Raw genomic sequence first — 45,093 nt, 5'->3', positions numbered from 1 at the left:
TCAACTACGAGATCAGGGAATCCAACATCACGCCGGAAGCGGCATAAGGAACCCTCCACGATCTCGGGGGAACCACAGAAGTAGACCTGCATGTCGGTGGCTGTGGTGAATCCCTTGTGTCCGGCCATCTCGGCGCCTTGGTCCCAGGTCAGCGATCCCCGCAGATGCTCGGGCAGGGTCATCATGGTGGCGATCAGCCCGTCGCGAACCGTTTCAGCGTCATGGCTGCCGGGCAGGTGCACCAGCATCGTGTAGCGGGTGGTGCGTTCGACCAGGGTGCCGATCGCGGTCTTGTTGAGTTCACCCATGATCAGGTCGCCCTCCCAGTGCCCGGGTACCGCCCGATCCTCGATGTCGGGCCGGTCGGCGATCATGAGCATCGGGTCGACGAACCGCTGGTAGCGTTCGCCGGGTTTGCGTTGCGGTTTGCGTGTGGTGCGGCCGGACCGAAGTGCTTGAGCCACTTCCTTTTTCAGCCCACCACGGGCCTGAAAATACAGGGCTTGATAGATCGTTTCGTGGCTCACCCGCATGCTCTCGTCGTCTGGAAAGTCCTTGACCAGGCGATGCGAAATCTCTTCCGGGGACCACCGCTGATCCAGCCCCTGTTCGACCTGTTCCCGCAGCCTCTGGTTGGTGACCAGTTTGGACTCTTTCGGCCGTGACCGGGCCACTGCGGCCGCCGCATCGGCCTGATACGGCAGATACAGGCCCTCGATACTGCGCTCGGTGATTTCGCGGGACACCGTGGACTTATGCCGGCCGATCATGTCGGCGATCGCGGTGCGGGCCAGCCCGGCGGCCAGTCCATCAGCGATCGCCAGCCGATCAGCAAGCTGCAAATACCTGCTAGCCGACTCGTCATCAGATGTGGTTTCAATATGGGCTGCACGGGTTTTCACCGGTCGTGTGTACCGCCTGCCGGTGGCGGCATCGCTGACCGTGCCATCGGGATGCACCCGCGTGTTGCCGACTCGCCGGTCCCCGTACCGCCAACGCTGGCCTGTCTTGACATGGACCTCAACCTCACGGGCCGCCCGCGTGACAGACCAACCTTCATTGAGCAGTGCAAAGAACCGAGCCCGCGCAGCGGACTTACCCCGCCGCTGCCGCTCGGGCTCGATCAAGCCCTGATCAACGAGCACCTTCCGAACTGTGGAATGCGCCCGACCGACCGCCTTGGCGGCCGCGTTCACCGAGCCGGTCTTGATGAACACATCGGCCACCTGAACCGGATCAACGCCACACATGCCCGGTCTCAGTGGACCCAGCGGCTGCCCCATCGCCCGCAAGATCGCATACACCCGTGGCTCCGACAACCTCAATGCCTGCGCCGCTTCCCGCACCGACACGCCCTCGTCGATCAGCTTTGCTAGCTGATCATCACGCCGAGAACGTTCCCCCGAAAACGACACGATCGCCGCAACCCCTCACATTCATGAGTGTTGCGACGACCGTGTGAACCCGCCCACCCACCCGTGCCTCAAGATCGTGATCGTCGACGACGACATCGCCGTTGCAGCGGCCGGCGACAACCCGGCGACCGCGATCCGGTACGTGACCGGACTCCGGGGCAGACCCTTGACCGAGATCGTGGAGGAACTCCGCAAGTACAGCGCCGAACACGACGCGATGAAGGTCTCCAAGTCGTTCCTGATCGCCAAGCGCGCACTCGACCCGCAGCTGTGGCGGATCACCGGAGGTGAAGTCGAGGACAGCTCGAACCTGAGTCGGCTCTGGATCGGTGACGCCGACGCATTCCGGGCGTTCCAGCACCAGTACGCGGCGCTGCCCGGCTTTCCACCGGAGCAGCGGCTGGTCTCCACGATGATGACGATCGTGCTGTTCGATGACATCCCAAGCGTCGGCGGGTACACGACCCGCGCGAGCGGCGATGCGACCCAACCATTCCGGTTTCACAGCGATCCGGCGGGGTCAGGGCCGTGGTACACGGAAGGCGAGTTCACCACCGGACCGAACGGCGAGCAGGGGCTGGTGTTTCAGGTCCCACCCGGCGGAGACCCATCCCAGAGCACGAGGATCGGCGTCCCCGGCCGCGACGACACCTTCGGTGCCATGGCGTACTTCATCCCGGAAACCGGCATGGCTGTGCTGTGGAAGCACGCGGAGCCGTGGCGGCCGGCGATCCTGCTTACCGGGGTCGGGTCGATGGATGAGCTGGTGCAGATAGCAGAGCAGAAATACGGCCAGCTGCTCCTCCCAGCCGAGCTGTCCAGTCTGTAACGTCTTCACGCTTCCACCTTGGCGGCGTTCCACTCACGGGCCACAGCCCGAAGCTCAGCTCGCACCGCCGCTCGGCGCACCTCCGGACGCGAGTGCCAGTGGCACATCCAGCACGAGCAGACGTTGGTGCCGGTGTAGACGAAATCGTGGTAGCAGCGGCCGATACGCCCGATCGACCAGTCGGGATCGAGGGCGGGCAAGTCGCACACACCGCCCACGCAGCGGTGGACGGCGCGCACCGCGATCTCGCGGCGGGCTACGCGGACACGGTAGGGCGTGTGGGCATCGGTACGGCACACGGCGGTCCTCCTCAGACGGGCAGCCCCACCGAGTCCGCAGATCGCCGCGGGGCGGGGCTACGGCATGAGCGGTAGGCCGCCGGCCGAGAACAGCGCGTGCATGGGTAGAAATCGTACGAGGCTGGGGTGACACCACCGAGGTGAACGGTTCAGCGCGACCAACCGCGAACGACACGGTTGCCGATCTGGAACGTCACCATGACGCCGTACGCGGACCACAGCCACCATGGAGCGCCGAGCGTCACGAAGGTGGCCCCGGTACCGACGGTGGCGACCAGGTCGTAGTTGCGCCGCAGAAGATCCATCGTGGTGACCATCCCTTTCACGTCGGTGATGCGGTGGGAGACTGGACAACTCGCCGGCTCGGCCGGCAGAGCACATGGTCGGGAGCCGCCCCCGACCCGCCCTTGGCCGTCGGGTGAGTGGTATCCACGGAATCCGTGAAGCATGGGTTCCAGTCGCCCCACTCGAGCTGGAAGTCGGCTCCGATGAACATCACCGCCCGCATGGTGCGTCGGCGAGCCGAATCGATGGCCACCGCGAACACCTCACGTACCAACGTGATACCCCACTGCGCCTCAACCCCGACCACCACGCGGTCGGCTTGCGGACGCGCTTGGCCGACCCTGATCAGCAGCTGCCGCGGATCCAGACCCGTGTAGGTCTTGAACTCGGTCAGCAGCCCGCTCACGGCGGCGTCGGGGGAGCGCAGGCCGGCGAGCGGACGCGACGGCAGGGCGATGACGTTATGTCCTTGGCGCGCAAGGCAACGCGCGATCCAGTGCTCCTGGTGGTCGAACGTCGCCATGGACTCGTCGACGTAACCGGTGCACCCTCCTGTCCACGAGGCCGTCTCGTGCGCGGCCAACGCGTCGGTGAACGCGGTCTGATCCCCGCCTGCAACCCACAGCGCGACGTGTTGCGCGTACGGGCTGTCGGCGATCGGGAACACGAGCAGATACTGACAGCGGGGTACGACAACCAGCTCACCTCAAGGCGGCGGGCCACCATGTGCGCCTACGGAATTGGCTTACCGCCGGCCCCGCTGGTACTGCCAGATCGCGTGATCCAGCGCGAACGCCGTCATGCCCAGCTCCCCGGCCGCGGCCATCACGATGCCGTAGGCGAACTCGGTGTCGACGCTGCGGCGCCGCTGCCCCGGGTCTAGCGACTGCGTGACGAACCGACAGATCATCCGGTCCGGTTTCACCCCGTCCACCCCGGCCAGCATCCCGGCGTACCTCCACGTGATCCCGGACCTCTGACCGACCACCCGACACCAGGCCCTGCGCACCTCGGCGAAGTAAGCCTCGTCGTCGGCGCGGTCGCGCAGATCCTGAGTCGTGTAGATGCCGAACCCGTCGAGCGCCTGGGCCACCTGCTGGATCGCAACAGACTTGAGTGGTGCCCCTGCGCGGGTGCTGGTGCGGTGCCCGTTGCCGATCTTCTCGGCCCAGCCGGCCGGGCCGTCGCAGTCGTCGAACGTCTGGAGGAGCTCCGGGATGCCGTCGGTGCTCGGGTCGCCGTTCCGATCGCGGCGGTACGCCTTGTAGCGCGCGACCACCTGCTTGACGCTCGGGTATCGCACGCCCGTCGACTGCACGCTGTCGACGATGCAGAGGGCCAAGCTGTTCGGGTAGCCTTCCGGGGCCTCCTCGCCACGGAACTGCTCGCAGCGGGCGGTAAGGGCCTGCAACTGCGCGGCGGTGTGCGTCATGCGCGAAAGCGTCGCACGGGTCACCGACGCGCTGGGGTGAATCTGGCGTAAGCGCGTCAGATAGCCGGTGTCCGCCGATCGGACGATGGTGTGAAGGGCCACCGGCCACATACGGTTCGGCGGAGTGTCCGCGTCCGCGGGCTGTGAAGCAACCCGGGGAGCCGAGATGAAGCCGTCAGTGATCGCCGCTGTACTCGCCGCGTCGGGGGTGCTGGCGGCGGGCTGTGGTGACACGTCGTCAACCTCGTCGTCGCCTACCGCGGCGGCGCAGCAGATGTTCCAGCTGAACGATGGATCACTCGGGCTCGTCATTCCAACTGGCTGGGCGGCGCGCGGCTACCAGACGAAGTACACGATCCGCGAGGTGCTCATGGAACCTGAGGGTGACTCGCATCTGGAATCTGACGCACAGGCACTCGCAGCGGGGGGATCGGCCACCGGGGCGCACATAATCATCTTCGGCGGCGTGAGCTGTACCGGGGGAGCGTGGGAGCTGGGTCCGATCGAGACCGGGACGGAGGGCGGAGTGTCGTTCACCGGTCGGAAGGCGAAGTTGCTGTCTCAGGACAAACAGTGCGCATACGCGAAGTCCGGAGATCGGGAGGCGAGTGCCAACCTGAGCGCGGTGAAAGTGTTGGAGCAGATGACGGCGAACGGCGCGATCACGGTGACTGCGGGTGGGGCCGCGCCGTCTGGCAGTTGAGCCTCAACGGGAGGTAACCCTACTTGCCCGCCGCGGCTGATCGCACGTGCCCCAAAGGCGGGAACAACCACTGCACCTGTGATTCGGCTGTGGGTTGTCGGCAGCCAATGAGACGATCCCGCGATGGCACGCGATAACCGACGACAACAGCTGAACCTCATCGCCGCCCGCATCAGCGAGTGCCGCAAGTGTCCGGGGATGAACGAGCCGAAGGTGACCGCTTCAGCTCCTGGGTACGGAGCGGCGGATGCCCCGGTGGCGATCGTCGGTCAGAGCCTGTGCCGCAAGTGCATGGAGTCAGGCATCCCGTTCACCGGGGGCAGCGGTGGCTACATCGACGATGCGTTGGAGCGCGCGGACCGTAAGAAGAGCGAGCTGTTCATCACGAACGTGGTGCACTGTCACCCCGTCAACGATCGGAAATCGCATTCGTACGAGATCGACAACTGCCGACACTTCCTCCACGAGGAGTTGGACGTCGTCGGGCCGCGGCTCATCATCGGACTCGGCGCCGACGCGGAGAAGGTGCTCACGGCGCGGTATCTCGACGCGCGCCGCCTTGCGTGGCCGTTCGTGAAGCCGCGGACCGTCAAGCCGGACACTACGTACCTGCTGTTCCCGGAACACCCCGGCTCGTTGAGGTTCAAGGAGACGGCCGACCGCGCGTACTACTCGCCGAGTCTCGCCCGTGCGATCAAGTGGGGGTTTGAGGTTGGGTGAGCCGCGCGGACTCAGACGAGTACTACGTTCTCGACCTGTGCGACGCAGTTATCGGCGCGCCCGGCGTCCGGCAGGCGAGGTTCGATTGGCTGCGGGGAGACCCGTCCGCCAAGCGACCCCGCGGGTCGACACTCCCCGTCGACGGGTACTGGCCCGATCTGGGTCTCGTTGTGGAGTTCCAGGAGGAGCAGCACTCGGAAGCGGTGGAGTTGTTCGACCGGCGCCAGACCGTCTCCGGGGTCGACCGCGGCCAGCAGCGCCGCATCTACGACGCACGCAAGCGCGCCCTGATCCTCGAGCGCGGGCTGCGTCTCGTCGTGATCGAGAAGGCTGCCTTCACCGTGAGATCGCGGCGGATCGTGCGTGACCGAACGCGGGACATCGCGGTCGTTCGCGAGCACCTCGGACTGGGTTGAACATCAGGCGATCGAGTCCGCCGCCATCGCCTGGACCCTCAGCAGTAAGCAGCCCCGTCACGCGGGGAATGAGATCAGGCAGCAGCCTGCGTCGCCAGCTGGTCGATCTCGACCCAGTTCTCGCGCACCCACCCGCGCACGCCGCGGAGCTCGTCGTCGGACAGCTGTCGCAACGCAGCGGTGGCCACCGCGTCGCGCGCGATGAGCGCGTGGAGGTCGGGATCGCATTCGGTGTAGAGGCGCACGAACTCGAAGACCGCCTCTGTGCCGCCCCAGCTCACCGCCGCGCAGCAGTGGCCGGCAGCGAGCACCAGCTCCTCGGCCGCGCGGCGGTACGCCTCGGCGCCGGCCGGGATCACGGGGAAGGCATCCTCGAGTTCGTCCAGCTGGTCCAGCACGTCCGCGGCGTTCGTGATTCACTCCGCGTTCCGGAGGAGCCACTCGGCCATGTAGGCCACCGTGTCGGTCGGCACCTCTGCGATCCCGGCTTGCAGCACGGCGTCCTCGGGAAGATGGTCGAGGTCCGCATCACCGCCAAGCAAGTGCGACATCGTCCGTACCAACCCGCCGTACACCGCGACCGTCGCGGCGGTGTGCCCGTCGGCCAGCGCCTGGTCCTGCACCGCCCGCACCATCGCGGCGGTGCTCATCGCCGGCCCACTTTCCGCATCAGCCACCAATCACGCAGGCGCGCGAAGAGCCCGCGGTGCGGGTGCTGCGCCGGCCCCGTGTACTCGCCGTTGTCGGTCATCGTGCCTTCTCTCAACTACACGTTGTGTAGCAAAGTTAATAGCCCATCTAGAGTAATGTCATTCGTACCTCACGTTCGCACGGTGCGCAAGGTGCACCCTCGGATTCACCGGAGGCGACTCGGCACCATTCTCTGAAACAGAGAATGCTGCTGTGACATGCATCGACGTCAGCATGCTGTCTCTACTCTCTGTTTCAGAGAATGAGTCGCGGGACACGCTGAAGCAACCTTCAGCGCGCTCCTTGCGCAACGTGCAAACGTGCTGTACAGCTGGAGGCATGAGCACTACAGCAAACATTCTTCGGCTCGCTGCCGTCGCTACTTTCGCGGCGGTGGTGTGTGGCACCGCGGGGCCAGCCGCCGCTGATCCGTGCGTCGCCGATCCCGCCACCCTCGCGGTGACGTGCCCACCCGAGCCGCCGAAAACCGGCGTGGCGGGATTCGCGGAGAAGCTGCCCGACCTGTCGTTGTGGCACTTCCTAGGCGTGGGTCTCATCGCGATGGGAGTGATCGCCGTAATGGCGAACCGCGACAAGAGCGACCGCAGCCAAACGCTGCAGCCGGGCACCGCCCGGGCCGGGGCGTACCGCGCAGACAAGCGCAGCGAGCGCAGCATCGGCTGGTTCGGCATCGGCCTGGGCACCATCGCCCTGGGCTACGCCTTCGGTGGCGTGGCCGGGCTGGTGGTCGGTGGCGTCATCGGCGGCCTGATCGTCCTGCCCGCGTTGAAGACAGGCGCCGCCGCCGACGAAGCCAAGACCGGGTACGCGCAGGCGGACGAGGCGTGGCGGCACGACGTGGAGATGGCGAAGCTCAACGCACAACTGCATCAGCCCGACCCCGCGACTACGACCCGCTGGGCCTCGGGATCGCACCGCCTCCTGCGCCGCCGGTGCAGCTCCCGCCCGAGCCTGTAATGGATGACGCAGACGCGCTGCGTTACGCGCGGATGGGTGGGCACGTGCAGCTGATCCCCGGTTCGGCTGCCGCTGCACTCGTCGCCCGCGACGGCTCGTGGCACGCGGCCGAGACCGCGTGGATCGCCGCCGCCAAGCAGGCGAACGTCGGCGCAGTCGAGCTGCGCAGCTCTCGCGTCCCCGGGGTGAACGGCACCAGCGAGGGGCTGTCCTTCGATGATGCTGAAGACATCCATCAGCGCATCGCTGGCCTGTTCGACGACGAATCGACCAGATTCGAGCGCCTCAAACATCTCGTCGGAGATGCAGGGGACCCTGATACCCGATCATTGACCTACCGCAGTGTGTTGTGGCCCGACTTCGTCTTCACTGCTACCTCCGACGACGACGGTGGACTCGAGTCGGCGGAGTATCGCCGAGCCAGAGGGAAGGCGCAGAAGGCTGCGTCTCCGCGGGGAACAGCAGCCGTGGAGTATGGACTTATCAGAATTCGCTGAAGCTTTTGGTCCAGCAAGCAGCACTGATAGGAGGCCTTTTTTCGACAAGATCCTCCCCGCGCACGAAGGCCGCGAATTCGAATGGGAAGGGCGCGATTACGGTGCGGCGTTTAGCTGGGGACTGTTCTTGCATGCGTCGGTGTTGTGGGACTAAATCACGAGAAATCAGACTGGCGCAGATGACCAACGTTCTTGACGCGGTTGAACCCGCGCACCGCGTCGTGATTGAAGAAGAGCTTGGACGCCGAGCGCCGGCACTTCTTGAGGCCCTGCGCAGCGCCAACAATCCCACGATCGAGCAGAGTGATGCTCGGATGGACGTCATCATCAATGCGGTAAGCGAGCATTGCGGCCCTGGTCATATCCCCGATGAACGCGGCGTAGCTATTGACAATGCGATCGGCGGCTACTGCGCCGAACTCGGGAAAGCCTTGCCCACCATTACCTCACTACCGGCGATACCAGCGTGGCCCAGATCGCACTGCTGGTCGGCTACAAGGACACCAGTTCCTTCTACCGCGCCTACCGCGGGTGGACCGGCACAACACCGGACGCCACGCGCCTGGGCGCGACGACAGGTGCTGCCCTCAGGTAGTCATCCGATGGTCAGCTGCGTGTGCACCGGGGTCGCGGCGGTCGTCAGATCCAGCACCGGGCAGTGCGCATCCACCGCGTCCTGCAGTTCGCGGTACCGCTCGGCGGTCTCCGGGCCCGAGACGTTGACGGTCACCCGGATCTGCTGAAAGCCGGGTCGGACGTTGTCGTCCAGCCCGAAGAAGCCGCGCACATCGAGGTCGCCTTCGGCGCTGGCGCTGAGGGAGTCGACCTGGATGCCGAGCCGCTCGGCCCAGAACCGGTAGGTCACCACCTGGCACGACAGCAGCGATGCCAGGTAGTACTCGACCGGGTTGGGTGCCGTGTTCTGCCCGCCGAGTGCCGGCGGCTCGTCGACGTGTACCTGGTACTTGCCGAGCGTGATCTCGCTGCCGACGGTGCCTTCCGGCTGCGCCGAGGCCTTGAACACCACGGCGGCCGCGGCGGGATTGTCGGAGACGGCCGCACGGGTGGCATCGGTGATCGCGTTGAGGGAAGTCACGGAAGCAGTCACGCCGCAGACTTTATTTGCGTCGGCGTCGGGGTTCGACCGTTGGGCCCACGATGAATTCAATGTCCGGATTAGGCTGCGGTTATGACGGCTCAGTGGCTGCCGCGCTACCTGCTGGTCTATTCGTCGACGGAGCAGGCACGCGCGAAGGTGCCCGAGCTGTTTCCGGCGCACCAGGCGCACGCCGATCGGTTCCGGAAGGAACAGCCGGGAGTCCTGCTCATGCTCGGTCCGGTGCAGGACGCCGCGCCGGGGGAGTTCGGGGCACTGGCCGTGTTCACCGACAAGGACGCCGCCGAGCGGTTCGCGGCGGCTGACCCGTTCGTCGTCGGCGGCGCGGTAACCGACTGGGCTGTGAAGACCTGGTTGTTGTCAGAGTGATCGGACGAGAAGATGCCCAGTAACGCGGTTTCGGCCATGAGCAAGTTGATGTTTCGGGGCATGGACAAACTGCGCCACCGGGAGGCCTTCGATATCGGGGAGCCGACCGCCGCTGATTTTTCGGGCTTCGACCAAGCGCGGCAGATCGTGCTGGTCACGTTCAAGCGGTCCGGTGAGGCCATGCCCAGCCCGATCAATCACGGTGTGGCCGAAGGGAAGTTGTACATCCGCACGGACGCGTCAACGGGGAAGGTGAAGCGGCTGCGCAACGATCCGCGCGTGGTGGTGGTGCCGTGCAATCTTCGGGGCAAGCCGACGGGACAACCGGCGGCCGGCATCGCCCGCATCCTGCCGGAGGCCGAGCATGCGCACGCCGACGCAGTGATCGCCGCCAACTGGTCGCCGGCCATGAAGCTGTTCGAGCGGACGCTCGACAAGAGCAGCTCCGCGTTCGATATTCCGATGGCCTACATCGAGATCACGCCTGCGTCGACGACGTCGCTTTAATTGGTAAGACCACTAGACCTCTTACCTTTGGCGGGTTACTGTCGTCGTCATGGAGTTGACGTCGATCAAGCGGCGCTCGGCAGCGGACGAGGTGCACGACCAGCTGCTCAAGCAGCTCGTCGCGGGCGCCCAGCCGCCGGGCTCGCGCCTGCCGAGTGAACGCAAGCTGGCCGAGGTGCTGGGCGTTTCGCGGCCCGTGGTGCGTGAGGCGATCCAGCGGCTGGTGGCGTCCGGGCATCTCGATGTCCGGCAGGGTGACGGCGCCGTCGTCAACGACATCACCCGCACAGGCGGCCTTGATCTACTGCCCTACCTGCTGGTGGAGGCGCCCGACGGGGCGATGGTGAACCCGTCGGTGGTGCGCAGCGTCCTGGAGGTGCGGGAGTACCTCGGCCCGTGGATCGCCGAACGGGCGGCGGCGCGGTCGGGGAGCGGTCTCGCCGAACCACTGGCGCGGGCCCTCGCCGACATCGAGCGCGCGCAGAGCGGGCCGACGCAACAGCTGGCCGCCCTTGATTTCTGGGATTGCCTTGTCACCGGGGCGAATTCGATCGCGATGACGCTGATCTTCAACGGGATGCGCCGGGTGTACGAACCGATGCTCGCGGTCGTCGCCGACGCCGTGGCCGCCGCCGAACCCGCGGCCGGGTACCGCAAGCTCGCCGAGGCGGTGACGTCGGGCTCCGCGCTGAAAGCGCGCCGAGCCGCGTCGACCGTGCTCGGCGGCGCCACGACGGTGCTCACCGAATTTCTCGACCAGATGGAGGCGCAGTGACGATCACCGGTACCCGGGGCGTGACCCTCGGCCAGGCGGCCCGCGAGTTCTGGCGTCATCCGACGCCGTGGATGATCCTGACGCTCGTGGTCGGGGCGGTCGCAGCGCGGATCGCCGTCGGCGGCCTGGCGCTACGCGACCTGTGGGCGCCCCTGGTACTCGCGCTGCTGTTCCCGTTCGTGGAGTGGGTGATTCACGTCTTCATCCTGCACTGGCGACCTCGGAAACTCGGCCGCGTAACAGTGGACACCCTCGTCGCCCGCGACCATCGACGGCACCACGCGAATCCCCGCGAGATCGACCTGGTGTTCATCCCGACCCCGACGCTGCCGTGGCTGATCGCGGCGATCGTGGCGTTGCCGCTGGGCATCGGCGCCCTGGTGGGTGCGCCGGTTTCGGCCACGCTGTCGTTCATCGTGGTCGAATCGCTGATCCTGATGGGCTATGAGTGGACGCACTACCTCGTCCACACCGACTACAAGCCGCGCCATCGCTTCTACAAGGCGGTGTGGCGCAATCATCGCCTGCACCATTTCAAGAACGAGCACTACTGGTTCTCGGTCACGACGTCGGGCACCTCCGATCGGGTGCTCGGCACCTATCCGGACCCCGCCACCGTCGAGACCAGCCCCACGGCGAAGAACCTGCACGGGTCGGTGAATTAGGGACGCGGGTCGGTAATAAGGATGGGGTCCTCATCGATTTTTGCGGATGACTGTGCGTCTACGCAGTTGGGTACTCGTACTTTTCTACGGCAGTGCACAGTCAACGTCCACAAGACATTTGCTTGTCAAGTGCCCAGCACTTGGCGATCCGACGGTGCAACCAGAGCGCCTCTGCCCACGAATTTGCGATCTGACCGCACGCTCGCGCTACACCCCACCCGAGCCGTTACCGACCCACGCTCCTAGCCGCCCTTACACGAGATGTCCACCCACGCAACGGTCATCTTCGTCCGGTCGATAATGGCGCCCGCGGAATCGACGTTGTCGTTGCGCAGCCCCTCGATGCCGAGGACCTTGCATCCGGAAAGGGGATAGACCGCGGCGCCATTGAGCAGCACGGTGAACCCTTGCGCCTGAAGCGCATTGATGGTGTCTTGTGCGTTGCCGAAGCCGCCGGGACCGCCGACGGCCTCGGCCGGGCCCGCCAGGACCGCTGACGAAGTGATGAGGGCACCCATGGCAGCGCCGACGGCCGCCCGGCTGATTTTGGGCATGCGAGTACTCCGATTGTGCTGCAGGAGAATTCAGGGCTGGACGAAGGGCTTCACGAAGGCGATCAGGTCGTCTTTGGGTGGCGGCACGTTGTACGTCTTGGTCTGCGTGTCGTCATCGAAAGACATGAACATCGGGCAGGTGGTGTCCGAATCGGACAACTCGGTGCTGCCGAGCTCTGTCCCGGTCGCGGCCGCTCGGACCGAGACGGCGTAGACGGTGGTCCGAAGGTCGACCTTGTTGGCGGTCGAGTGCCCGTTGTCCTGGTAGCCAGTGCATTCCTTGACGGATTGCTCGGTTTTGGTTTCCACGCAGACCACGGTGTCGATGGCGGCATAGGTGTTGCGGTCCGCATCGAATTGCACCGTCCAGTCGGACGGCAACGTGCTGGTGTCCTCGACAAGGTCGTGGCCCAGCGGAGTGAAGAGAATCGTCTTGTGGAACTTGGTATCCGGGCGGTAGCTGGCGGCGCGTGATTGTGTTGCGCCCTGACATACGGCCATGAAGTCCGCGCTCGTCAGCTTCGCGGGCGCAGGCGCGGTGGTGGTACGGAGGGTGGACGTCGGCTTCGCGGCGTCGACACTGGAGCAGGCGCCGAGAAAAGCGGTTCCCGCGAACACGATGGTGACGACGCACGCGCGATTGAGTTGGGGCACTGAGGTTCTCTTTCCCCTCGAGACGAGTTGCCATGGGCTGGCTGCCACTGACAGATAGGCAGCCGGGTTACAGCCCAGGGCAATTCGTCTTCAGGTGGGGAACGCGACCGCGCTCAGTGCAGCGTCAGCCACGCCAGACTGCCGAGCCCGGCCACCACGCAGTAGATGGCGAACGGCGTGAGCGTGCGCGTCTCGAAGTACTTCACCAGGAACCGCACCGACAGATATGCCGCGACGAAGGCGGCCGCGCTGCCGGCCAGCACCTGGCCGCCGATGCCGTCGCCGGCCGGTCCGAACAGCTCCGGAATCTTCAGCGCCCCCGCGGCCAGGATCACCGGTGTCGCCAAGAGGAACGAGAACCGTGCGGCGTCCTCATGCGACAAACCGCGCAGCACGCCGGCGACCATGGTGGCGCCGGATCGGCTGATACCGGGCAGCAGCGCCAGAATCTGGGCCGCACCGATGCCCATGGCCTCCGGGATCGGGAGCCGGGCCAACCGCTCGTCGGAGTTGTTGAGGCCTTCCGAATGCACGGCGGCGGGCACGGCCGACGCGGTTCGATGCCGAAGCCGTTCGCCCACAAAGAGAACGACGCCGTTGATCGCCAGGAAGGCTGCAGCCGGAATCGGCTTGCCCAGCGACGTGCGCAGCGCGTGATCTAGCGCCAGCCCGGCGATACCGACCGGGATGGTCGCCAGGATCAGCAGCCATGCCAGGCGCTCAGCGGAGGTGGTGATCTTCCGGTTCTTGATCGACGTCACCAAACCGCCGGCGACCGCCACCCAGTCCCGCCAGAAGAACACCAGCAGCGCCAGCGCCGTCGCGACGTGCACGGCCACCAGGAACGCGAGGTACGGCGACTTCTCGGCCGTCATGCTCAGATCCTGGGCCCATTGCCCACCGACCAGAGCCGGAACCAGGATCGAGTGGCCCAGGCTCGACACCGGGAACAGCTCGGTGACACCCTGGAACGCGCCGACTACGATCGCTTCGATGTAGTTGAGGCTCAAGGTGATTCGCCCTTACTCGCCCTTGAACTCCGGCGCGCGCTTCTCGAACATCGCGGTGATGCCTTCGCTCAGATCCTTCGACGCGATGAACGCCGAGTTCCAGGCCGCGACGTACCGCAGGCTGGCCGAAACCCGTTCCGTGCGTTGCTCATCCAGTACGTCTTTGACACCGCGCACCGTCAGCGGCGGGTTCGCGGCGATCTCACGTGCGGTCTCGTGCGCGGCAGCGAGCGACGCGTCGGCGTCGGCGTAGACGTCGTTCACCAGGCCGATCTTCTCGGCGCGGGCAGCGTCGAAGTCCTTGCCCGTCAACGCCAATTCACGCAGATGACCGTCGTTCAGGATGAGCGGCAACCGGGCCAGCGAGCCCACGTCGGCGACGATGGCCAACTTCACTTCGCGCACCGAGAACTTGGCATCGGCGCTCGCGTAGCGGATGTCCACCGCCGAGATCAGGTCGACACCGCCGCCGATGCACCAGCCCTGGATCGAGGCGATGGTGGGGGTGCGGCAGTCGGCGACCGCGGTGATCGCCTGCTGCATGGCCCGCAGCGCGGTGTGGAAGTCGGCGCGTTCCTTGGCCAGCCCGCCCCCGAGCATGGGTGCCAGCATGCCGCCCATCGCGGGCAGATCCAGTCCATAGCTGAAGTTGCGGCCCGACCCGGTGAGCACGATGGCCCGCACGTCGGGGTCGGCGTCCAGGGCGGCGAAGGCCACCGGCAGCTCGGCCCAGAAGGCCGGACCCATGGCATTGCCCTTGCCCGGCCCGAGCAGCGTCACCTGTGCGACGTGGTCCTTGGTCTCAATGGAGAGCGATTCGAAGCTTCCCGAGGTTTCACCCATGATCGGCAGGCTAGCCGGTCAACCTGGGCGTAGCGTCTCGCCCATGACGATTCCGTCCGATGTGATCGAGGCCGGCGAGGCCAGTCTGGACGTGCTCGAGCGGGTGTTGGCCGGTCTCGGGCCTGACGATGCGGCGCGGCAGACGCCGTGCACCGAGTTCGATGTGGCGGCCCTCACCGATCACCTGATGAACTCGATCACGGTCATCGGCGGGATCGCCGGCGCGCAGCTGCCCGAGCGTGACGCCGCGGCGCCGATCGTCGACCAGGTCACCGCCGCAGCCCGGCCTGCTCTGGCCGCGTGGCGCAGCAGGGGGCTGGAGGGCACCGTCGCGGCGGGGCCGGGGGAGATGCCCGCCGCGCAGATCGCCGGCATCCTGCCTCTCGAATTCCTCGTCCATGCCTGGGACTACGCAACGGCCGTCGGCCGCGACGTGGACGCCCCGGAGGACCTGGCCGAGTACGTCCTCGTCATGACCAGGGCTGTGATCAGTCCCGCGGCGCGCGCGGCCGTCGGGTTCGACGACCCCGTCGAGGTACCGGCTGATGCGAGTGCACTGGATCAGCTGATCGGCTTCACCGGCCGCCGCCGCGCCACCTGACCGCGAAGTCGAGGAACAGGTCGTTCTCGTGCGGCACCGTGACGGTGACGCGCACGCCTTCCCCGCCGTAGGGCCGCACCAGCAGCTTGTTGTCGGCGGCCGCGTCGACGAAGTCGGCGGTGTCTTCCGGGCTCAACGGCAGCCAGACGAAGTTGGCCTGCGAGTCGGGCAGCTCGAACCCTGCGTCGCGCAGGGCGGCGCTGACCCGGGCCCGCTCGGCCACCACCGCGTCGGTGCGCGCCAGCAGTTCGTCGGCGGCGTCCAGGCAGGCGATGGCCGCGGCCTGGCTGACGCTGGTCGCCGTGAACGGCACGTACACCTTGCCCAGCGCGGTGACGATGTCCTCGTGTGCGACGGCGTAGCCAATCCGCAGTCCGGCCAGGCCGTAGGCCTTCGAGAAGGTGCGCAGGACGACGACGTTGGGGTGCTTGCGCACCAGCGCCAGACTGTCCGGCAGGAGGCCGTCGCGGATGTACTCGACGTACGCCTCGTCCAGGACCACCAGGATGTGCGGCGGGACCTTGGCGACGAACTCGGCCAGCTTGACCGGGTCGACGACCGTCGAGGTGGGGTTGTTGGGGTTGCAGACGAAGATCAGTCGCGTGCGGTCGGTGATCGCGGCCAGCATGGCGTCCAGATCGTGCGTGTAGTCCGTCAGCGGGACGGGCACGGGCGTCGCGCCGGCGGTGCGGACCTGCAGTGGGTAGATCTCGAAGCTGCGCCACGCGAACAGCACCTCGTCGCCGACCGAGGCGGTGATCTGGACGAGCTGCTGGCACAGGCTCACCGACCCGCAGCCCACCGAGATCTGGTTGGGCGCGAACCCGACGTAGGCCGCCAGTCGTTCACGCAGCGCCGCGTAGCCGTTGTCCGGGTAGCGGTTGATGTTGTCCATCGCTTTGACGATGGCTTCGCGGACGCTGGGCAGCGGTCCGTCGACGGTCTCGTTGCTGGCGATCTTGATGGCGCCGGGCACTGTGCGGCCGGGGGTGTAGGCAGGCAGAGCGTCCATCTCGGGGCGCAGGCGGGCGGTCACCCGGGACAGTCTAGGTGGACGGCAGATGGCGCTCTGGCGTCGCGCTTTGCCTTTGTGGGCGTTGACTGTGTACCGTATGCCCTCGGCGGTTCCGGGGTGCAAGAGTCCGGTACCCTCGGATCGTTCAGGAGGCGTGCCAGAGCGGCCGAATGGGACTCACTGCTAATGAGTTGTCCCCCTTACAGGGGACCGGAGGTTCAAATCCTCTCGCCTCCGCCACATAACTGAATAGTTGTACCCAATGCGCCCGTAGCTCAACGGATAGAGCATCTGACTACGGATCAGAAGGTTAGGGGTTCGAATCCCTTCGGGCGCACCACAAACAACAGGCCAGAAGCTCACGCTTCTGGCCTGTTGTCGTTGGCGGGTGAGTGCGGTCTCGTCAGCGCACCCTGAGGGCGCCCCTGATTGTCCCCATGACCGCCATTTCGAGTTCCTTGCGGGACGCCGGCCGGCCGATGGTGGTGTGCGTGACGAGCACGCCGAGGACGAGATGAAATATGGCCTGCGCGTCGCCATCTGGATCGCGCGATGAGACGCAGCCGGATCGGCAACCGTGTGCAATGGCCTCCCGCAGCGGCGCGACGAGTTCGTCGGACGGCGTGACGATGAGGCCTGAGCAGAACCAGTCAATCAAGGCCGCCGTGTACGACTGGATGCGTTCCAGCGGGTCCCCTGGTGCTGCCGCCTGACGCAATTGCCCTGCGGCGCTTCGTAGATCATCGTCCACCGCGACCACCGGTGGTCGACGTCGGCGAGTGGGTTCATGCGAGTGGCCTCGCGGGCATCGGTGAGATGCTTTCGCAACGCCGGCGCCCAGAACGGGACGGCGAGAACGGCGTCGCGTCGCCTTCGGTCGGCGGCGATGGCCGCTTGGCCGAGCGGATCGATCACCGGCGACCACAGCACCACGGCTCGCGGCAGCGGCAATCCACTGTCCTTCACCTCGTTGACCAGGCACGCCGCGAGATGGCCGCCGGCCGAATCGCCCGCCACCACCAGGGTGGCGGGGTCGACACCAGCTGCCAGCAGCGCGCGGTAGACGGCGACAGCGTCATCAGCCGCAGCCGGGACCGGATGTTCGGGCAACAGGCAGTAGTCGGGCACGCAGACGCGTAGTCCGCTGGCAGCAGAGATCCGCGCGGCAGTCCCGGCTGCTGCGTGTGCGGAGCCGACGAAATAGCCGCCACCATGCAGGTAGAGCACCACGCCGTCGCGGCCGGCGCCGTCTGCGGTGACCCAGGCGCAACGGACGCCGTTTTCGACGGTCGATTCGACGTCGGTGCCGCGATCGGGCCGAGGAGCGAACTGTTCGACCACGAACCGCAACGCCGCCAGTTGGATGCCGCTGGGTTCGCCGATGACGAACATCGGCCGGAAGAACATGTAGAGCAGACGCTGAACGAACTTGCTGCGACGACTCGGGCGGTGACCAGACATCCCGGCTACCGACGCGGTCCCGCCGGCAGCAACACGGCTTTGACGACATCTCCGCGTTGCGTCGCCGCGATGGCGTCGTTGATCTCGTCGAGCCCGAACGTGGTGATCAAGCGGTCGACGGGTAGCGCACCGCTGCGGTACAGGTCGATGAGCGTCGGGATGAAGCGGCGTGGCACCGCCTGGCCTTCGACGACACCGCAGAGGGTCTGACCCTTGCCGACGAGCTTCGCGAGGTCGACCTGGATGGGGGTGCTCAGGCCCTGCAGGCCGACGACGGCGCAGACGCCGGGCGACGCCAGGCTGGCGATTGCGGCGCGCGCGGATTCCGGTTTGCCGATGCAGTCGACGGCGTAGTCGACGCCGGACCGGACGGCGCTTCTGGCGTAGGCGGGATCGACGGCGTCGGTGGCGCCCAACGACACCGCAAGCTCCCGCCGTTGCGGTTTGGGGTCCACGGCGATGATCCGTTCGCAGCCGGCCACCTTCGCGGCCATGATGGCCGACAGCCCCACCGAGCCCGCGGCGAACACCGCGATCGATGAACCCGGCTCGGGGCGCAGCGCGTTCAGTACCGTGCCCGCGCCGGTCTGGACGCCGCAACCGAGGGGAGCGAGTACGTCGAACGGCACGTCCTTCGGGACGCGTACCACGGTGTGAGCGACGGCGAGAGCGTATGTGGCGAAAGAGGATTGGCCGCAGAAGCGGGCATGCACCGGCGTGGTGCCGATCCGCATGCCACCGCTGCCGTCGAGCCGGGCGCCGGTGAGGTTGAGCATGTTGGAGCGCGAGCAGTACGCCATCCGGTCGCGTCTGCAATTGGTGCATTCCCCGCACCACGCGTAGCTGAGCACGACGTGATCGCCGGGCTGGAGGTCCGTCACATCGGCCCCGACGGCCTCGATGACGCCCGCGCCTTCATGGCCGAGAACCATCGGAAGTTGTTGGGGCTGCGCCATTCCGGCGATCGCGAGGTCGCTGTGACAGATGCCGACCGCCTCGATACGCACGAGAACCTCGTCGGGGCGCGGACTTTCGAGCTCGACCTGGGTGACTTCGAACGGTTGGCCCGGTGCGCGCAGGACAGCGGCGTCCGCGGTGCGGGCCGGTTCGCACGAGACGAACTCGGGATCGCGCGGCCGCTCGGTGGTGTCCATCCGGGTCAGGTAGAAGTAGCCGGCCCGGCTCTGCCCCGGCGCTTCCATCGCCCCGATGAGGATGGTGTCGGAGATCTTCCGGAAATGATCCGCCATCGGCAGGTCGTGGTAGGTCATCGTGGCGGTTGCGCTGCCGCGGTAGTCCGTCAGCCGCAGGCTCGCGCCGCCGAAGATGGGGTTCACGAAACGGCGTCCCGCGTCGTCGAAGCAGACAATCGGTGCGACGTCATCGGCGGCGCCGAAGGACTTGCCGGCCCATTTGATCGCCTCCAGCTGCGCTTCGGCGGGGTGGCCCAGGCCGAACACGCCGCCCGCCCATTCGCCGAGCACGTCGTCGACGCCGACGGCGGACGCGTCGTCGTACAGCGCGTCGAGCTGGTCGAGCGTCGGGGCGACGCCGCGGTCGATCAGATCCTGGAATCGGTCGGTGAGGTTCATCGGCGGCCTTTCTTGGCGTGCTGTGGATGGCGGCCGATCGGGCCGAAGTAGGAACAATAGTGTTCCTGGAACAGAGCTGTGTCAAGATTGAGATATGACGACCGTGACGCGGCCTTTCCGTGGTGTGAACGCCGATCAGCGCGTGCAGGACCGCCGGAATCGCCTGATCGCGGCGGGCCTGGACGAAGTCGCGGAGGTGGGCGTCGCCGGGTTGCGGATGAACACCGTCTGCCGGCGGGCGCGGCTCAGCCAGCGGTACTTCTACGAGCATTTCGCGAACCGTGACGAGCTGCTCGCCGCCCTGTTCGACGACGTGATGCGGGACGTTTTCACGCAGACGCTGGCGGCCGTGGACGCCTGCGGGCCCGACATCGTCGAGCGGGCGAGCGCCGCGTTGGCCGTGTTCTACGACGTCATCATCAGCGATGTACCCAGGGCGCGGTTGTACGCCGAATCCGCCGGCGTCGCGGCCGTCGCGGCGCGGAAGAGGGTGGCGACCGATCAGTACGTCGCGTTCGTGACCGAGCAGGTGGCCGCCGTCGTCGGCCCCATGGACGACCGGACGACCGGCCGTCTGGCCATGGCGACACGGGTACTCGTCGGCGGCCAGGTGGACGCCGCGGTCGCGCTCGCTGCCGGCGACGTCGTCATTTCCCGCGCGGACTACATCGCGCTGTGCGCGCGCATGCTCAGCGACGCCATCGCGGCCGCGGCGGGCTGACTCAGCGCGCCCGCTTCGTGGGGGCGTAGGTCTCCAGATAGGCGGTACTCATCCGTCGCACTTCGTCGATGACGACCTCGTCGCCGGTCGGCGACTGTCGGAAGGCGACGTCGAGAAGTCGGTTGCCGGCTTCGAAGGTCAGCAGTACGACCAGGACCGGTGTGTCCGGATGCAACAGCTCGCGCTCGATGAGGTACCGCCAGAACTGTTCGGCCCACGCTTCGTCGGCAGCGCGGGCGGATTCGCCAACGGCAGACGTGCGTTCGACGAACCACAGCGCGATCAGGCTGCGGTGCTCACGGAAGTAGTCGACCATGGTGTCGATCAGCACGTTGATGGCGCCGCGCAGGGTGCGGGCGCGGCTGCGCTCGAGCGCAGCCGTCAGGATGTCGTCGAGCGCGGCGATATGCCGTTGCACGAGTTCGGCTTCGAGCTGATGACGGTCCGCGAAGTAGTGGTAGACCGACGCGGTCGGGATGCCGGCCAGCTCGCCGACGGCTTTGAGCGTGGCGGCCGCGTAGCCCTGCTCGCTGAGCAGCGTTTCGGCCGCGTCGAGGAGCGCCTGTGTGCGCTCCACGCCGCGGCGCTGAACTGCTGCCGGACGGGACCGTCCGGCGCTTGAAGGCGGGGTGGTGGGCATCTTTCGAGAGCATAGCCGCCTTCATTGACGGCGCCCGGCGCACTACCTAAAGTCGAACACGAATCGAATTCGCCTTTGATGGGAGCAACAATGACAGATCAATACGACGTCGCGGTGATCGGCGGTGGCTTCGCCGGCGTCATCGCGGCGCGCGACCTGAGCCTCAAAGGGCACTCGGTGGTGCTGCTCGAGGCACGCGACCGGGTCGGCGGCCGCACGTGGACCGGTCCCGGCCTGGGCCGGCAGTTGGAGTACGGGGGCACCTATGTGCACTGGACGCAGCCCAACATGTGGCAGGAACTGCAGCGGCACAACATTCCACTCCAGATCCCTGTCGTGCCCACCACGATGTACTGGATTGCCGAAGGCGCAACGCATTCGGCGTTACCCGAGGAGTACGGCGCGGCGCTCGAGCCGCTGATGAATCAGTTCTTCGCCGACGCTCGTGCTGTGTTCCCGCAACCGTTCGAAATCGGCCTCGTTGACACCAGCGCAATCGAGAAAGAGACCATTGCCGACCGGCTCAACGCACTGAATCTGCCGCCCTACGAGCATGACCTGCTCGACGGTGCCATGGCTGCGCTGGTGACGTCCTACGAAGATCACGGTGTCGCCCAGTTCCTTTCGTGCGTGGCGACATACTTCGGCAGTTGGGCGGCGTTCTTCGAGACAGCCGGCACCTGGCCCATCGAGGGCGGCACCAGAAGGCTGCTCGACGCCATCATGGCGGAGTCGACGGCGAAGGTGAGGTTGTCGACTCCGATCGCCGCAGTCGAGGACGACGGTGCCGGCGTCACCGTCACCACGCGAGACGGTCAGCGGATCCGGGCGCGTGCGGCCGTCGTCGCGGTGCCGCTGAACACCTTGGGGGACATCGCCATCACCCCCGAGGTCCCGGCGGCGTCGCGTCGCATGATCGAGGAGAAGAATCCGATCGTGGGCTCCAAAATCTGGGTGCGGGCCAAGGGCGTACTCGAGCCGTTCCAGGCCGTCGCGCCGCTGGGACAGAACCCCATCAACGCCGCACGGGTGGAGTACCACGAAGACGGCGACACGTTCATCATGTGTCTGTGCTCCACGGGCGCCGCGATCGACGCCAACGATCCCGCCGCGGTGCAGCAGGCGTTGCGGGCGTTCATTGCCGACATCGAGGTGCGCGAAACCGCCTGCCATGACTGGGTTACCGACGAATTCTCCAAGGGCGGATTCATGGTGCACCGGCCGGGACACTTCACCGGCGGTGCCGCGCAGCTGCGGGAAGCCCATGGGCGAATCCACTTCGCCGGCAGCGACATTGCCGGGGTCGAGGCCGGCGCCATCGAAGGTGCCATGGACACCGGTGCGCACGCGGCCCGGAGCATCGCTGCCGGACTGGCCGACGGCGCGTACTGACGAAGTGCAGAAACGGCCCGCGGGATGTACCCGCGGGCCGTCACTGTCTGCGAAGTGCTATGCGGTAAAAGCCTTTTCGGCCGGGATTCGCGCGGTGTGATTGTCCAGCGCGCGGTAACCGTAGTAATACACCGTCATCTGCGCCGCCCAGGTGGTCAGCGCCAGGATGTAGAAGACCGTGTGGTGCTGATCGTCGCCCGGGATGCGGTAGAAGTCGTACATTCCGGCAATGGCAGCCGCCGCGATCGTCACGGCGGCGACGGCCATCGCGTTACCTTGTGCGCCGATCCGCCACAGTCGCCAGGCGAAGTAGAACAGGAACAGCGTCGTCAGGGCGTTCATGACCACGTAGAAGATGGCCCCGGCCACGCCGAAATCCGCGGCGAACAACGACATCACGAGTCCGCCGATGACCGCGAGCCCGAACACTCCGATGTCGACGGCGATCGACGGCCGGTACCCGTGCGTGACCTTCATCAGGCCCAGGACGAGGATCACGGTGATGCCGATCGACCGCGAGAAGGCGTCGAGAAAGAACGCCGCGTGGAACATCGGACTGGTTTCGTCGGCGCCGACCAGCCCATACACCAGGAAGTTGGTGCCGGACGACGCGACGATGATCCACTCGAGGCCCAGCAGGTAGTTCTGGTAGTTCCGAATGAACTTGAAGCCGTACGTGAAACCGGCGACGATCATGAAGATGTCGGCGAGTGCGTACAACGCGGTCTTCAGATCCATGACCAGCCCCTCTAGTGCGCGCCGACGGGAAGTTCGGCGCTCGGCGTGCCGACCCGCTTCAGTGCCGAGTAGAACTGCGCCGGTTCGGCCCATTCCTCGGGCGTGAAAACCCCGGCGCGGCTGCCGGATTCGAGTGCCACCACCATGAACGCGGCGCACGCGGTGCCCGTTGCGGCCGCCATGTCGGTGAACAGATAGGTGCCTGGGCCTGCGACCGGCGTGCGGCGGCTGGCGACGGTGGGGATGCCGTCCTTGAGGCCGGTCACCTCGACCTTCAGCCCAGATTTGTACGGAAAGGTGTGGCCCGCTGCAGCTTTGGCGAGGAACGTGAGCAGCTCGAGGCGCGTCGACTCACCCGTGCGCACCAGGTCCCACATTCCCGCCAGGCCGTGGCGCCAGCCGGCGACACTGCCCACTCCGCCGGTGAGCAGGGATTCCAGGAAGTCGATGGCCTTCTCGACGGGTATCTGACCCTTCTGCACGGCCAGGCCGACGCCCCGGACCAGGCCGTTGTAGGGCGCCGGGTCCAGGCCGCCGAAACAACGAATGTTCTTGGCATCGGGGTACTTCCGCGGCAGTGTCACGGGTTCGGGATGGGCCGTCTCGTGCACCAACGTCAGGCCCAGCCCGCCGCCCAGGTCCGTCCACCGGGTCTCCAGCCAGGACTGGTGCATGACCGGTCCGCCGTTCTCCCACGTCATGCAGGGACCCGCGGCGACGCGCAGCATGTGGTCGAGCACCGCGCGACCGATCGAACCACGCTCGTCGCCGACCACCCAATAGACGTCGATGTTCTCGACGGTGTCCAGTTCGGCGGCGGCGTCGGCGGCCAGCACGTTCGTGATGCCGGGCGAGGCGCCGCAGCCGATGTACATCGGAACGCCGGCCGCCTTGGCGGCGTCGCCCAGAGTCAGTGCGTGCAAGGTGCTTTCGATGTCGTCATCGAAATCGAGGTACGGCACCCCGGCGGCCAGGCAGGCTTCCATCACCGGACCGGCGGTGCGGTTGTACGGGCCGGCGCCGAGCACGACGAGTGCCGCGCCGTCGATGGCGGTGCGCAGGCCGTCGCGGTCATACAGATCGAGCCGGGCGGCCGTCGCCAGCCCACTCGGCAGCTTCTTGATCAGCGGCTCGAGCAGTTCTGGCCGGATGTCGTAGAGCGCGAGCTCCCAGTCGCCGGCGGCTACCGCGAACCGTTCGATGGCCAGGCGACACATCTCACCGGCCGCGCCGATGAAGACGACCCGCCGTCGGGTGTTGGCCATGTTCTTCTCCTTCTGATGGGGATCGCCCTGTAATACTCAAAGCCAATATCGAATCGAAATCGAGTTTAGGTTTCGCGCGGATGCACTGTCAATGCCCGCGGTGACGTGCGCTTTCGGCGCTAGGCTGCGGATCATGTCGCCGAAGGCTGCGTCCGCCGAGAGTCTGGCGCGCCGCCGACGCGTCCTCACGGTGGCCGCCAGGATCGGTGCCGTCGTCGCCGCGTTCCTCGGGACGCTGTCGATGCTCGCCGGCGAGGCCGGCATCTGGATCGGTGGCCTCGCCGTCGTGTGCGCCCCGGTCTATCTCGCGATTCCCCGCTTGTACCGGTACGGCGAACTCGTCGCGCCGCTGACCTTCATCGGTATCGCGTACTCCTTGACGACGCTCGTGACCGTTTATGTCGGAAGAGGTTCCGGCCAGCAGCTGTACTTCCTGGTCGCCGCTTCGCTGGTGGTGCTGATCCTGGGGATCGAGCACATCGTGGTGGCATCGGCGGTGGCGGCGGTGGGTGCGGCACTCATCATCGCGCTCCAGTACCTGGTGCCCGCGGACACCGGTGTCCAGCCGCTGTGGGTCACGACTGCCGGATTCCTCATCTCGGTAATTTCCTCATGGGTGCTCGTCCTCGCGACCGTCTGGTACGCACTGCGTGAAATCAGCCGCGCGGAATCGGCTTTGGCTGCCGAATACGAGCGCTCCGAGTCGCTGCTGGCCAACATCTTGCCCTCGAAGATCGCTCAGCGGTTGAAGGATCCGCACCGCGACGTCATCGCCGACCGCTACGACGACGCCTCGGTGCTGTTCGCCGATATCGCCGGATTCACCCAGCGCGCAAGCGATACCACGCCGACCGAGTTGGTCCGGTTCCTCGATGGCCTCTACACCGACCTCGACACCCTGGTGGACCGCCATGGCCTGGAGAAGATCAAGACGAGCGGCGACTCCTACATGATCGTCAGCGGGGTTCCCGAGCCGCGGCCCGACCATCTGGAGGCGCTGGCTGACCTGGCTCTCGACATGGTCGGCGCAGTGGCCGAGCTGACGGACCCCAACGGGCGGCGGGTGCCACTGCGCATCGGGCTGGCGGCCGGACCGGTGGTCGCGGGTGTGGTGGGCGCACGCAAGTTCTTCTACGACGTGTGGGGGGACGCGGTCAATGTCGCGGCGCGAATGGAGACCACCGATGTCGAAGGTCGAATCCAGGTGCCGCACAACGTCTATGAGCGGCTCAAGGACGCGTTCGTGCTGGAGGAGCGGGGTGCCGTCGAGGTCAAGGGCAAGGGGGTCATGCAGACCTGGTACCTGATGGGGCGAATGTCGTCAGGTACGCGGTGAGCATGCGCCGACCCTCGTCCATGGTGGCGTCATCGCCCTTGGGGGAGCGCTGGAACGCCACGTCGAAGAGCCGATCACCGACCTCGAACATCAACTGGACGGCGAACAACGGGGTCGCTGCGGTGATGAGTTCGTGCTCGATGAGGAAGTGCCACAGCTTTTCTGCCCAGGATTCGTCGAACAACCCACCCAGCTCGGACAGTGTCGCGCTGCGGCCCGCGAACCACAGCTGCACGAATCCGGGATTCTCCCGGAAGTAGGCGAGCAGTGGGTCGATCATCGCGTCGACGCCGTCGCGCAGCGTCCGGATCTTGTTGCCGTACAGCGATGCCGCGAAGCGCTCGTCGATGACCGGGATGTGGCGCCGCACGAGCTCGGCCTCGACCTGCCTCCGGTCCGCGAAGTAGTGGTAGAGCGATGCCGTCGGGATGCCGGCATGCTCGCCGATCGCCTTGAGAGTTGCTGCGGCATAACCTTGTTCGGCGAGGATCGTCTCGGCGGAATCGAGGATCGCCTGGGTGCGTTCGATGCCGCGGCGCTGCACCGCGGTGCGAACAGCCGGCTGGCTCACCGACGAAGACTCGATCACGGATCGAGATTCTATCAGCGGCCTATGCGGCGGCCCGCTCCAATTCGTCGAGCGCCTCGCGGGAGTAGACCGCCAGGCGCTGCAGATGCGGCATGGTGTCTCGGCAGCCGACGAAGCCGAGGATGACCTTGTCGGTGTAGCCGACCAGGGTGATGTTCAGTCCGTAGCCGTCGCACAGGAAAGAGACCGGAGCGATCAATTCCAGCTGTGCGCCACCGAGGTACAGCGGTTCTCTGGTCAGGACCACGTTGGACACCGTGAGGTTGAACAACGGCGGAATCTTGGTCAGCGCACCGGTTTTCTGCCCGATCGTCAGTGGCAGCAACCCCATCAACGTGTAGTGGTTCAGGGCATTCGGTGACATCGCGAGCAGTTCCTTCTTACCGCGCGTGGTCGAGGCGTTGATCACCGCCAGCCGCTGCAACGGGTCCGATTCTGTTGTCGCCAAAGGGCAGACGAAGCCCGCGGCCGCATTCAAGGTGTCCTCGTCGCGCTCCCAGCCCACCGGCACCGAGGCGGTCAGCGTCTGCTCGGGCAGCTCGCCCTGCTCGTCGAGGTAGCGGCGCAGCGCCGCGCCACACACGGCGAGTGTCACGTCGTTGACGGTTGTCTCGGTGGCCTTGGCGATGGCCTTGAGGCGGCCCAGTTCGAGCACCTCGACCGCGAGCCGGCGCTGCGGCGTGAGGGTGGCGTTGAACGGCGCGCGCGGCGTGCCCAGCGTGGCGCCGACGTGGCTGTTGTCGCCGCCGATCATGCCGACCAGGCTCTTCACCAACTCGGCAGAACCCGCGACGCCGTCCGTCGTCCGGTTCCACAGCTCGTAGGCGACCGACGCGACCCGGTTGCGGTCGGGCACCTCGGCCTTCGGTCCGGCCTCGGACAGCGGCACGTAGCGGTCCGGCTCGGTGCTCAACCACTTCTTGATGGTGTTGATCGCGCCCATACCGTCCACCGCACAGTGGTGGGCCTTGAAGTACATGGCGAAGCGACCGTCGGACAGGCCCTCGATGAAGTGTGCTTCCCACAGTGGCCGGCGCATGTCGAGCGGGTGCGCGTGCAGCCGGGCGACCAGGGTGCCCAGATCGGCCTCGCTTCCGGGGTACGGCAGCGCTGACAGCCGGACGTGGTACTCCGGGTCCGGGCGGACCTCGCGCCACTCGGGCAGCAGGCCGTCGACGACGGCGCTGTCGAACGGGAACGGCAGGAACGACAGTTCGGCGAATGCGTTGTACAGGGTGCGGACGTAGTCCGGCCCGGCGCCGTCGGGCAGCCGGAACGTCAGCAGGGCGCCGATGTGCATGGGCGTCCGGTCGGACTCCATCCGGTAGAACATCGTGTCGACAGCACTCAGCAACCGCATGGCAGCACTATGTCAGGCTCACCAGCTGGAATGCGGCGAAATCCGCGAGCAAGTCCACGCCCGACGCGAATTCCCGGTCCCGGTCGAACCGGGCGAGAAATGGTGCGCACGCAACCACTTCCGGGAGCGCGGAATCTTCCAGTTCGGCCTGCCGGGCAGCGATGTCGGCGGACTTTCCGCTGCCGAAGGTGGGGCCGGCGGACACCTCGCGCAGCAGCATCCCGACGACGGCGGCCACCAGGACACGGGTGAGTCGCACGGCGAGCTCGGGGGCGGCGCCGGCCCGATGCAGGATCGACAGGAGAGCCTCGACGGGCGCGAGTCCGGCGAGCGTCGTCATCTGCCGGGTCAGCACGAGCGTCGCGGCCTCCGGGTGGGCGAGGGTCACGCGCCGGAACTCGTAGGCGAGGGCCCGCAGGTCGGTCCGCAACTCGCCGGTGGGTGCCGGTGGTCGCAGCTGCCCGAGCAGATGTTCGGCGACGGCGTCCAGCAGATCGTCCTTGTCGGCGACATGGTGGTAGAGGCTCTTGGCGTCGACGCCGAGCAGGCGGCTGACGGACCGCATGCTGACCGCGGCGATGCCGTCCTGGTCGATGACGGTCAGCGCCGCTTCCCGGATCGTCGATCGCGTCAGCTGTGCCAGCGCCTTCGGCGGCCGTCCGCGGCGGGGAGTCGGGGTGGCCGCGTTCATGGCCTCATTCTGGCCCAGACCCTTGCAAATTTCCACACCGTGGGATTATTGTCATATTAATCCCACGGTGTGGAAATACTTTGCAGTTCGAGGAGGACGCCATGACGCACCGCTTCGCCATCCCTTCCGTCGAGGTGTTGCAGGCTCGCGAAAAGCTCGTCCTCGACCACTTCCACGACGAGGTCCGACAGGACTGGGACGACGTGCTGGCCACCTTCCCGCATCCGCACTACGAGATCATCCCGACGCTCACCGTCCACGACGGTGACGTCGATGTGCGTGGCTACTACCACGACACCCGCGTCGCGTTTCCCGACCAGGATCACGAGATCATCGCGCTGCGACACAGCGCTGATGCCGTGATCGTCGAATTCTGGCTCCTCGGAACGCATCTCGGCCCGCTCGGCGGCATCCCGGCGACGGGCTCGCGGCACCGCACCCGGATGACGGCCTATTTCGTGTTCGACGAGAACGAGGACCTGGTCGCCGAACGCATCTACTTCGACACGCTGACGCTGCTGAAACAGCTTGTGGGAGGCCTGAATCTGCGTGACCCGCGAAACTGGCCCGCCGTCATCCGCGGACTGCGGGGGCTGCTGGCCATGTCCAGCCAACCCGATGCCCGGCTCATCGGGACGGCCCCGGCTGACCTGACATGAGGGTCCACCACCTCAACTGCGGCACCATGCATCCGCGGTTCGTGCCCGACGGATTGGTCTGCCACGTACTCCTTGTCGAAACGCCGGGCGGTCTCGTGCTTGTCGACTCCGGGTTGGGGCTGCGGGATGCCGAGTCGCCGGGCAGTCGCTTCGGCCCGGCCCGCTTCTACGTCCGCCCGGTGTTCGATCCGAACGAAGCCGCCATCAACCAAATTCGCCGCCTCGGGTTCGAGCCCAGCGACGTGCGGCACATCGTCGTGACCCACTTCGATGCCGACCACGTGGGAGGTCTGGCGGACTTCCCTTGGGCGCAGGTTCATCTCACCGATGCCGAGGCATTCGCGGCACTGCATCCGAAGACGCTCGTGGAGAAACAGCGCTACCTGCCGGCCGGTCACGCGCACGGCCCGATCCTGGTCGAGCACTCGCCCGCGGCCTCGGAGTCGTGGCGCGGCTTCCCCGGCGCCAAAGAGTTGGCCGAGATCGCTGACGGCATCGTCTTGATCAGCCTGCCCGGGCATACGCGCGGGCACGCCGCGGTGGCCGTCGACGCGGGGGACCGCTGGATTCTGCATGCCGGCGACAGCTTCTACCATCGTGGCCAGCTCGACGGCAGCAATACCGCGCCGCGGGCCCTGCGTCTGATGGAACGCTCAGTTGCCTTCGACTGGGCGAAGGTGCAGGCCAATCATCAACGGCTGAGCGAACTTTGGGCTTCGGATGAACCTGATATGTCCCTCGTCAACGCCCATGATCCGCAGCTGCTGCGGCAAGCGGTCGGCGGCTAGGCCGGTTGGGCGTCGCGATCGGCGCTTGCTCTCTCGCCTAGCGCGCAGTGACCTAGCCGCCACTTCGCGGCTCGCCCTCTGGCATGCCGGAAAGTTCGGAGCGATAGATCCGTTGCCTTTCGAACGTATGTTCGATACGATGTGTTATGGGAATCGCACCGGATCTCAAAGCTCTCCTCGACCACCTGCGCGGCGTGGTCATTTCCGAAGACATCACCGGGGATGCCGCACTTGGTGTGCTGCGGACGCTACTGACACTGCGTGGCGTGATCGATCATCTGGCAGCGATGCTGACCGGGGTGCTGGATCGCCGCGGGGTGGCGGCGGCGCAGGGCCGGACGTCGCGGGAGTTGTTGATGGCGTTGGGGTGTGCGCCATCGGTGGCCGAGCGCTTTATCCGGGTATCGGGCGCCTTGCCGGCGTTACCCACGCTCACGGCCCATGCCGCCGACGGTGCGATCTCCGGGGAGCATGTCGATGCGATCGTCAAAGGCATCAACCACATCCAAGCCCGCGCACCCGGTGAGGTAGACGAAGAAGCCCGGTTCGCGCAGGTGACCGATCTGCTGGGGCAGTTCTTCTCTGGCGCCACCCCCGCCGACATCGACAAACGCGCGCGGCGTTTGGGGAACCGGCATGCGGCCGCCGAAGGTGGGTTGCCGGCCGCGGAGGACCGGTCGATCAACACCGTCGAGCACCGCGTCACCTCCGATGGTCGGGTGCAGGTGCGCGCGGACTTGGACGTGGAGGTGGGCGCCAAGCTGGTCGCAGCGATCGAGGAACACTCGGCACCGCGGCCCGAACCCGACGGCACCCCCGACACCCGCACGGCGGGCAGGCGGCGGGCGGATGCGTTAGAGGCCGTGTTGGACATCGCCGCCCGCGGCGGGGACGTCGCTTCCGCGCCGCGCACGCAGCTACTGGTGACGGTGCCCGCCGACACTCCAGACCTGGCGGCGTTGGAATTCATCGGGTCGATCAGCACCATGACCCTGGAACGAATCTGCTGCGACACCACCGTCACCACGATCATCGTCGACGGCGAACAGGTACCCCTGGACATGGGCCGGGAGAAACGTTTGTTCCCGGCGCACCTGCGCAAAGCGCTGTATCTGCGGGATCAGTGCTGCATCAAATGCGGCGCACCACCCGGACGCACCCACGCCCACCACATCATCCACTGGACCCACCACGGTGAGACATCACTAGCCAACGGCTGCCTGCTGTGCCCGGCCTGCCACGCCAACGTCCACCACGACGGCTGGGACGTCGTCATGGGCCTGGACAAACACCCCTGGCTCGTCCCACCCGCGGCCGTCGACCCGCAACGAAAACCGATCCCCGCATACAACCGCCGCACCATGCGCCTCGACACAGCCGCATAACACCTAAAGCATTGCGCACCTTGACAACTACACAGTGTTAGCCGGGGTCAAGGTGGCCGGCGTGTACGGACGTAGCGGCCGCTGCCGGACGAATGTCGGCCACCAGAACCAGGGGCCCAGCAGTCGCACCAGACACGGCACGATGAACGACCGCACCACCAGGGTGTCGAGCAGCAGGCCGATGCAGACCGTCGACCCCATCTGGCCGATGGTCCGCAGATCACTGGACAGCATGGCCAGCATGGTGAACGCGAACACCAGGCCCGCGGAGGTCACGACGCCGCCAGTGCTGCCGAGGGCGCGGATGAGGCCGGTGTTCAGGCCGGCGTGGATTTCCTCCTTGAGCCGGGCGACCAGCAGCAGGTTGTAGTCCGAGCCGACGGCCACCAGCACGATGAAGGTCAGCGGCAGGATCAGCCAGTGCAGGGGTAGCCCGATCAGGTGCTGCCAGATCAGCACCGACAGCCCGAACGCGCCGGCGTAGGAGAACGCCACCGTGCCGGGAATCACCACGGCGGCCACCAGGGATCGCGTGATGATCATCATGATCAGGAAGATCAGGACGAAGGCGGCGATGGCCGCGATCATCAGGTCGTTCTTGGCGTACAGCTGGATGTCCTTGTTGTTGGACCCGGATCCGCCGATGTAGATCTTCGACCCGGCCAGCGACGTCTCCTTCAGCGCGATCTTGATCGCGTCGGGGAACTGTTCGACGTGCTCGATGCCCTCGGGCCCCATCGCGTTGCCCTCATGGGTGACGATGAAGCGCGCGGCATGGCCGTCGGGCGACATCATCAGTGACATACCGATTTTGATGTCGTCATTGTCGAACGCTTCGCGGGGAATGTAGAAGAAGTCGTCACTGCGTGACGCGTCGAAGTCGTTGCCGACGTTGATCATGTCGTCGAAGGTCTGGTCGGTGTTCCTATTCTGAATGTCGGTGGGGCCGTAGTTGTTCACGATGATCGCGAGCAACGCCTGGTTGTCGGCGACCGTCTGCCGCAGCAGCGACACCATCTGCGGCATGAGCCTGTCGATCACCTCGAAGGATCCGACGGCCTTGCCGATGTCGGCCGCCAGGTTGTCGACCTTGTCGATCACGTCGAACAGCGACCGGAACGACCAGCACACCGGGATGTCGAAACAGTGTGGTTCCCAATAGAAATATGCGCGGAGCGGGCGCATGAAATCGTCGAGGTTGGCGACGGCGTCGCGCATGTCGTTGGTGACCTGCTCCATGTCCTCGAGGGTCAGCACGGTGTTGTGCAGCTCGTCGGCGAGGGTCTGGGTCAGGTCGGCCGTCTTCTTCAGCACCTCGATGCTGTGCGCGGTGATCTGGGCCTGCTTCGCGGTGTTCTCGTTGTTGTGCTGGGTGAACGGCAGCTGCTGGCCGTTGCCGCTGCCCTGCGTGGTGAAAAGGTAAGGGATGGACGCATGTTCGAGCGCCCGTCCCATGGGGCGGGTGATGCTCTGCACCATCGCCACACCGGGCAGACGGATCAGGGCCTTGGCCACCCGGTCCAGTGAGATGAAGTCGGCCGAGTTGCGCATGTCGTGGTCGGCTTGGACCATCAGCATCTCGCTGAACAGCTTGCTCTTGGGGAAGTGCCGGTCGGCGGCCTGAAATCCCTGGTTGGCCGGGGCATCTGGCGGCTGGTAGGTGCGGTCGTCGTAGCTGACGCGGTAGGTCGGCACGAACACCGCGCCCACCGAGACGACCGCGACACTGGCGACGAGGATCGGCTTCGGCCAGCGCACCACGGCGGTGCCGATGCGCCGGTACAGCTTCGCCTTGACTTCCTGTTTCGGGTCGAAGAGCCCGAAGAGGCTGCCGACGCTGAGCAGGGCGGGTCCGATGGTCAGGGCGCCGGCGATGGTGATCAGCATGCTCACCGCGACGGCGGGGCCCATGGTGTGGAAGTAGTTCAGCCGAGCGAACGTCAGACACGCGCAGGCGCCCGCAATGGTCAGACCCGAGCCGACGATGACATGCGAAACACCCTTGTAAGCGGTGTAATACGCGTCCTCACGACTCTGTCCGGCCAGGCGGGCCTCGTGATATCGGCCGATGAGGAAAATGCCGTAGTCGGTACCGGCGCCGAGGGTCAGTGAGATGACCATGTTGGTGGCGAACGACGACAGCGGGATGAAGCCGTAGTGCCCGATCGCCGAGATGACGCCCTTGACCGACAACATCAGCAGAATCACGCCGAAGAACGGCACCAGCATCGTGACGACGGAGCGGTAGACCAGCAACAGCATGAAGATGATCAGGAACATCGTCGCGATCGTGATGTTGTTCAGGCTGGAGTTGGCGATCTCGACGGTGTCGGCCGCCAGCGGCGCCGCGCCACTGACGTAAACCTTCAGTCCGGCAGGCGGATTGGAGTCCTTGACGATCTTCCTGACGGCGTCGACCGAATTGTTGGCCTCCATCTGCCCGATGTCGCCGGCGAGGCGGAGCAGGACGTAGGCGGATTTGCCGTCGAGGCTCTGCGCGCCGGCGGCAGTGATCGGCTTGCCCCACGTGTCCATGACGTACTGGACGTGCGTGGTGTCGGCGTTCAGCGTGCGGACCAGGCCCGCGTAGTAGTCGCGGTCCTGCTCGGTCAGGCCGCGATCGGCTTCCAGCACCAGCATCGTCAGGCTGGTGGAGGTCGACTCGTGGAATTCCTTGCCGATGGCCAGCATGGCCACCTGGGACGGCGCGTAGGTCGGCACCATCGGGCCGGCGAGTTCCTCTGCGACATCTTCGATCTTCGGCACGAAGGTATTGGTGACCACCGCGAGCAGGGCCCAGAAGACGATGATCGGAATCGCCAGCAGGCGAACCATTCTGGGGACGAAGGGGCGCTTGGCCGCGCTGTGCGCCGGGCGGGCGATCGGGGCGGTGTCGGTGTCGGTCACGCGGACTTCACCCGGCAGGCGACGTCGGCGTTGCCGTGCTCGTCGGACTGTTCGTCGCGGACAACGTCATTCACCTTCATCCGGCAGCCGACGGTGCCGCCGTGCACCTGGACCGAGATGCTGCCGGAGACGACGGTGAGGGTCGTGGTCTCGGTGTGCGACCACGGCAGTTCGGTGAGATCGACCTTGTGGGGGTGTCCGCTGATGTCGACGTACGAAAGCAGGCCGCCGGACCCGAGGGTGCCGAACACCTCGTAGGTGAGCGTCTTGGGGGTGAACTCCGGGGGCGCCTGCGGCGGGTTGACGGCCAGCACCGGTCCAGGCTCGGAGAATTCGTGGACCTTGACCATGCACAGCACGCCGACGCCGATCGCGATGAGGGCGATCAACGGCATCCAGGCTCGTGCGAGGAATCGTCGGGCGGTAGAGCGTTGGCTCACTCGATCACCTTTCGACGTCGGCGAGTTGTATATCAACTAACTTGAGATGAATCGGCGTAAACACTATCAGTGATTGGACACGCACGGCTTTCCACATATTCCGTGGAATAGAAAGACGAGGTGAGAGCGTCCAGCTAATTCCCAGAATCCACCAAGGTGACGTTTCCGAGCCGCTTTTTCAGCTTGATCACGCGGAAGATCTGGGTGGTCACATTGATGGACGAGATCATGGCGATGACCCCGAGAAAGGTGCGCTCCGAAGGGGTTGCGCCGTGGAGTTGCTCGAGACTGCCGAGCACGTAGAAACACCCCAGCGAAAAGATCGTCAGGGGAATTGCGAATGTCATCAACGTCCGCTGATTGTCGATCACCTGGGTGGCATATTCGAGCTCTTCAGCGGTCATCGGCTGGCGCTTGCGGACCTTCGTGAGCACCGTCTGCTTGGCCCGGACGTTTTCGGCGATCGGCAACTGCGGTTGTTTCCGCAGGCGCTGGATGTAGAAGAACATCACCGTCGCGGCGAACAGCAGCGTCAGCAGGGCGACGTCGGCCAGCTTGCCGAACAGGTGCCAGTCGGTGCCGAGGAAGTTCCAATCCATGGGGCACTCCTTTGCAGTTCGCAGATGGGTGGGACGTTACCTCAGCTAACTGGCAACACGCGGTACTTGTCAACTCAGTTGATATAGGGTCTTGATGCTCGACCGCTCATGACACAGACTGGCCGTGATGACGCACGTGCAGACCGTCAGGGGCCCGGTGCCCGTCGACCGCCTCGGGGCCACGCTCATGCATGAGCACGTGTTCATCCTGAGCGACGAGATCCGGCAGAACTTCCCGGACTATCCGTCGCGATGGGACGAGGACGCCCGCGTCGCCGACGCGATAGACCAACTGCGCCAATGCAAATCGCGTGGCATCGACACCATCGTCGACCCGACGGTGATCGGATTGGGCCGGTACCTGCCCCGGATTCAGCGGGTCAACGAGCAGGTCGACATCAACATCGTCGTCGCGACCGGCATCTACACCTACAACGACGTGCCGTTCCAGTTCCTGCACACCGGTCCCGGCCTGCTGTTCGACACCCCCGAGCCGATGGTCGAGCTGTTCGTCAGGGATATCCGGGAGGGCATCGGCGGTACCGGCGTGCGCGCGGCCTTCCTGAAATGCGCCATCGAGCATCAGGGACTGACGCCGGGCGTCGAGCGGGTGATGCGCGCCGTCGGCCAGGCCCACGTGCAGACCGGCGCGCCGATCACCGTGCACACCGACGTGCACAGCCGCTCCGGGCTCGTCGCGCAGAAAGTGCTGGGGGAGGAGGGCGTCGACCTCACGAAGGTGGTGATCGGGCACTCGGGCGACAGCACCGATCTCGATTACCTGTGCGCGCTCGCCGATGCCGGTTCGTATCTCGGCATGGACCGCTTCGGGCTCGACATCCTGCTGCCGTTCGAGCAGCGCGTCGACACCGTGGCGGAACTCGCCAGACGCGGATACGCCGAGAAGATGGTGCTGGCGCATGACAGTTCGTGTTTCATCGACTGGTTCTCGCACGAGGGGAAACTGGCCGCGGTGCCCAACTGGAACTTGACGCACATCAGCGACGACGTACTGCCCGCACTGCGCGAACGCGGCGTCACCGACCAACAGCTCACCACCATGCTGGTCGATAATCCACGCCGGTATTTCGGCGGCGAGATCAGTTGAGCCGCAGCGGGATGCGTCTACTACTTATCTCCGACACCCACGTGCCCAAGCGCGCCCGCGACATGCCGGCGCGAGTCTGGGACGAGGTGGCCCGCGCCGACGTGGTGTTGCACGCCGGCGACTGGGTGGACGTCGCACTGCTCGACGAACTCGAGCTGCGAGCGACACGGCTGGTCGCCTGCTGGGGCAACAACGACGGTGCAGAGCTGCGGGCCCGCCTGCCCGAGCGGGCCGACGTGACGCTCGAGGGCGTCCGGTTCACCGTCACGCACGAGACCGGCGCGTCGTCGGGACGCGACGCGCGCATGGCCCGCCTGTACCCCGACACCGACGTACTGGTGTTCGGGCACAGCCATATTCCGTGGGACAGCACCGCGACAACCGGACTGCGGCTGCTCAACCCCGGCTCGCCGACCGACCGCCGACGCCAGCCGCACTGCACCTACATGACGGCCTCGGTCGGCGATGGCACGTTGTCGGACGTAGTGCTGCATAAGCTCTGACCCGCGGGAAATTGACGCTAGGTTGGTCGGCATGGAGCAGAAGCCGCCCACCGATGCCATTGCCGCCGCCAACCGCGCCCACACCGCGACGCTGCCGTTCGCGGACACCCGGGACTTCGAGGACGCCGACCGCGGCTTCATCGCCGCGATGGAACCGTGCGTCGTCACCGCGGCCGACGGAAGAGTGGTGTGGGACAACGACTCCTACAACTTCCTGAACGGCGACGCGCCGGACACCGTGCATCCGAGCCTGTGGCGGCAGTCGCAGTTGTGCGCCAAGCAGGGCCTCTACGAGGTGGTGCCGGGCATCTATCAGGTGCGCGGCCTGGACCTGTCGAACATCAGCTTCATCGAGAGTGACACCGGCATCATCGTCATCGACCCGCTGATCTCCACCGAGACCGCGGCGGCGGCGCTGGCGCTGTACCGCGCGCACCGCGGTGACCGTGCGGTCCGGGCCGTCATCTACACGCACAGCCACGCCGACCACTTCGGCGGCGTGCTGGGCGTGACGTCGCAGGCCGAGGTCGACGCCGGCCACGTCGTGGTCATCGCGCCGGAGGGTTTCACCGAGCACGCGGTACAGGAAAACGTCTATGCCGGAACGGCAATGGCGCGGCGGGCGGGCTACATGTACGGCGCGGCGCTCGACCGCGGTCCGCAGGGGCAGGTCGGCTGCGGCCTGGGACAGGTCGGGTCGACGGGTGAGGTGGCACTGATCGTGCCGACGCTCGACATCAAGGTGACGGGCGAGACCCACACCATCGACGGCGTCGAGATCGAGTTCCAGATGGCGCCCGGCACCGAGGCGCCCGCCGAGATGCACTTCTATTTCCCGCAATTCCGCGCGCTGTGCATGGCCGAGAACGCCACCCACAACCTGCACAACCTGCTGACGTTGCGCGGCGCGCTGGTCCGTGACCCGCACGGCTGGGCGGGCTACCTGACCGAGGCCATCGACACCTTCTCCGGCCGCGCCGACGTGGTCTTCGCGTCGCACCACTGGCCGACGTGGGGGCAGGACAACATCGTCGAATACCTGTCGCTGCAACGGGATTTGTACGCCTACCTGCACGACCAGACGCTGCGTCAACTCAACCAGGGCTACACCGGCATCGAGATCGCCGAAACCTTCCAGATGCCACCGGCTCTGGAGAAGGCCTGGCACACGCACGGGTACTACGGCTCGGTCAGCCACAACGTCAAGGCCGTCTACCAGCGCTACATGGGCTGGTTCGACGGCAATCCGGGCCGCCTCTGGCAGCACCCGCCGGCCGCCGCGGCGCCGCGCTACGTCGCGGCGATGGGCGGTATCGACCGGGTTGTCGAGCTGGCGCAGGCCGCGTTCGACGAGGGTGACTTCCGTTGGGCGGTAACCTTGTTGGACCACGCGATCTTCACCGACGAGCACCACGCCGCGGCCCGGGCGCTGTATGCGGACACGCTGGAGCAGATGGCGTACGGTGCCGAGAACGCCGTGTGGCGCAACTTCTTCCTGTCCGGTGCCACCGAGCTGCGGGTCGGGAACTTCGGTACCCCGACGCAGAGCTCGTCGCCGACGCTGCTCGCGCAGCTGACCCCGGAGCAGATGTTCGACACCTTCGCGATCAACATCAACGGCCCGCGGTCGTGGGACCTGAACCTGGCCATCGACGTGACGTTCGAGGATGTCGCCACCAACTACCGGTTGAGCCTGCGCAACGGGGTGCTGGTGTACCGCAAGGTGGCCGCCGACCCGGATACCGCCCAGGCCACCGTCACGCTGGCGAACAAGTTGCGGCTCTTGGCGTTTGCCGCGGGCGACACCAGCTCGCCGGGTGTCGAGGTGACGGGTGACGCCAGTGCCCTGCCCACGCTACTGGGCGCGATCGACCGGCCCGACCCGGCGTTCAACATCATCACGCCGTAGCCGGGCCGGCCGACCCGGCTAGACGGTCGGCACCCAGTTGCCGTGGAAGCCGGCCGGCACGCGGTGCGGCAGCTTGATGCTCGCGACGTCCTGCAGCGTCTGGGCGTCGAGGATCGCCAGCTCACTGCGGTCGGTCGGCGCGTCGTAGACAAAGCCCATCAGCACGCCGTCGTCTTCGGCGGCGGTCGGCGACGACGGGTGAAAGACGAACTCGCCCAGCTCTTTTCCGGCACCGAAGTGACGGGTCGCGGTGTTGCCGCCGACGAAGTCGTGTTTGAGCAACGTGTCGCTGCCGGCGGCGCCCTCGCTGATCGTCGGCGCGTAGCCGTAGCGGTGACGCTTGCCGACCAGGCGTTCGTCGACGCGCGGGAATTCCTGGGGGTGGTCGTCCACGCGGTCCTCGAGCACCTTGCCGGCGCTGAGGTCGATGGTCCACCGGTCCAGCGTCGGCGGCCCCTCGTTGGGGCCGATGCGGTCTGTGTCGAACATCTTCGGGTGGCGCACCACGTCCAGGACGATCGTGTTGTCGTCGGGGGAGTCGTAGGCGTTCATCGGGTGGAAGACGTAGCACGGTTCGACGTCGAACCACCGCACGTCGGCGTTGCCGCCGTCGCGGGGCATCACGCCGATGCGCGCCGGGTACTTGGGGTTCCACGAGTACGGGAAGCGCCGATCATTCGATCTGAAGCTCGACTGGCGCGCGACGACCGGATCGGGAATCTTGACCCGGCCGATCACCGAGGACAACAGCAGTCGCGCCGGCAGCCGCAGTGCCTTCGGTACCGCCATTTCCGCGATGGTTTTCGCATCGAAGCTCACGGGCAGGTCGTAGAAGATGACGTGGCGCTCGGTCAGCGAGAAATCGTGCATCATCGGGCTGCCGTGGACCTCGATGTCGACGGTGCGCTTGGCCCGGCCATCGGCACCGATCACCGAGTACTGCACGGTGTTGCCACGGGTGAAGCTGTACGAAACCGCGTGCAGTTCACCGGTTTCCGGGTCACGTTTCGGGTGTGCGGTGTAGCCGCCGCTGAGGGTGCCGTCGAAATCGCACGCGCCGACGGTGTCCAACTCGTCGGTCAGCTCGTAACTCGCCCCGCCACCTTCGACCAGCGCCAGGGTCTTGCCTGCGTGGCCCAGTACGTTGGTGTTGGCGCCGATGCCGAACGGGCTACCGTGCCCGGGCGGCGTGCCCTCGCCGAGCGCGGCCGTGGTCAACGGCCCACGCACCCAGCGATTGCGGTACCACTCGGCCTTGCCGTCGCGGAGGCGGATGCCGTGCACCATGCCGTCACCGAGGAACCAGTGGTAGAGCTCGGGGTCGATTTCGCCGATCGGGTTGGGGCCGTTGCGCAGATAGCGGCCGTCCAGGTAGTCCGGGATCGTGCCGGTCACGGACAGCTCGGTCAGGGTGTACTCGTCGTGCAGTGGCGCGAAGGCGCCTTCCAGGTAGCGGTTGGTCATCCCAGAACCTCCATAACAGTGTTATTGGCCGCGGTTACTGGTATAACACTGTTATGAGAGGTCTGCAAGGGTGAGCGAAGAAATTCGTCGGCAATTGATCGAAGCCGGCATCGTGATACTCGAACGCGACGGTCTCCAGGCGCTGACGGTGCGCAAGCTCGCCGCCGAGGTGGGTACGTCGACCATGGTGGTGTACACCCACTTCGGCTCCATGACCGGTGTGGTCGACGCCCTGTCGGCCGAGATCTTCGCGCGGTTCGGTGCGGCGCTGGCAGCCATCCCGCACACCGATGACCCGGTGGCGGACTTCTTCTCGATGGGCGCCGCCTACCGCCGGTTCGCGCTGAAGAATCCGCAGCACTACCAATTGATGTTCGGCACGACGGTCCCGGCATCGTTGTCGAGCGTCCGCAGCGATCTGACGGTGACCGGCCATGCCACATCGCGCGACGCGTCCTTCCAGACGCTCTGCGATTCGGTGCGCCGGATGGCCGAGGCCGGGCGCATCCGTGACGACGGCGAAGCCGCTGTCGCAGGCCGGATCTGGAGCATGTGCCACGGGGCGGTGATGCTCGAGATGGCCGGATTCTTCGGCGCGGAAGGCCACGGGCTGCGGGATATTCTCACCCCGATGACCGTCGATTTCCTCGTCGGAATGGGTGACGACCGCGAGCGCGTCAACGAGTCACTCGCCACCGCGGCCGCCGCGCTCGTGGCCAGTGGCCACTTGTGAACTAAGCGAAACCGCCGTCGGCGCGCAGGATCGAGCCCGTGGTGAAGCTGGACGCGTCGGACATCAAAAAGAGTGCGGCGCCGACGATTTCGCGAGGATCGCCGGCGCGCTGCAGCGGCAGCGAGCGGAAGGCACGCGACGTATCCGCACCCCATGCCTTGCTGATGTCGGTGAGGAACGGCCCGGCCATCAGAGTGTTGACCCGCACCGTCGGGCCGAACGCTTTCGCGAAACCCTCTGTGAGCGTGTTCAATCCGGCCTTGGCGGCGGCGTACGGCAGCATGTAGGCGTCCGGGCGCAGTGAGCCCGACGAACTGATGTTGATGATCGAGCCGCCGCCGTCGGCCACCATCCGCTCGCCGATCAGTGCCGACAACCGGAACGGCCCCTTGAAGTTCAGGTTCACCACGGCGTCGAACAGCTTCTCGGGCACCGAGCCCAGCGACTCGTACAACGGCGACATCCCGGCGTTGTTCACGAGTACGTCGACCTTGCCGAACGCGTCATAGGCGGCATCCACCAGGCCGTCCAGCTCGTCCCAGCGGCCGACGTGCACCTGATGGGCCAGCGCGACCCGGCCCGTCTCGGCGACGACCTCGGCAGCAGTGGCCTGACACGACTCCAGGTTCCGGCTGGCGATGATGACGTCGGCACCGCAGTGGGCCGCCGCGAACGCCATCTCTCTACCGAGGCCGCGGCTGCCCCCGGTGATCAGGACCACCCGGTCCGTGAGGTCGAACAGTTCGTCGGCGTACCCCATGGCGGCTCCTTCGGTGCTGGGGCGGCGTGCTGGTGCCCATGTTGTCACGGCGGCCGTCCTGTGGTGGGTAGTGCGCCGTCGGCATTGTTTCCCGCACGTTCACACGCCGTTACACTTATATATACGAGTACAGAAATTGGCCATAACTTGTATTGACAACTATGGCGATGTGCCGCACTGTTATTGCCATGCCAAATCAACGGAGCTACGACGTCGTTGTCGTAGGAGCTGGAATCGTCGGCCTTGCACACGCCTATCACGCCCACCGTCGCGGACTGGCCGTCGCGGTGATCGATCACGCGGCCGGTGTGGTCGGTGCGTCGGTGCAGAACTTCGGCCACGCGTGCATCACCGCGCAGAACGGTGTCGCACTGGACTACGCCCGGGCCGGTCGGCAGCACTGGCTCGAGCTGTCTCGACAGGCCGGGTTCTGGTCGAAGCAGGCGGGCACCTACTGTGTGGCCCGCCACGAGGACGAACTGGCCGTCATGCGTGAATTCGCCGACGTCCGGCCCAGTGGTGACGTGCACGTGCTCAACCGTCAGCAGATGGTCGACCGCGTACCGGTGCACGATCCACGCGTTGTCGGAGGCATGTACCTGCCGGGCGACCTTCAGGTCGACCCGCGCACCGCGGTGCCGTCCATCGCGCGGTGGCTGGAATCGCAGGGCGTCGACTTCCATTGGCGTACCGCGGCTTCCGGCTTCGGGCCGGGCGTCGTGCACACCTCGCGCGGGCCGATACGCACCGAGACCACCTTCGTCGCGGTCAACTACGACATCGACCGGCTCTTCCCTCAGCTGGCCGAGCGCGACGGATTGCTGCGCTGCCGGCTGCACATGATCCGGGCCAGGCTGCCGCTGGCGTTCACGCTTCCGGCGCCGCTGTTCACCGGGTGGTCGTTGCTGCGGTACTCGGGTTTCGAGGACCTGCCCAGCGTCGGGGCCGTCGCGCAGCGACTGCGGGACGAGCACCCCGATGCGGTGGACATCGACCTGCACCTGATGTTCACGCCGCAGCCCGACGGCTCGCTGTTGATCGGCGACACCCACATCCGGGAAGTCGCGGCGGCGCCGTTCCAGTCCGAGCAGGGCTTCGACATCCTGCTCGACCAAACCCGAAAACTCTTCGGCGTCAACGACATCGAAGTCACCGAACGCTGGCAGGGCGTCTACTGCTCGGCCCCGGGACAGGAGTTCCTCATCGAGGAGCCGGTGGAACGCACCCACGTCGTGACGGTCACCACCGGGATCGGCATGACCACCGGCCTGGGCCTGGCGGCCGCCGCCGTCGACCGGGTGCTGTCGCCGAGCAGCATCCCCGCAACTGTCTGAGCCACACCAAAACCCAATCGCCACAAGAGAAAAGGACGCCATAATGGAAAGCCAGTCAGCCCCCAAAATCAGCCTCGTCGTGTTCGACATGGCCGGTACCACGGTCGAGGACACCGGCCTGGTACAGCAATCGTTCCTGGCTGCCGACAGTCATGCCGGTCTGTCGAAGACCGAGGCGGACCGCGCGGAGATGCTGCGCTACGTCGCCGACACCATGGGGCAGTCGAAGATCGTCGTGTTCCGCCACCTCAGCCGCGGCAACGAAGAGCAGGCGCAAGCGGCCAACAAGGAGTTCGAGCGCTGCTACGCCCAATTGGTCGCAGACGGCAACTGCAGCCCCATCCCGCAGGCCGAACATGTCATTACATCTTTGCGGTCCCGCGGTATCAAGGTCGCGCTGACCACGGGCTTCGCCCGGGAAACCCAGCAGGCCATCATCGATGCGCTGGGTTGGCAGGACCTGGCCGACGCGGTGCTCTGCCCCGCTCCCGGCGTCCGCGGGCGGCCCTATCCCGACATGGCGCTCGCCGCCCTCATGCAGACCGAGACCGATTCGGTGCAATCGATGGTGGTCGTCGGTGACACCTCGTCGGACGTCATCACCGGCCTGCGCGCCGGAGCGCGCGCTTCGGTCGGCGTGCTGACCGGCGCGCACAACGCCGCGCAGCTGTCCGCTGCCGGCGCCACCCACATCCTGGACAGCGTGGCCGACCTGCCCGGTTTGGTGGCAACCCTGGGCTGATTCGACGACGCACTCCGAGGTGGTCGGGTGCCGCACCCTCGGCCCCGACCAACCCCGCGCCTCTCACTCTAACCTCTCGCGCTCTCGCGCCAAAACCCTTGCCTTGCCGACGATCTCGATGGCGTTGCTACGCCTCTGGTCGGCCCATCTTCGCTCCGCGCTCCCTTACCCCGCCCCCAGTGGAAGTGAACAGCCATGTCGCAGACCCTGCTGTCCAAGTCGCGCACCACCAATCCGAAGTACCAACGCTGGCGTATCCGCATCTTTGCCATCACCTGGATCGCTTATGCCGGTTTCTATTTCACCCGGCAGACGTTCTCCGTCGCCAAGCTCGGCATTCTCGAAGACCCCGTCCTGCACCTCCAGCTGACCAAGAGCGTCATGGCCAACCTCGACGCCGCGTATCTCACCGCCTACGCCGTCGGCCAATTCGTCTGGGGCCAGGTCTCCGACCGGTTCGGCCCACGCGTCGTCGTGCTCGGCGGCCTCGCCATCTCGGCGGTCGCGACCCTGTTCATGGGTCTGCTGCCGGCCGTGGTCTTCCTGCTGCCGTTGATGATCGTGCAAGGCCTGGCTCAATCGACGGGCTGGTCGGGCACGTTGAGCAACATGTCCCAATTCTTCTCCGTCGGGGAACGTGGCCACGTCCTCGGCCTGTGGAGCACCAACTACGCCTTCGGTGGACTCGTCGCCGCGCCGGTCGTCGGGTGGTTCGCCTACGACCTGTTCGGCAGCTGGCGCGCCGCGTTCTTCAGCGGTGCGGCCATCGTCGCCGTGGTGTTCGTGCTGTTCTTCATCTTCCAGCGCAACAGCCCTGCGGATGTCGGCCTACCGCCGATCGAGGAGTACCGGGCCGCGGAGGACACCGTGGAAGGGGTCGAGCTCGACGCTGCCGCGGAGGACGAGGCCATCGCCGAGCCCAGCTCGTCGTGGCGCGAGTCCCTTGCCGTGGTACTGAAGGATCAGATGGTGAGAACCCTTGGGGCGTCGTACTTTCTGCTCAAGCCCGCGCGCTACGCCATCCTGCTGTGGGGCCCGGTGATCGTTGCCGAACAGCTGCACGACGGTGACAAGTTCACCGCGGTGACCGTCCCGGTGGCGTTCGGCATCGCCGGCGTCATCGCCCCGATCCTGCTGGGCCGCGTCTCGGACAAGGTGTTCAAGGCGCGCCGGGTGCCGGCGAGCGTTATCAGCCTGGCCGTGCTGGTTGTGGTGCTCATGCTGTTCGGGCCGCTGACCGCGACGGGCAATGTGTGGATCATGGTCGGCGTCCTGGGCCTGATCGGCCTGACCGTCTACGGCGCCGATGCCATGATCTCGTGTATCGCGGCCGTCGACTTCGGTACGTCCAAGCACGCCGGCACGGCCACGGGAATCATCAACGGCTGCGGCTCGGTAGGCGCCATCCTCGGTGGCCTGCTGCCGGGTTACCTGGGCACCTCGGCACTGTTCTACGGCTTCGCCGGGGCCGCGTTCATCGCCATGCTGCTGTTGATTCCCTACTGGAATCGGATGCCGGTGGCCGACTAGGAGCCTGCTGAATAAGGCGGTTTTGGGGCGGGGTGCCTCAAGGCGCTCTGTGGCGCGTGTGTGTTGTGAGTCA

53 protein-coding genes and 2 tRNA genes are annotated in these 45,093 nt (G+C 66.3%); 27 read left to right on the top strand and 28 right to left on the bottom strand.

Annotation, left to right across the window (positions count from 1 at the left end):
• Positions 1–1,217 (bottom strand): IS30 family transposase (locus ACJH7A_RS24630; protein WP_406802849.1); only part of this gene is annotated, 1,217 nt, incomplete at its 3' end.
• Positions 1,218–1,458: 241 nt separating this feature from the next.
• On the opposite strand from ACJH7A_RS24630, the gene ACJH7A_RS24625 reads away from it, so the two are divergent.
• A complete protein-coding gene (locus ACJH7A_RS24625; protein WP_406802848.1) occupies positions 1,459–2,244 on the top strand; it encodes a hypothetical protein in 786 nt (261 codons plus the stop codon).
• Positions 2,245–2,249: 5 nt separating this feature from the next.
• On the opposite strand, the gene ACJH7A_RS24620 is transcribed toward ACJH7A_RS24625, so the two are convergent.
• The 4 genes from ACJH7A_RS24620 to ACJH7A_RS24605 all read right to left on the bottom strand — a co-directional run bounded on the left by ACJH7A_RS24620 (position 2,250) and on the right by ACJH7A_RS24605 (position 4,260).
• On the bottom strand, positions 2,250–2,543 hold the full coding sequence (locus ACJH7A_RS24620; RefSeq protein WP_061005063.1) for a hypothetical protein: 294 nt from the start codon (positions 2,541–2,543) through the stop codon (positions 2,250–2,252).
• Positions 2,544–2,692: 149 nt separating this feature from the next.
• Complete coding sequence (locus tag ACJH7A_RS24615) at positions 2,693–2,848, bottom strand: hypothetical protein (RefSeq protein WP_162563559.1); 156 nt, start codon at positions 2,846–2,848, stop codon at positions 2,693–2,695.
• A 17-nt stretch (positions 2,849–2,865) separates the two neighbouring features.
• Positions 2,866–3,495 (bottom strand): hypothetical protein, encoded by a 630-nt coding sequence (locus ACJH7A_RS24610; protein WP_061005061.1) that lies wholly within the window; start codon positions 3,493–3,495, stop codon positions 2,866–2,868.
• A 78-nt stretch (positions 3,496–3,573) separates the two neighbouring features.
• Positions 3,574–4,260, bottom strand: a complete 687-nt coding sequence (locus tag ACJH7A_RS24605) for a hypothetical protein (protein WP_061005080.1) — start codon at positions 4,258–4,260, stop codon at positions 3,574–3,576.
• Positions 4,261–4,426: 166 nt separating this feature from the next.
• Here ACJH7A_RS24605 and ACJH7A_RS24600 point away from each other — a divergent pair, with 166 nt between their 5' ends.
• From ACJH7A_RS24600 to ACJH7A_RS24590, 3 genes are all read left to right on the top strand, one after another.
• Positions 4,427–4,963: a hypothetical protein gene (locus tag ACJH7A_RS24600; RefSeq protein ID WP_061009449.1), complete on the top strand. Its 537-nt coding sequence runs from the start codon at positions 4,427–4,429 to the stop codon at positions 4,961–4,963.
• Positions 4,964–5,086: 123 nt separating this feature from the next.
• Complete coding sequence (locus tag ACJH7A_RS24595; RefSeq protein ID WP_061005058.1) at positions 5,087–5,683, top strand: uracil-DNA glycosylase family protein; 597 nt, start codon at positions 5,087–5,089, stop codon at positions 5,681–5,683.
• Complete coding sequence (locus ACJH7A_RS24590; RefSeq protein WP_061005056.1) at positions 5,680–6,099, top strand: hypothetical protein; 420 nt, start codon at positions 5,680–5,682, stop codon at positions 6,097–6,099. Before ACJH7A_RS24595 ends, ACJH7A_RS24590 begins: the two co-directional genes overlap by 4 nt.
• A gap of 74 nt (positions 6,100–6,173) precedes the next feature.
• On the opposite strand, the gene ACJH7A_RS24585 is transcribed toward ACJH7A_RS24590, so the two are convergent.
• Together ACJH7A_RS24585 and ACJH7A_RS24580 are read right to left on the bottom strand one after the other, a co-directional pair.
• On the bottom strand, positions 6,174–6,497 hold the full coding sequence (locus ACJH7A_RS24585) for a hypothetical protein (RefSeq protein ID WP_061005054.1): 324 nt from the start codon (positions 6,495–6,497) through the stop codon (positions 6,174–6,176).
• An 18-nt stretch (positions 6,498–6,515) separates the two neighbouring features.
• Positions 6,516–6,749 carry a hypothetical protein gene (locus ACJH7A_RS24580; RefSeq protein ID WP_061005053.1) on the bottom strand — a complete coding sequence of 78 codons (234 nt, stop codon included), beginning with the start codon at positions 6,747–6,749 and terminating at the stop codon, positions 6,516–6,518.
• Positions 6,750–7,128: 379 nt separating this feature from the next.
• Between ACJH7A_RS24580 and ACJH7A_RS24575 the strand changes: the two genes are divergently transcribed.
• Together ACJH7A_RS24575 and ACJH7A_RS24570 are read left to right on the top strand one after the other, a co-directional pair.
• Positions 7,129–7,767 (top strand): hypothetical protein, encoded by a 639-nt coding sequence (locus ACJH7A_RS24575; protein WP_131808773.1) that lies wholly within the window; start codon positions 7,129–7,131, stop codon positions 7,765–7,767.
• Positions 7,767–8,264, top strand: a complete 498-nt coding sequence (locus ACJH7A_RS24570; protein WP_061005049.1) for a hypothetical protein — start codon at positions 7,767–7,769, stop codon at positions 8,262–8,264. Before ACJH7A_RS24575 ends, ACJH7A_RS24570 begins: the two co-directional genes overlap by 1 nt.
• A 155-nt stretch (positions 8,265–8,419) precedes the next feature.
• On the opposite strand, the gene ACJH7A_RS24565 is transcribed toward ACJH7A_RS24570, so the two are convergent.
• Positions 8,420–8,626, bottom strand: coding sequence for a hypothetical protein (locus ACJH7A_RS24565; RefSeq protein ID WP_061005048.1), 207 nt, complete (start codon positions 8,624–8,626; stop codon positions 8,420–8,422).
• Between the two features lie 47 nt (positions 8,627–8,673).
• On the opposite strand from ACJH7A_RS24565, the gene ACJH7A_RS24560 reads away from it, so the two are divergent.
• Positions 8,674–8,859, top strand: coding sequence for a helix-turn-helix domain-containing protein (locus tag ACJH7A_RS24560; RefSeq protein ID WP_082761750.1), 186 nt, complete (start codon positions 8,674–8,676; stop codon positions 8,857–8,859).
• Here the strand turns inward: ACJH7A_RS24560 and ACJH7A_RS24555 are convergent, their stop codons facing one another.
• Positions 8,860–9,372, bottom strand: coding sequence for an OsmC family protein (locus tag ACJH7A_RS24555; protein ID WP_061005045.1), 513 nt, complete (start codon positions 9,370–9,372; stop codon positions 8,860–8,862).
• A gap of 81 nt (positions 9,373–9,453) precedes the next feature.
• On the opposite strand from ACJH7A_RS24555, the gene ACJH7A_RS24550 reads away from it, so the two are divergent.
• From ACJH7A_RS24550 to ACJH7A_RS24535, 4 genes are read left to right on the top strand one after another with little or no spacing between them, the layout of a single operon-like run.
• Entirely contained in the window at positions 9,454–9,750 is a 297-nt protein-coding gene (locus ACJH7A_RS24550) for a YciI family protein (protein ID WP_061005043.1), read from the top strand.
• 36 nt (positions 9,751–9,786) lie between these two features.
• Positions 9,787–10,257 (top strand): PPOX class F420-dependent oxidoreductase, encoded by a 471-nt coding sequence (locus ACJH7A_RS24545; protein WP_110783943.1) that lies wholly within the window; start codon positions 9,787–9,789, stop codon positions 10,255–10,257.
• Between the two features lie 49 nt (positions 10,258–10,306).
• Positions 10,307–11,032 carry a FadR/GntR family transcriptional regulator gene (locus ACJH7A_RS24540; RefSeq protein ID WP_061005039.1) on the top strand — a complete coding sequence of 242 codons (726 nt, stop codon included), beginning with the start codon at positions 10,307–10,309 and terminating at the stop codon, positions 11,030–11,032.
• The gene (locus ACJH7A_RS24535; protein WP_061005037.1) at positions 11,029–11,697 is read left to right on the top strand and encodes a sterol desaturase family protein; all 669 of its coding nucleotides are present in this window, start codon (positions 11,029–11,031) and stop codon (positions 11,695–11,697) included. The genes ACJH7A_RS24540 and ACJH7A_RS24535 overlap by 4 nt, the downstream gene beginning before the upstream one ends.
• A 242-nt stretch (positions 11,698–11,939) precedes the next feature.
• On the opposite strand, the gene ACJH7A_RS24530 is transcribed toward ACJH7A_RS24535, so the two are convergent.
• From ACJH7A_RS24530 to ACJH7A_RS24515, 4 genes are all read right to left on the bottom strand, one after another.
• A complete protein-coding gene (locus ACJH7A_RS24530) occupies positions 11,940–12,251 on the bottom strand; it encodes a hypothetical protein (protein ID WP_061005035.1) in 312 nt (103 codons plus the stop codon).
• A 30-nt stretch (positions 12,252–12,281) separates the two neighbouring features.
• On the bottom strand, positions 12,282–12,905 hold the full coding sequence (locus tag ACJH7A_RS24525; protein ID WP_406802847.1) for a hypothetical protein: 624 nt from the start codon (positions 12,903–12,905) through the stop codon (positions 12,282–12,284).
• A gap of 113 nt (positions 12,906–13,018) precedes the next feature.
• Complete coding sequence (locus tag ACJH7A_RS24520) at positions 13,019–13,921, bottom strand: undecaprenyl-diphosphate phosphatase (protein WP_406802851.1); 903 nt, start codon at positions 13,919–13,921, stop codon at positions 13,019–13,021.
• Between the two features lie 6 nt (positions 13,922–13,927).
• Positions 13,928–14,758: a crotonase/enoyl-CoA hydratase family protein gene (locus tag ACJH7A_RS24515; protein WP_212807453.1), complete on the bottom strand. Its 831-nt coding sequence runs from the start codon at positions 14,756–14,758 to the stop codon at positions 13,928–13,930.
• Positions 14,759–14,801: 43 nt separating this feature from the next.
• On the opposite strand from ACJH7A_RS24515, the gene ACJH7A_RS24510 reads away from it, so the two are divergent.
• Positions 14,802–15,359 carry a TIGR03086 family metal-binding protein gene (locus tag ACJH7A_RS24510; RefSeq protein WP_212807452.1) on the top strand — a complete coding sequence of 186 codons (558 nt, stop codon included), beginning with the start codon at positions 14,802–14,804 and terminating at the stop codon, positions 15,357–15,359.
• On the opposite strand, the gene hisC is transcribed toward ACJH7A_RS24510, so the two are convergent.
• Positions 15,334–16,395: a histidinol-phosphate transaminase gene (gene hisC, locus ACJH7A_RS24505; protein WP_212807451.1), complete on the bottom strand. Its 1,062-nt coding sequence runs from the start codon at positions 16,393–16,395 to the stop codon at positions 15,334–15,336. The genes ACJH7A_RS24510 and hisC overlap by 26 nt on opposite strands.
• A gap of 127 nt (positions 16,396–16,522) precedes the next feature.
• Between hisC and ACJH7A_RS24500 the strand changes: the two genes are divergently transcribed.
• Both ACJH7A_RS24500 and ACJH7A_RS24495 read left to right on the top strand, forming a co-directional pair.
• Positions 16,523–16,614: transfer RNA gene (locus ACJH7A_RS24500), tRNA-Ser, on the top strand.
• Between the two features lie 24 nt (positions 16,615–16,638).
• Positions 16,639–16,714, top strand: a tRNA-Arg gene (locus ACJH7A_RS24495).
• Positions 16,715–16,777: 63 nt separating this feature from the next.
• Here the strand turns inward: ACJH7A_RS24495 and ACJH7A_RS24490 are convergent.
• Genes ACJH7A_RS24490 through ACJH7A_RS24480 form a run of 3 tightly spaced genes read right to left on the bottom strand, consistent with a single transcriptional unit; the run spans position 16,778 to position 19,427 of the window.
• Complete coding sequence (locus ACJH7A_RS24490; RefSeq protein ID WP_406784095.1) at positions 16,778–17,032, bottom strand: hypothetical protein; 255 nt, start codon at positions 17,030–17,032, stop codon at positions 16,778–16,780.
• Positions 17,029–17,835 (bottom strand): alpha/beta hydrolase, encoded by an 807-nt coding sequence (locus tag ACJH7A_RS24485; protein WP_406784096.1) that lies wholly within the window; start codon positions 17,833–17,835, stop codon positions 17,029–17,031. The genes ACJH7A_RS24490 and ACJH7A_RS24485 overlap by 4 nt, the downstream gene beginning before the upstream one ends.
• 5 nt (positions 17,836–17,840) lie before the next feature.
• Positions 17,841–19,427, bottom strand: coding sequence for an alcohol dehydrogenase catalytic domain-containing protein (locus ACJH7A_RS24480; protein WP_406802845.1), 1,587 nt, complete (start codon positions 19,425–19,427; stop codon positions 17,841–17,843).
• A 94-nt stretch (positions 19,428–19,521) separates the two neighbouring features.
• Here ACJH7A_RS24480 and ACJH7A_RS24475 point away from each other — a divergent pair, with 94 nt between their 5' ends.
• Entirely contained in the window at positions 19,522–20,148 is a 627-nt protein-coding gene (locus tag ACJH7A_RS24475) for a TetR/AcrR family transcriptional regulator (RefSeq protein ID WP_212807448.1), read from the top strand.
• A gap of 1 nt (position 20,149) precedes the next feature.
• On the opposite strand, the gene ACJH7A_RS24470 is transcribed toward ACJH7A_RS24475, so the two are convergent.
• Positions 20,150–20,788 carry a TetR/AcrR family transcriptional regulator gene (locus ACJH7A_RS24470; protein WP_406784099.1) on the bottom strand — a complete coding sequence of 213 codons (639 nt, stop codon included), beginning with the start codon at positions 20,786–20,788 and terminating at the stop codon, positions 20,150–20,152.
• A 90-nt stretch (positions 20,789–20,878) separates the two neighbouring features.
• Here ACJH7A_RS24470 and ACJH7A_RS24465 point away from each other — a divergent pair, with 90 nt between their 5' ends.
• Positions 20,879–22,180 (top strand): flavin monoamine oxidase family protein, encoded by a 1,302-nt coding sequence (locus ACJH7A_RS24465; protein ID WP_406784100.1) that lies wholly within the window; start codon positions 20,879–20,881, stop codon positions 22,178–22,180.
• A 57-nt stretch (positions 22,181–22,237) separates the two neighbouring features.
• Here the strand turns inward: ACJH7A_RS24465 and ACJH7A_RS24460 are convergent, their stop codons facing one another.
• Both ACJH7A_RS24460 and ACJH7A_RS24455 read right to left on the bottom strand, forming a co-directional pair.
• Positions 22,238–22,918: a transporter gene (locus tag ACJH7A_RS24460; protein ID WP_406784101.1), complete on the bottom strand. Its 681-nt coding sequence runs from the start codon at positions 22,916–22,918 to the stop codon at positions 22,238–22,240.
• An 11-nt stretch (positions 22,919–22,929) separates the two neighbouring features.
• Positions 22,930–24,183: a saccharopine dehydrogenase family protein gene (locus ACJH7A_RS24455; RefSeq protein ID WP_406784102.1), complete on the bottom strand. Its 1,254-nt coding sequence runs from the start codon at positions 24,181–24,183 to the stop codon at positions 22,930–22,932.
• Between the two features lie 133 nt (positions 24,184–24,316).
• Between ACJH7A_RS24455 and ACJH7A_RS24450 the strand changes: the two genes are divergently transcribed.
• Positions 24,317–25,519, top strand: coding sequence for an adenylate/guanylate cyclase domain-containing protein (locus ACJH7A_RS24450; protein ID WP_406802843.1), 1,203 nt, complete (start codon positions 24,317–24,319; stop codon positions 25,517–25,519).
• On the opposite strand, the gene ACJH7A_RS24445 is transcribed toward ACJH7A_RS24450, so the two are convergent.
• Genes ACJH7A_RS24445 through ACJH7A_RS24435 form a run of 3 tightly spaced genes read right to left on the bottom strand, consistent with a single transcriptional unit; the run spans position 25,470 to position 28,159 of the window.
• A complete protein-coding gene (locus ACJH7A_RS24445) occupies positions 25,470–26,108 on the bottom strand; it encodes a TetR/AcrR family transcriptional regulator (RefSeq protein ID WP_406784104.1) in 639 nt (212 codons plus the stop codon). The genes ACJH7A_RS24450 and ACJH7A_RS24445 overlap by 50 nt on opposite strands.
• Positions 26,109–26,130: 22 nt before the next feature.
• Positions 26,131–27,468 (bottom strand): wax ester/triacylglycerol synthase family O-acyltransferase, encoded by a 1,338-nt coding sequence (locus ACJH7A_RS24440; protein WP_318983950.1) that lies wholly within the window; start codon positions 27,466–27,468, stop codon positions 26,131–26,133.
• A 7-nt stretch (positions 27,469–27,475) separates the two neighbouring features.
• Entirely contained in the window at positions 27,476–28,159 is a 684-nt protein-coding gene (locus ACJH7A_RS24435) for a TetR/AcrR family transcriptional regulator (RefSeq protein ID WP_406784105.1), read from the bottom strand.
• Positions 28,160–28,260: 101 nt separating this feature from the next.
• On the opposite strand from ACJH7A_RS24435, the gene ACJH7A_RS24430 reads away from it, so the two are divergent.
• The 3 genes from ACJH7A_RS24430 (at position 28,261) to ACJH7A_RS24420 (ending at position 30,991) form a co-directional block, all read left to right on the top strand.
• Entirely contained in the window at positions 28,261–28,818 is a 558-nt protein-coding gene (locus ACJH7A_RS24430) for an ester cyclase (RefSeq protein WP_406802842.1), read from the top strand.
• Positions 28,815–29,606: an MBL fold metallo-hydrolase gene (locus ACJH7A_RS24425; RefSeq protein ID WP_406784107.1), complete on the top strand. Its 792-nt coding sequence runs from the start codon at positions 28,815–28,817 to the stop codon at positions 29,604–29,606. The genes ACJH7A_RS24430 and ACJH7A_RS24425 overlap by 4 nt, the downstream gene beginning before the upstream one ends.
• A gap of 146 nt (positions 29,607–29,752) precedes the next feature.
• Positions 29,753–30,991 carry a DUF222 domain-containing protein gene (locus ACJH7A_RS24420; RefSeq protein WP_406802841.1) on the top strand — a complete coding sequence of 413 codons (1,239 nt, stop codon included), beginning with the start codon at positions 29,753–29,755 and terminating at the stop codon, positions 30,989–30,991.
• Positions 30,992–31,018: 27 nt separating this feature from the next.
• Here the strand turns inward: ACJH7A_RS24420 and ACJH7A_RS24415 are convergent, their stop codons facing one another.
• The 3 genes from ACJH7A_RS24415 to ACJH7A_RS24405 form a co-directional block, all read right to left on the bottom strand.
• Entirely contained in the window at positions 31,019–33,826 is a 2,808-nt protein-coding gene (locus ACJH7A_RS24415) for an RND family transporter (protein ID WP_406802850.1), read from the bottom strand.
• 68 nt (positions 33,827–33,894) lie between these two features.
• Positions 33,895–34,293 carry an MmpS family transport accessory protein gene (locus ACJH7A_RS24410; RefSeq protein ID WP_029119092.1) on the bottom strand — a complete coding sequence of 133 codons (399 nt, stop codon included), beginning with the start codon at positions 34,291–34,293 and terminating at the stop codon, positions 33,895–33,897.
• A 179-nt stretch (positions 34,294–34,472) separates the two neighbouring features.
• On the bottom strand, positions 34,473–34,937 hold the full coding sequence (locus ACJH7A_RS24405) for a hypothetical protein (RefSeq protein ID WP_029119091.1): 465 nt from the start codon (positions 34,935–34,937) through the stop codon (positions 34,473–34,475).
• Positions 34,938–35,064: 127 nt separating this feature from the next.
• On the opposite strand from ACJH7A_RS24405, the gene ACJH7A_RS24400 reads away from it, so the two are divergent.
• The 3 genes from ACJH7A_RS24400 to ACJH7A_RS24390 are packed head-to-tail and all read left to right on the top strand — an operon-like array spanning position 35,065 to position 38,457.
• Complete coding sequence (locus tag ACJH7A_RS24400; RefSeq protein ID WP_346415895.1) at positions 35,065–36,045, top strand: phosphotriesterase-related protein; 981 nt, start codon at positions 35,065–35,067, stop codon at positions 36,043–36,045.
• Positions 36,046–36,056: 11 nt separating this feature from the next.
• Positions 36,057–36,548 (top strand): metallophosphoesterase family protein, encoded by a 492-nt coding sequence (locus ACJH7A_RS24395; protein ID WP_406802840.1) that lies wholly within the window; start codon positions 36,057–36,059, stop codon positions 36,546–36,548.
• 31 nt (positions 36,549–36,579) lie between these two features.
• Entirely contained in the window at positions 36,580–38,457 is a 1,878-nt protein-coding gene (locus tag ACJH7A_RS24390; protein ID WP_406774002.1) for an alkyl/aryl-sulfatase, read from the top strand.
• Between the two features lie 18 nt (positions 38,458–38,475).
• Here ACJH7A_RS24390 and ACJH7A_RS24385 read toward each other — a convergent pair whose 3' ends face one another.
• Positions 38,476–39,921, bottom strand: coding sequence for a carotenoid oxygenase family protein (locus ACJH7A_RS24385; protein WP_406774003.1), 1,446 nt, complete (start codon positions 39,919–39,921; stop codon positions 38,476–38,478).
• A gap of 70 nt (positions 39,922–39,991) precedes the next feature.
• Here ACJH7A_RS24385 and ACJH7A_RS24380 point away from each other — a divergent pair, with 70 nt between their 5' ends.
• The gene (locus ACJH7A_RS24380) at positions 39,992–40,654 is read left to right on the top strand and encodes a TetR/AcrR family transcriptional regulator (protein ID WP_406774004.1); all 663 of its coding nucleotides are present in this window, start codon (positions 39,992–39,994) and stop codon (positions 40,652–40,654) included.
• 1 nt (position 40,655) lies between these two features.
• Here the strand turns inward: ACJH7A_RS24380 and ACJH7A_RS24375 are convergent, their stop codons facing one another.
• Positions 40,656–41,414 carry an SDR family NAD(P)-dependent oxidoreductase gene (locus tag ACJH7A_RS24375; protein WP_406774005.1) on the bottom strand — a complete coding sequence of 253 codons (759 nt, stop codon included), beginning with the start codon at positions 41,412–41,414 and terminating at the stop codon, positions 40,656–40,658.
• 188 nt (positions 41,415–41,602) lie between these two features.
• Between ACJH7A_RS24375 and ACJH7A_RS24370 the strand changes: the two genes are divergently transcribed.
• The 3 genes from ACJH7A_RS24370 to ACJH7A_RS24360 all read left to right on the top strand — a co-directional run bounded on the left by ACJH7A_RS24370 (position 41,603) and on the right by ACJH7A_RS24360 (position 45,020).
• Positions 41,603–42,748 (top strand): TIGR03364 family FAD-dependent oxidoreductase, encoded by a 1,146-nt coding sequence (locus tag ACJH7A_RS24370; RefSeq protein ID WP_406802839.1) that lies wholly within the window; start codon positions 41,603–41,605, stop codon positions 42,746–42,748.
• Between the two features lie 43 nt (positions 42,749–42,791).
• A complete protein-coding gene (locus tag ACJH7A_RS24365; RefSeq protein ID WP_406802838.1) occupies positions 42,792–43,490 on the top strand; it encodes a phosphonatase-like hydrolase in 699 nt (232 codons plus the stop codon).
• 195 nt (positions 43,491–43,685) lie between these two features.
• Complete coding sequence (locus ACJH7A_RS24360) at positions 43,686–45,020, top strand: MFS transporter (RefSeq protein ID WP_406802837.1); 1,335 nt, start codon at positions 43,686–43,688, stop codon at positions 45,018–45,020.
• Positions 45,021–45,093: the final 73 nt, after the last annotated feature.

Origin of the sequence: Mycobacterium sp. SMC-17 (genome assembly GCF_045310915.1) — a bacterium.
Taxonomy (GTDB): domain Bacteria; phylum Actinomycetota; class Actinomycetes; order Mycobacteriales; family Mycobacteriaceae; genus Mycobacterium.
The sequence above is the reverse complement of the archived record's forward strand: the minus strand, read 5'-3'. Positions and strand labels throughout refer to the sequence as shown.

What these genes read in the sequence shown, in the direction of transcription:
- ACJH7A_RS24615 (WP_162563559.1), bottom strand. Translation starts at nt 2,848, where the DNA reads ATGGATCTTCTGCGGCGCAACTACGACCTGGTCGCCACCGTCGGTACC.
- ACJH7A_RS24605 (WP_061005080.1), bottom strand. Translation starts at nt 4,260, where the DNA reads ATGACGCACACCGCCGCGCAGTTGCAGGCCCTTACCGCCCGCTGCGAG.
- ACJH7A_RS24600 (WP_061009449.1), top strand. Translation starts at nt 4,427, where the DNA reads ATGAAGCCGTCAGTGATCGCCGCTGTACTCGCCGCGTCGGGGGTGCTG.
- ACJH7A_RS24595 (WP_061005058.1), top strand. Translation starts at nt 5,087, where the DNA reads ATGGCACGCGATAACCGACGACAACAGCTGAACCTCATCGCCGCCCGC.
- ACJH7A_RS24580 (WP_061005053.1), bottom strand. Translation starts at nt 6,749, where the DNA reads ATGAGCACCGCCGCGATGGTGCGGGCGGTGCAGGACCAGGCGCTGGCC.
- ACJH7A_RS24575 (WP_131808773.1), top strand. Translation starts at nt 7,129, where the DNA reads ATGAGCACTACAGCAAACATTCTTCGGCTCGCTGCCGTCGCTACTTTC.
- ACJH7A_RS24570 (WP_061005049.1), top strand. Translation starts at nt 7,767, where the DNA reads ATGGATGACGCAGACGCGCTGCGTTACGCGCGGATGGGTGGGCACGTG.
- ACJH7A_RS24565 (WP_061005048.1), bottom strand. Translation starts at nt 8,626, where the DNA reads ATGACCAGGGCCGCAATGCTCGCTTACCGCATTGATGATGACGTCCAT.
- ACJH7A_RS24550 (WP_061005043.1), top strand. Translation starts at nt 9,454, where the DNA reads ATGACGGCTCAGTGGCTGCCGCGCTACCTGCTGGTCTATTCGTCGACG.
- ACJH7A_RS24545 (WP_110783943.1), top strand. Translation starts at nt 9,787, where the DNA reads ATGAGCAAGTTGATGTTTCGGGGCATGGACAAACTGCGCCACCGGGAG.
- ACJH7A_RS24540 (WP_061005039.1), top strand. Translation starts at nt 10,307, where the DNA reads ATGGAGTTGACGTCGATCAAGCGGCGCTCGGCAGCGGACGAGGTGCAC.
- ACJH7A_RS24530 (WP_061005035.1), bottom strand. Translation starts at nt 12,251, where the DNA reads ATGCCCAAAATCAGCCGGGCGGCCGTCGGCGCTGCCATGGGTGCCCTC.
- ACJH7A_RS24515 (WP_212807453.1), bottom strand. Translation starts at nt 14,758, where the DNA reads ATGGGTGAAACCTCGGGAAGCTTCGAATCGCTCTCCATTGAGACCAAG.
- ACJH7A_RS24510 (WP_212807452.1), top strand. Translation starts at nt 14,802, where the DNA reads ATGACGATTCCGTCCGATGTGATCGAGGCCGGCGAGGCCAGTCTGGAC.
- ACJH7A_RS24485 (WP_406784096.1), bottom strand. Translation starts at nt 17,835, where the DNA reads ATGTCTGGTCACCGCCCGAGTCGTCGCAGCAAGTTCGTTCAGCGTCTG.
- ACJH7A_RS24480 (WP_406802845.1), bottom strand. Translation starts at nt 19,427, where the DNA reads ATGAACCTCACCGACCGATTCCAGGATCTGATCGACCGCGGCGTCGCC.
- ACJH7A_RS24475 (WP_212807448.1), top strand. Translation starts at nt 19,522, where the DNA reads ATGACGACCGTGACGCGGCCTTTCCGTGGTGTGAACGCCGATCAGCGC.
- ACJH7A_RS24470 (WP_406784099.1), bottom strand. Translation starts at nt 20,788, where the DNA reads ATGCCCACCACCCCGCCTTCAAGCGCCGGACGGTCCCGTCCGGCAGCA.
- ACJH7A_RS24465 (WP_406784100.1), top strand. Translation starts at nt 20,879, where the DNA reads ATGACAGATCAATACGACGTCGCGGTGATCGGCGGTGGCTTCGCCGGC.
- ACJH7A_RS24460 (WP_406784101.1), bottom strand. Translation starts at nt 22,918, where the DNA reads ATGGATCTGAAGACCGCGTTGTACGCACTCGCCGACATCTTCATGATC.
- ACJH7A_RS24455 (WP_406784102.1), bottom strand. Translation starts at nt 24,183, where the DNA reads ATGGCCAACACCCGACGGCGGGTCGTCTTCATCGGCGCGGCCGGTGAG.
- ACJH7A_RS24450 (WP_406802843.1), top strand. Translation starts at nt 24,317, where the DNA reads ATGTCGCCGAAGGCTGCGTCCGCCGAGAGTCTGGCGCGCCGCCGACGC.
- ACJH7A_RS24440 (WP_318983950.1), bottom strand. Translation starts at nt 27,468, where the DNA reads ATGCGGTTGCTGAGTGCTGTCGACACGATGTTCTACCGGATGGAGTCC.
- ACJH7A_RS24435 (WP_406784105.1), bottom strand. Translation starts at nt 28,159, where the DNA reads ATGAACGCGGCCACCCCGACTCCCCGCCGCGGACGGCCGCCGAAGGCG.
- ACJH7A_RS24430 (WP_406802842.1), top strand. Translation starts at nt 28,261, where the DNA reads ATGACGCACCGCTTCGCCATCCCTTCCGTCGAGGTGTTGCAGGCTCGC.
- ACJH7A_RS24425 (WP_406784107.1), top strand. Translation starts at nt 28,815, where the DNA reads ATGAGGGTCCACCACCTCAACTGCGGCACCATGCATCCGCGGTTCGTG.
- ACJH7A_RS24420 (WP_406802841.1), top strand. Translation starts at nt 29,753, where the DNA reads ATGGGAATCGCACCGGATCTCAAAGCTCTCCTCGACCACCTGCGCGGC.
- ACJH7A_RS24415 (WP_406802850.1), bottom strand. Translation starts at nt 33,826, where the DNA reads ATGGTTCGCCTGCTGGCGATTCCGATCATCGTCTTCTGGGCCCTGCTC.
- ACJH7A_RS24410 (WP_029119092.1), bottom strand. Translation starts at nt 34,293, where the DNA reads ATGCCGTTGATCGCCCTCATCGCGATCGGCGTCGGCGTGCTGTGCATG.
- ACJH7A_RS24405 (WP_029119091.1), bottom strand. Translation starts at nt 34,937, where the DNA reads ATGGATTGGAACTTCCTCGGCACCGACTGGCACCTGTTCGGCAAGCTG.
- ACJH7A_RS24400 (WP_346415895.1), top strand. Translation starts at nt 35,065, where the DNA reads ATGACGCACGTGCAGACCGTCAGGGGCCCGGTGCCCGTCGACCGCCTC.
- ACJH7A_RS24395 (WP_406802840.1), top strand. Translation starts at nt 36,057, where the DNA reads ATGCGTCTACTACTTATCTCCGACACCCACGTGCCCAAGCGCGCCCGC.
- ACJH7A_RS24390 (WP_406774002.1), top strand. Translation starts at nt 36,580, where the DNA reads ATGGAGCAGAAGCCGCCCACCGATGCCATTGCCGCCGCCAACCGCGCC.
- ACJH7A_RS24385 (WP_406774003.1), bottom strand. Translation starts at nt 39,921, where the DNA reads ATGACCAACCGCTACCTGGAAGGCGCCTTCGCGCCACTGCACGACGAG.
- ACJH7A_RS24375 (WP_406774005.1), bottom strand. Translation starts at nt 41,414, where the DNA reads ATGGGGTACGCCGACGAACTGTTCGACCTCACGGACCGGGTGGTCCTG.
- ACJH7A_RS24370 (WP_406802839.1), top strand. Translation starts at nt 41,603, where the DNA reads ATGCCAAATCAACGGAGCTACGACGTCGTTGTCGTAGGAGCTGGAATC.
- ACJH7A_RS24365 (WP_406802838.1), top strand. Translation starts at nt 42,792, where the DNA reads ATGGAAAGCCAGTCAGCCCCCAAAATCAGCCTCGTCGTGTTCGACATG.
- ACJH7A_RS24360 (WP_406802837.1), top strand. Translation starts at nt 43,686, where the DNA reads ATGTCGCAGACCCTGCTGTCCAAGTCGCGCACCACCAATCCGAAGTAC.